58 protein-coding genes, 1 pseudogene and 1 riboswitch are annotated in these 55012 nt (G+C 67.9%); of the genes and pseudogenes, 46 read left to right on the top strand and 13 right to left on the bottom strand.

Going from position 1 to position 55012, the window contains the following annotated elements; translation table 11 throughout:
• Positions 1-109 precede the first annotated feature (109 nt).
• The 10 genes and pseudogenes from GL279_RS19575 to GL279_RS07905 all read left to right on the top strand — a co-directional run.
• Positions 110-856, top strand: a pseudogene (locus GL279_RS19575) (cytochrome c1); the annotation flags it as partial.
• Positions 857-1010: 154 nt separating this feature from the next.
• Positions 1011-1889, top strand: coding sequence for a ribokinase (locus tag GL279_RS07945; RefSeq protein WP_155064089.1), 879 nt, complete (start codon positions 1011-1013; stop codon positions 1887-1889).
• Positions 1890-1943: 54 nt separating this feature from the next.
• Positions 1944-2753: a S49 family peptidase gene (locus GL279_RS07940; protein ID WP_155064088.1), complete on the top strand. Its 810-nt coding sequence runs from the start codon at positions 1944-1946 to the stop codon at positions 2751-2753.
• 103 nt (positions 2754-2856) lie between these two features.
• Positions 2857-3627 (top strand): SDR family oxidoreductase, encoded by a 771-nt coding sequence (locus tag GL279_RS07935; RefSeq protein WP_155064087.1) that lies wholly within the window; start codon positions 2857-2859, stop codon positions 3625-3627.
• A gap of 302 nt (positions 3628-3929) precedes the next feature.
• A complete protein-coding gene (uvrC, locus tag GL279_RS07930) occupies positions 3930-5798 on the top strand; it encodes an excinuclease ABC subunit UvrC (RefSeq protein WP_155064086.1) in 1869 nt (622 codons plus the stop codon).
• A gap of 130 nt (positions 5799-5928) precedes the next feature.
• On the top strand, positions 5929-7056 hold the full coding sequence (locus GL279_RS07925) for a Hint domain-containing protein (RefSeq protein ID WP_246175231.1): 1128 nt from the start codon (positions 5929-5931) through the stop codon (positions 7054-7056).
• 102 nt (positions 7057-7158) lie between these two features.
• The gene (gene pgsA, locus GL279_RS07920) at positions 7159-7779 is read left to right on the top strand and encodes a CDP-diacylglycerol--glycerol-3-phosphate 3-phosphatidyltransferase (protein WP_155064085.1); all 621 of its coding nucleotides are present in this window, start codon (positions 7159-7161) and stop codon (positions 7777-7779) included.
• Positions 7780-7784: 5 nt separating this feature from the next.
• Positions 7785-8030, top strand: coding sequence for a molybdopterin converting factor subunit 1 (gene moaD, locus GL279_RS07915; protein WP_211371285.1), 246 nt, complete (start codon positions 7785-7787; stop codon positions 8028-8030).
• Entirely contained in the window at positions 8030-8464 is a 435-nt protein-coding gene (locus GL279_RS07910; protein ID WP_155064083.1) for a molybdenum cofactor biosynthesis protein MoaE, read from the top strand. The genes moaD and GL279_RS07910 overlap by 1 nt, the downstream gene beginning before the upstream one ends.
• Positions 8465-8546: 82 nt before the next feature.
• Complete coding sequence (locus tag GL279_RS07905; protein ID WP_155064082.1) at positions 8547-9503, top strand: acetyl-CoA carboxylase carboxyltransferase subunit alpha; 957 nt, start codon at positions 8547-8549, stop codon at positions 9501-9503.
• Between the two features lie 107 nt (positions 9504-9610).
• Here the strand turns inward: GL279_RS07905 and GL279_RS07900 are convergent, their stop codons facing one another.
• Complete coding sequence (locus GL279_RS07900) at positions 9611-10879, bottom strand: 4-aminobutyrate--2-oxoglutarate transaminase (protein WP_155064081.1); 1269 nt, start codon at positions 10877-10879, stop codon at positions 9611-9613.
• A gap of 118 nt (positions 10880-10997) precedes the next feature.
• Here GL279_RS07900 and GL279_RS07895 point away from each other — a divergent pair, with 118 nt between their 5' ends.
• Positions 10998-11717, top strand: a complete 720-nt coding sequence (locus GL279_RS07895; protein ID WP_155064080.1) for a rhomboid family intramembrane serine protease — start codon at positions 10998-11000, stop codon at positions 11715-11717.
• On the opposite strand, the gene mnmC2 is transcribed toward GL279_RS07895, so the two are convergent.
• The gene (gene mnmC2 / locus GL279_RS07890; protein WP_155064125.1) at positions 11702-12364 is read right to left on the bottom strand and encodes a tRNA (5-methylaminomethyl-2-thiouridine)(34)-methyltransferase MnmC2; all 663 of its coding nucleotides are present in this window, start codon (positions 12362-12364) and stop codon (positions 11702-11704) included. The two genes, GL279_RS07895 and mnmC2, sit on opposite strands and share 16 nt — an antisense overlap.
• Positions 12365-12410: 46 nt before the next feature.
• Here mnmC2 and GL279_RS07885 point away from each other — a divergent pair, with 46 nt between their 5' ends.
• Positions 12411-13427 carry an NAD(P)/FAD-dependent oxidoreductase gene (locus GL279_RS07885; protein ID WP_155064079.1) on the top strand — a complete coding sequence of 339 codons (1017 nt, stop codon included), beginning with the start codon at positions 12411-12413 and terminating at the stop codon, positions 13425-13427.
• Here GL279_RS07885 and GL279_RS07880 read toward each other — a convergent pair.
• Positions 13411-13920 (bottom strand): NnrU family protein, encoded by a 510-nt coding sequence (locus GL279_RS07880; protein WP_155064078.1) that lies wholly within the window; start codon positions 13918-13920, stop codon positions 13411-13413. The two genes, GL279_RS07885 and GL279_RS07880, sit on opposite strands and share 17 nt — an antisense overlap.
• Positions 13921-14008: 88 nt before the next feature.
• Between GL279_RS07880 and GL279_RS07875 the strand changes: the two genes are divergently transcribed.
• Together GL279_RS07875 and GL279_RS07870 are read left to right on the top strand one after the other, a co-directional pair.
• Positions 14009-14572, top strand: a complete 564-nt coding sequence (locus tag GL279_RS07875; protein WP_155064077.1) for a DUF4202 domain-containing protein — start codon at positions 14009-14011, stop codon at positions 14570-14572.
• A complete protein-coding gene (locus tag GL279_RS07870) occupies positions 14565-15239 on the top strand; it encodes a sirohydrochlorin chelatase (RefSeq protein ID WP_343039743.1) in 675 nt (224 codons plus the stop codon). Before GL279_RS07875 ends, GL279_RS07870 begins: the two co-directional genes overlap by 8 nt.
• A gap of 97 nt (positions 15240-15336) precedes the next feature.
• Here the strand turns inward: GL279_RS07870 and GL279_RS07865 are convergent, their stop codons facing one another.
• The 4 genes from GL279_RS07865 to GL279_RS07850 form a co-directional block, all read right to left on the bottom strand.
• Entirely contained in the window at positions 15337-18429 is a 3093-nt protein-coding gene (locus tag GL279_RS07865) for a valine--tRNA ligase (RefSeq protein ID WP_155064076.1), read from the bottom strand.
• A 131-nt stretch (positions 18430-18560) separates the two neighbouring features.
• Positions 18561-19196 carry a YceI family protein gene (locus GL279_RS07860; protein ID WP_343039742.1) on the bottom strand — a complete coding sequence of 212 codons (636 nt, stop codon included), beginning with the start codon at positions 19194-19196 and terminating at the stop codon, positions 18561-18563.
• Positions 19193-19981: a VOC family protein gene (locus GL279_RS07855; RefSeq protein WP_155064075.1), complete on the bottom strand. Its 789-nt coding sequence runs from the start codon at positions 19979-19981 to the stop codon at positions 19193-19195. The genes GL279_RS07860 and GL279_RS07855 overlap by 4 nt, the downstream gene beginning before the upstream one ends.
• A 10-nt stretch (positions 19982-19991) precedes the next feature.
• On the bottom strand, positions 19992-20348 hold the full coding sequence (locus tag GL279_RS07850) for a DUF1428 domain-containing protein (RefSeq protein WP_155064074.1): 357 nt from the start codon (positions 20346-20348) through the stop codon (positions 19992-19994).
• 88 nt (positions 20349-20436) lie between these two features.
• Here GL279_RS07850 and GL279_RS07845 point away from each other — a divergent pair, with 88 nt between their 5' ends.
• Positions 20437-21081, top strand: coding sequence for a winged helix-turn-helix transcriptional regulator (locus GL279_RS07845; protein ID WP_155064073.1), 645 nt, complete (start codon positions 20437-20439; stop codon positions 21079-21081).
• Here the strand turns inward: GL279_RS07845 and GL279_RS07840 are convergent.
• On the bottom strand, positions 21078-21560 hold the full coding sequence (locus GL279_RS07840) for a peroxiredoxin (protein ID WP_155064072.1): 483 nt from the start codon (positions 21558-21560) through the stop codon (positions 21078-21080). The genes GL279_RS07845 and GL279_RS07840 overlap by 4 nt on opposite strands.
• An 81-nt stretch (positions 21561-21641) precedes the next feature.
• Here GL279_RS07840 and GL279_RS07835 point away from each other — a divergent pair, with 81 nt between their 5' ends.
• Both GL279_RS07835 and rsmD read left to right on the top strand, forming a co-directional pair.
• Positions 21642-22835 (top strand): NAD(P)/FAD-dependent oxidoreductase, encoded by a 1194-nt coding sequence (locus tag GL279_RS07835; RefSeq protein WP_155064071.1) that lies wholly within the window; start codon positions 21642-21644, stop codon positions 22833-22835.
• The gene (gene rsmD / locus GL279_RS07830) at positions 22832-23392 is read left to right on the top strand and encodes a 16S rRNA (guanine(966)-N(2))-methyltransferase RsmD (RefSeq protein WP_155064070.1); all 561 of its coding nucleotides are present in this window, start codon (positions 22832-22834) and stop codon (positions 23390-23392) included. The genes GL279_RS07835 and rsmD overlap by 4 nt, the downstream gene beginning before the upstream one ends.
• Here the strand turns inward: rsmD and GL279_RS07825 are convergent.
• Positions 23389-23820: an Lrp/AsnC family transcriptional regulator gene (locus tag GL279_RS07825; RefSeq protein ID WP_343039741.1), complete on the bottom strand. Its 432-nt coding sequence runs from the start codon at positions 23818-23820 to the stop codon at positions 23389-23391. The two genes, rsmD and GL279_RS07825, sit on opposite strands and share 4 nt — an antisense overlap.
• Before the next feature lie 142 nt (positions 23821-23962).
• On the opposite strand from GL279_RS07825, the gene GL279_RS07820 reads away from it, so the two are divergent.
• On the top strand, positions 23963-25117 hold the full coding sequence (locus GL279_RS07820; protein WP_155064068.1) for a type III PLP-dependent enzyme: 1155 nt from the start codon (positions 23963-23965) through the stop codon (positions 25115-25117).
• A gap of 42 nt (positions 25118-25159) precedes the next feature.
• On the top strand, positions 25160-26221 hold the full coding sequence (locus GL279_RS07815; RefSeq protein WP_155064067.1) for a phospholipase effector Tle1 domain-containing protein: 1062 nt from the start codon (positions 25160-25162) through the stop codon (positions 26219-26221).
• Positions 26222-26344: 123 nt separating this feature from the next.
• Here the strand turns inward: GL279_RS07815 and metF are convergent, their stop codons facing one another.
• On the bottom strand, positions 26345-27208 hold the full coding sequence (gene metF, locus GL279_RS07810) for a methylenetetrahydrofolate reductase [NAD(P)H] (protein ID WP_155064066.1): 864 nt from the start codon (positions 27206-27208) through the stop codon (positions 26345-26347).
• 90 nt (positions 27209-27298) lie between these two features.
• Here metF and GL279_RS07805 point away from each other — a divergent pair, with 90 nt between their 5' ends.
• The 9 genes from GL279_RS07805 to GL279_RS07765 all read left to right on the top strand — a co-directional run bounded on the left by GL279_RS07805 (position 27299) and on the right by GL279_RS07765 (position 34685).
• On the top strand, positions 27299-28210 hold the full coding sequence (locus GL279_RS07805) for a LysR family transcriptional regulator (RefSeq protein WP_155064065.1): 912 nt from the start codon (positions 27299-27301) through the stop codon (positions 28208-28210).
• A 73-nt stretch (positions 28211-28283) separates the two neighbouring features.
• On the top strand, positions 28284-29378 hold the full coding sequence (locus tag GL279_RS07800) for an MlaE family ABC transporter permease (protein WP_155064064.1): 1095 nt from the start codon (positions 28284-28286) through the stop codon (positions 29376-29378).
• Positions 29375-30172, top strand: a complete 798-nt coding sequence (locus GL279_RS07795) for an ABC transporter ATP-binding protein (protein WP_343039740.1) — start codon at positions 29375-29377, stop codon at positions 30170-30172. Before GL279_RS07800 ends, GL279_RS07795 begins: the two co-directional genes overlap by 4 nt.
• A gap of 3 nt (positions 30173-30175) precedes the next feature.
• A complete protein-coding gene (locus GL279_RS07790; protein WP_155064063.1) occupies positions 30176-31477 on the top strand; it encodes an MlaD family protein in 1302 nt (433 codons plus the stop codon).
• Between the two features lie 9 nt (positions 31478-31486).
• The gene (locus GL279_RS07785) at positions 31487-32116 is read left to right on the top strand and encodes an ABC-type transport auxiliary lipoprotein family protein (RefSeq protein ID WP_155064062.1); all 630 of its coding nucleotides are present in this window, start codon (positions 31487-31489) and stop codon (positions 32114-32116) included.
• A gap of 4 nt (positions 32117-32120) precedes the next feature.
• On the top strand, positions 32121-32591 hold the full coding sequence (locus tag GL279_RS07780) for a hypothetical protein (protein ID WP_155064061.1): 471 nt from the start codon (positions 32121-32123) through the stop codon (positions 32589-32591).
• 66 nt (positions 32592-32657) lie between these two features.
• Entirely contained in the window at positions 32658-33191 is a 534-nt protein-coding gene (locus GL279_RS07775; protein WP_155064060.1) for a sigma-70 family RNA polymerase sigma factor, read from the top strand.
• Complete coding sequence (locus tag GL279_RS07770; RefSeq protein WP_155064059.1) at positions 33175-33948, top strand: anti-sigma factor family protein; 774 nt, start codon at positions 33175-33177, stop codon at positions 33946-33948. Before GL279_RS07775 ends, GL279_RS07770 begins: the two co-directional genes overlap by 17 nt.
• An 11-nt stretch (positions 33949-33959) precedes the next feature.
• The gene (locus tag GL279_RS07765) at positions 33960-34685 is read left to right on the top strand and encodes a Bax inhibitor-1/YccA family protein (protein ID WP_155064058.1); all 726 of its coding nucleotides are present in this window, start codon (positions 33960-33962) and stop codon (positions 34683-34685) included.
• A 72-nt stretch (positions 34686-34757) separates the two neighbouring features.
• On the opposite strand, the gene cobO is transcribed toward GL279_RS07765, so the two are convergent.
• Positions 34758-35369 carry a cob(I)yrinic acid a,c-diamide adenosyltransferase gene (gene cobO, locus GL279_RS07760; protein ID WP_155064057.1) on the bottom strand — a complete coding sequence of 204 codons (612 nt, stop codon included), beginning with the start codon at positions 35367-35369 and terminating at the stop codon, positions 34758-34760.
• A gap of 37 nt (positions 35370-35406) precedes the next feature.
• Positions 35407-35612: riboswitch (cobalamin riboswitch) on the top strand.
• An 80-nt stretch (positions 35613-35692) separates the two neighbouring features.
• On the opposite strand from cobO, the gene GL279_RS07755 reads away from it, so the two are divergent.
• Genes GL279_RS07755 through cobJ form a run of 7 tightly spaced genes read left to right on the top strand, consistent with a single transcriptional unit; the run spans position 35693 to position 43448 of the window.
• The gene (locus GL279_RS07755; RefSeq protein WP_155064056.1) at positions 35693-36046 is read left to right on the top strand and encodes a DUF1636 family protein; all 354 of its coding nucleotides are present in this window, start codon (positions 35693-35695) and stop codon (positions 36044-36046) included.
• Positions 36047-36049: 3 nt separating this feature from the next.
• Positions 36050-37084 carry a cobalamin biosynthesis protein CobW gene (gene cobW / locus GL279_RS07750; RefSeq protein ID WP_155064055.1) on the top strand — a complete coding sequence of 345 codons (1035 nt, stop codon included), beginning with the start codon at positions 36050-36052 and terminating at the stop codon, positions 37082-37084.
• Positions 37085-40231, top strand: a complete 3147-nt coding sequence (gene cobN, locus GL279_RS07745) for a cobaltochelatase subunit CobN (protein WP_155064054.1) — start codon at positions 37085-37087, stop codon at positions 40229-40231. It abuts the gene before it with no gap.
• Positions 40228-41364, top strand: a complete 1137-nt coding sequence (locus tag GL279_RS07740) for a precorrin-3B synthase (RefSeq protein ID WP_155064053.1) — start codon at positions 40228-40230, stop codon at positions 41362-41364. The genes cobN and GL279_RS07740 overlap by 4 nt, the downstream gene beginning before the upstream one ends.
• Complete coding sequence (locus GL279_RS07735) at positions 41348-41977, top strand: precorrin-8X methylmutase (RefSeq protein ID WP_155064052.1); 630 nt, start codon at positions 41348-41350, stop codon at positions 41975-41977. Before GL279_RS07740 ends, GL279_RS07735 begins: the two co-directional genes overlap by 17 nt.
• Before the next feature lie 2 nt (positions 41978-41979).
• The gene (gene cobI, locus GL279_RS07730) at positions 41980-42729 is read left to right on the top strand and encodes a precorrin-2 C(20)-methyltransferase (RefSeq protein ID WP_155064051.1); all 750 of its coding nucleotides are present in this window, start codon (positions 41980-41982) and stop codon (positions 42727-42729) included.
• Positions 42726-43448 carry a precorrin-3B C(17)-methyltransferase gene (gene cobJ / locus GL279_RS07725; RefSeq protein ID WP_155064050.1) on the top strand — a complete coding sequence of 241 codons (723 nt, stop codon included), beginning with the start codon at positions 42726-42728 and terminating at the stop codon, positions 43446-43448. The genes cobI and cobJ overlap by 4 nt, the downstream gene beginning before the upstream one ends.
• On the opposite strand, the gene GL279_RS07720 is transcribed toward cobJ, so the two are convergent.
• On the bottom strand, positions 43427-44164 hold the full coding sequence (locus GL279_RS07720) for a cobalt-precorrin-6A reductase (RefSeq protein WP_155064049.1): 738 nt from the start codon (positions 44162-44164) through the stop codon (positions 43427-43429). The two genes, cobJ and GL279_RS07720, sit on opposite strands and share 22 nt — an antisense overlap.
• Between GL279_RS07720 and cbiE the strand changes: the two genes are divergently transcribed.
• The 6 genes from cbiE (at position 44163) to GL279_RS07690 (ending at position 49060) form a co-directional block, all read left to right on the top strand.
• Positions 44163-45326 carry a precorrin-6y C5,15-methyltransferase (decarboxylating) subunit CbiE gene (gene cbiE / locus GL279_RS07715; RefSeq protein ID WP_155064048.1) on the top strand — a complete coding sequence of 388 codons (1164 nt, stop codon included), beginning with the start codon at positions 44163-44165 and terminating at the stop codon, positions 45324-45326. The genes GL279_RS07720 and cbiE overlap by 2 nt on opposite strands.
• On the top strand, positions 45323-45694 hold the full coding sequence (locus tag GL279_RS07710; RefSeq protein ID WP_155064047.1) for a cobalamin biosynthesis protein: 372 nt from the start codon (positions 45323-45325) through the stop codon (positions 45692-45694). Before cbiE ends, GL279_RS07710 begins: the two co-directional genes overlap by 4 nt.
• Positions 45691-46464: a precorrin-4 C(11)-methyltransferase gene (cobM, locus tag GL279_RS07705; RefSeq protein WP_155064046.1), complete on the top strand. Its 774-nt coding sequence runs from the start codon at positions 45691-45693 to the stop codon at positions 46462-46464. The genes GL279_RS07710 and cobM overlap by 4 nt, the downstream gene beginning before the upstream one ends.
• On the top strand, positions 46461-47750 hold the full coding sequence (locus GL279_RS07700) for a cobyrinic acid a,c-diamide synthase CobB (protein ID WP_155064045.1): 1290 nt from the start codon (positions 46461-46463) through the stop codon (positions 47748-47750). The genes cobM and GL279_RS07700 overlap by 4 nt, the downstream gene beginning before the upstream one ends.
• Positions 47747-48490: a precorrin-6A synthase (deacetylating) gene (gene cobF / locus GL279_RS07695; protein ID WP_155064044.1), complete on the top strand. Its 744-nt coding sequence runs from the start codon at positions 47747-47749 to the stop codon at positions 48488-48490. Before GL279_RS07700 ends, cobF begins: the two co-directional genes overlap by 4 nt.
• Before the next feature lie 420 nt (positions 48491-48910).
• The gene (locus GL279_RS07690) at positions 48911-49060 is read left to right on the top strand and encodes a hypothetical protein (RefSeq protein ID WP_155064043.1); all 150 of its coding nucleotides are present in this window, start codon (positions 48911-48913) and stop codon (positions 49058-49060) included.
• A 44-nt stretch (positions 49061-49104) separates the two neighbouring features.
• On the opposite strand, the gene parC is transcribed toward GL279_RS07690, so the two are convergent.
• Positions 49105-51333, bottom strand: a complete 2229-nt coding sequence (parC, locus tag GL279_RS07685; RefSeq protein ID WP_155064042.1) for a DNA topoisomerase IV subunit A — start codon at positions 51331-51333, stop codon at positions 49105-49107.
• A 104-nt stretch (positions 51334-51437) separates the two neighbouring features.
• Between parC and GL279_RS07680 the strand changes: the two genes are divergently transcribed.
• The 5 genes from GL279_RS07680 (at position 51438) to GL279_RS07660 (ending at position 54856) form a co-directional block, all read left to right on the top strand.
• Positions 51438-52253, top strand: coding sequence for an SDR family NAD(P)-dependent oxidoreductase (locus GL279_RS07680; protein ID WP_155064041.1), 816 nt, complete (start codon positions 51438-51440; stop codon positions 52251-52253).
• Between the two features lie 25 nt (positions 52254-52278).
• A complete protein-coding gene (locus tag GL279_RS07675) occupies positions 52279-52482 on the top strand; it encodes a twin transmembrane helix small protein (protein WP_155064040.1) in 204 nt (67 codons plus the stop codon).
• A 2-nt stretch (positions 52483-52484) separates the two neighbouring features.
• Positions 52485-53051 carry a cob(I)yrinic acid a,c-diamide adenosyltransferase gene (locus GL279_RS07670; RefSeq protein ID WP_155064039.1) on the top strand — a complete coding sequence of 189 codons (567 nt, stop codon included), beginning with the start codon at positions 52485-52487 and terminating at the stop codon, positions 53049-53051.
• 120 nt (positions 53052-53171) lie between these two features.
• Positions 53172-53930, top strand: a complete 759-nt coding sequence (locus GL279_RS07665; protein ID WP_155064038.1) for an electron transfer flavoprotein subunit beta/FixA family protein — start codon at positions 53172-53174, stop codon at positions 53928-53930.
• Positions 53930-54856: an electron transfer flavoprotein subunit alpha/FixB family protein gene (locus GL279_RS07660; protein WP_155064037.1), complete on the top strand. Its 927-nt coding sequence runs from the start codon at positions 53930-53932 to the stop codon at positions 54854-54856. Before GL279_RS07665 ends, GL279_RS07660 begins: the two co-directional genes overlap by 1 nt.
• The last annotated feature ends 156 nt before the right edge of the window (positions 54857-55012 follow it).

Genomic DNA, 55012 nt, shown 5'->3' with positions numbered 1-55012 from the left:
TGCGGAACCCGCAGCGACCGCGCCTGCCGGCGAACCTGCAGCTGCTGAACCGGCCGCAGCCGAGCCCGCAGCCGCAGCGCCCGCCGGAGAGCATGCCGCCGCCGAAGGCGCGGCCGCTCCGGCCGCCCATGCCGCGCCGCATATCGAAGATATCTCGTTCAGCTTCGAAGGTCCGTTCGGCAAGTTCGACCAGTTCCAGCTGCAACGCGGCCTGCAGGTCTATACCGAGGTCTGCTCGGCCTGCCACGGTCTGCGCTATGTGCCGCTGCGCACTCTAGGCGACGCGGGCGGCCCTGCCCTGCCCGAGGATCAGGTCCGTGCCTATGCCGCGAACCTGACCATCGTCGACGCTGAAACCGGCGAGGAGCGCCCGCGCGTTCCCACCGACCATTTCCCGACCGTGCATGGCGATGGCATGGGCCCGGACCTGTCGCTGATGGCTAAGGCGCGCGCCGGCTTCCACGGGCCCTATGGCTCCGGGATCTCGCAGCTGTTCAACGGCATCGGCGGGCCGGAATACATCCACGCCATCCTGACCGGATTCAACGGCGAATCCAAGGACGAGGCGGGCAGCACCTTCTATCACAACGCCGCCTTCTCGACCGGCTGGATCAAGATGCCGCCGCCCCTGTCCGATGGTCAGGTCACCTATGAGGACGGCACCGAAGCCACGGTGGACCAGATGTCGCGCGACGTCTCGGCCTTCCTGATGTGGACCGCCGAGCCCAAAATGATGGCGCGCAAGCAGGTTGGTTTCATCTCGGTGATCTTCCTGATCGTGCTGGCCTCGCTGCTTTATCTGACCAACAAGCGGCTGTGGCTGCCGATCAAGCATCCGGGCCACAAGCCCGAATAAGCCGACAGGCCCCGACAATCGCAGCGCGCTCCCATCCCGATGGGGGCGCGTTCGTCATTTGCGGCGCTGTTTCATATGGTGCGGGCCGGGCGAGTGCTGGACAAACCCGGCCGCAGCGGCTTGGATGCCGCCGCGCAGACAAGGAAAGGCGGCCATGACGATCTATAACCTCGGCTCGATCAACATCGACCATGTCTATCGGCTGGCCGCGCTGCCGCAGGCGGGCGAAACCATCCATTCGCAATCCTATGGCCAGGGTCTGGGCGGCAAGGGCGCCAATCAGTCGGTCGCCGCCGCCCGCGCCGGGGCGCAGGTGCACCATCTGGGCGCAATGGGCACGGGCGATGATTGGGTGCTTGACCGGCTGCGCGATGCCGGGGTCGACACCGGGGGTATCGCCCGGCTGGCCGATGAGGCCACCGGCCATGCCATCATTCTGGTTGAACAGGGGGCCGAGAATTCGATCGTGCTGCATCCCGGCGCCAATGGCGCGCTGCCGGCGGATCGGATCGCGGCGGGGCTTAGGGGCATCGGGCCGGGCGACATCCTGCTGATGCAGAACGAAACCAGCCTGCAGGCCGAAACCGCCGCCCGCGCCAAGGCTGCCGGCGCGCGGGTGATCTATTCCGCCGCCCCCTTCGAGATCGAGGCCCTGCGCGCCGTGCTGCCGCATATCTCGATCCTTGCCGTGAACGAGGGCGAGGCCCGCCAGACCTTTGCCGCCTTTGGCGAGGATCTGCCGGTCGAGGGCCTGCTGATCACCCGGGGCGCCGATGGCGCCGAATACCGCGACCTGCTCAGCGGCAAGACGACGCTGCAACCGGCCTTCAAGGTCGAGGCGGTGGATACCACCGGCGCCGGCGACTGCTTTGCCGGCTGGTTCGCCGCCGGGCTGGCGCGGGGCGAGGACGTGGCGACGGCGCTGCGCCATGCCTCGGCGGCGGCGGCGCTGCAGGTGACGCGCAAGGGGGCGGGCGACGCCATGCCCGACCGCGCCGAAGTGCTGGACTTTCTGAACGCCCGAAACTCCTGAAACCCCTGGGGCCGACGCTTGCCGAAGCCCACCGCCATCCCTATCTGAAAGCGCATGAAAATCCCATTCCTTCACCGCTTCCTGAACCCGCAGCCGCAGGTTGCCGTCATCCGCCTGCAGGGCGCGATTGGCATGGCGTCCCGCGGCGGCGGGCTGTCGGACGCGGGGCTTGCCCCGGTCCTTGAACGCGCCTTCAAGCGCAAGAAACCGGCTGCGGTGGCGCTGGTGATCAATTCGCCCGGCGGCTCGCCGGTGCAATCCAGCCTGATCGGCGCCCGCATCCGCCGGCTGGCGCAGGAACATGACGTGCCGGTGCATGCCTTCGTCGAGGATATGGCGGCCTCGGGCGGCTACTGGCTGGCCTCCAGCGCGGATTTCATCTGGGCCGATGAAAGCTCGGTCCTGGGCTCGATCGGGGTGATCTCGGCCGGTTTCGGCTTTGACGAGCTGATCGGGCGCTGGGGCATCCAGCGCCGGGTGCATACCGCCGGCCAGTCGAAATCCATGCTGGACCCGTTCCGCCCGGAAACCCCCGAGGATGTGGCGCGGCTGACCCGGCTGCTGGAGCCGATCCATCAGGCCTTCAAGGACCAGATCACCGCCCGGCGCGGCAGCCGTCTGGCCGCCGACCGCAATCTGTTCACCGGGGAAATCTGGACCGGCCGGCAGGCGGTCGAGCTGGGGCTGGCCGATGGCATCGCCCATCTGGTGCCAAAAATGCGCGAGCTTTACGGCGACAAGGTGCAGTTCCTGCCCTATGGCCAGCGCGTGCCACTGTTGAAACGCTTTGGCCTGTCCGCCGACGAAGTGGTGGGCAGCCTGCAGGAACAGGCGGCCTTTGCCCGATTCGGAGCCGGCGGATGATCAAGACCGTTCTTCTGTGCCTGCTGATCCTGATCGCGCTGGCCCTGGCCGCCGGACCCGGCGTGCGGCGGCTGATCGCCAAGATCCTAGGGATCCCCCACAAATGACCGCGCTGGTCACCGGGGGCGCGCGCCGTCTGGGCCGCGCCATGGTGCTGGAACTGGCGCGGCGCGGCCATGACGTGGCGATCCATTGCCACGGCTCGGAACCAGAGGCCGAAGAGGTTGCCGCCAAGGCCCGCGCGCTGGGGGTGCGGGCGCAGGTCTTTGTCGCCGATCTGCTGGACTTCGACCAGACGGCGGCACTGCTGCCCGAGGTGACGGCCGCGTTGGGACAGCTGTCGGTGCTGGTCAACAACGCCTCGCTGTTCGACCCCGACACGATCCATGACGCCAGCCGCGCCAGCTGGGACCGGCATATGGATTCGAACCTGCGCGCGCCGTTCTTTCTGTCGCAGGCCTTTGCCGCGCAGGCCCTGCCCGCCGACCGTTCCGGCCCCGAGCCGCTGGCCCGCGCCCAGATCGTCAACATGCTGGACCAGCGCGTGCTGAAGCCCACGCCGGATTTCATGACCTATGCGCTGGCCAAGGCCGGGCTGTGGTGGTTGACCCGCACCATGGCACAGGCGCTGGCGCCCGATATCCGCGTCAATGCCATCGGCCCCGGCCCGACCCTGCAAGGCAGCCGGCAAAGCCCCGAGGACTTTCGTCAGCAGCGCGCCGCCACGCCCTTGCAGCGCGGCGCCGATGAAACCGATGTCTGCGCCGCCCTGACCTATCTGCTGGCGGCCCGTTCCGTCACCGGCCAGATGATCTGCACCGATGGCGGTCAGCATCTGAATTGGCGCACGACGGATGTGCTGGGTGTCGAATAGCGCTGTGCCTCGCCCGGCCCGCGTCAAGTTGTCCACTTTGGGAAAGCCTGTCGTAATATCTTTACGATTCTTCCAACGGATTCAGCGCATTGTTACTGTCATAAAAAATATCCTTGCAAATCAACGACCTGCAATATTGCCTCTTTTTTGCGCAGGTCAACCAAACCCCAATAATTGCTGCATGAGACACCATTGCTCCCAAGGAGACTCACAGACTTATCCCCAGATTCCGTGGACAGGATTCCCCTTGTATTCCTCTGCCAGAACTCGCAGCCGAAGGTTCGGAATCATTGGTTAGCAGCATGAACGATTCTTCCACCGACAAGCCCGCCAAGACCGGCCAGCCCCTGATCCAGGACTATCTGAAGACGCTGGACGGCTCGCCCGGCGTCTATCGGATGCTGGATGCGCAGGGCGCGGTGCTTTACGTCGGCAAGGCGCGCAACCTGCGGGCTCGGGTTTCGAACTATGCGCGCGGCACCGGCCATTCGGCGCGGATCGCGCGGATGATCCGCGAAACCTGCGCGATGATGTTCCTGACGACCAAGACGGAAACCGAGGCGCTGCTTCTGGAGCAGAACCTGATCAAGCAGCTGAAGCCGCGCTACAACGTGCTGTTGCGCGACGACAAAAGCTTTCCGAACATTCTGGTGGCGAAATCCCACCCCTTTGCCCAGATCAAGAAGCATCGCGGCGCGAAATCTGAAAAGGGCGATTATTACGGCCCCTTTGCCAGCGCGGGCGCGGTGAACCGGACGCTGAACCAGTTGCAGCGGGTGTTCCTGCTGCGCTCTTGCACCGATGCGACATTCAGCAGCCGCACCCGCCCCTGCCTGCTGTTCCAGATCAAGCGTTGTTCGGCGCCCTGCACGGGCCGGATCGAGCAGGCCGATTACAACGCGCTGGTGCAGGATGCCGAACGCTTCCTGCAGGGCAAATCCACCGCCGTGCAGGCCAATCTGGCGCGCGAGATGGCCGAGGCCGCCGAGGCGATGGAATATGAACGCGCCGCCGCCCTGCGCGACCGGATCAAGGCACTGACTGCCGTGCAGTCCGTGCAGGCGATCAACCCGCGCGGCGTCCCCGAGGCCGATGTGATCGCGCTGCATATGGAGGGCGGTCAGGCCTGCGTGCAGGTGTTCTTCATTCGCGGCAATCAAAGCTGGGGCAACCGCGATTTCTACCCCAAGCTCAACGGCGTCGAATCCGCCGATGAGGTGATGCAGGCCTTTCTGGCGCAATTCTATGACGGCAAGGTGCCGCCGCGTATGGTCCTGTTGTCACATGGCATCGAGGACCCCGACCTGATGGCCGAGATCCTGACCCAGAAGGCCGGGCGCAAGGTGGTTCTGGGCGTGCCCCAGCGCGGCGAAAAGGCCGAGCTGGTCGAAAACGCCCTGCGCAATGCCCGCGAAAGTCTGGCCCGGCGCATGTCCGAAAGTGCCGCACAGGCCCGCCTGCTGGAAGGTCTAGCCGAGGCGTTTGAGCTGCCGGAGGCGCCAAACCGCATCGAAATCTACGACAACAGCCACATTCAAGGCACCAATGCCGTCGGCGGCATGGTGGTCGCGGGCCCCGAGGGCTGGATCAAAAGCCAGTATCGCAAGTTCAACATCAAGGGCACCGAGATCACGCCCGGCGACGATTTCGGCATGATGAAAGAGGTGCTGACCCGCCGCTTTGCCCGGTTGCTGAAAGAAGATCCCGACCGTCAGTCCGACGCATGGCCCGACCTGCTGCTGATCGACGGCGGCGCGGGACAGGTGTCAGCGGTGCATCAGATCATGGTCGAGATGGGGGTCGAGGACATCCCCATGGTCGGCGTCGCCAAGGGCGAGGATCGCGACCACGGCAAGGAAGAGTTCCACCGCCCCGGCCAGCGCCCCTTTGCCCTGCGCATGAACGACCCGGTGCTGTATTTCATCCAGCGCCTACGCGACGAAGCGCACCGCTGGGCCATCGGCACCCACCGCGCCAAGCGCGCCAAGGCGGTTATGGCGAACCCTCTGGACGAAATCGCCGGCGTCGGTGCCAGCCGCAAACGCGCGCTCTTGCAGCATTTCGGCAGCGCCAAGGCGGTCAGCCGCGCCGGCCTTGCCGACCTGATGGCCGTGGACGGCATCAGTGAATCGCTGGCCCAAAAGATCCTGGATCACTTCCAGAAGGGTTGATTGCAGTCATATTGGTCTTGATTAGGCATCATTGCCTATAATCGAGAAAGAAATACACATTTAAGCAGATTATTATACATATGACTCGATCACGCGGCGAATTCTCGTCCGCGTCCGCAGGCAATCGAGCATGGCGACCATCACTCTCTATTCCACCGACAGCATTCCGATTTCGCGCCTGGACGGCAACAGCATGGGCCAGAACCCGATCAGGGCGGCGGTCAATGGCAATGCCTTTTCCTGGCAGAATCCGTCCGACGTGCAGATGACGTTCGGACAGCCGAATGCCTCGGTCACATTTGCCGACCAGGACTCGGTCCTCAGCGGCAATCCGGTCAGCGGCTCGAATGTCACGGACCAGTTGCTGCAGGGCTCGACCACCATCGACGGCACTGCCTACAGCCAAAGCGACAGTAACGTTCTGTGGCAGGGCGCCGTCTATGTCCGGGCCGAATATACCGTCACGCTTTACGACGCTGCCGGCCAATCCTACGAGATGGCAGGCGTCTCGATCGTATCCGGCTACAGCCCTGCGGTCGCCGGCGTCGCCTTTGTGAACGGCGCCCCACCCCCCGGCACGACGCTTTACTATCGTCAGGGCAACTCCGGTTTCGACGGCGACCCCGAGCTGCCGCTGGACGCAATCTGCTTTGCCGCCGGCAGCCTGATCGCCACCGAAGGCGGCGAAGTCGCCGTCGAGGATCTGCGGCCCGGCATGCGGGTGGTGACGCGCGACGGCGGGTTACAGCCGGTGCTTTGGGTCGGACAGCGCCGGCTGGATGCCGCCGCATTGTCGGCGGCGCCGCATCTGCACCCGATCCGCATCCGGGCCGGCGCGCTGGGACCGGATCTGCCCCGCCGCGATCTGGTCGTGTCGCCGCAGCACCGCATTCTGGTCCGCTCGACCATTGCGCAACGCATGTTCGGCGCCGCCGAGGTGCTGGTGGCCGCCAAGGCCCTGCTGGATCTGGACGGGGTCGAGATCGCGGGCGATCTGCAAGCCGTGACCTATGTGCATTTCCTGCTGCCCCGGCATCACGTCGTGCTGGCCGAGGGGCTGGAAAGCGAATCGCTGCTGACCGGCCCGCAGGCGCTGCGCACGCTTGGCAAGGCCGCCCGGGCCGAGATCGAGGCCCTGTTGCCCGGCGTGCTGGACGGCGATCACCAGCCCCGGGGCGCTCGCCCGCTTCCCCCGGTTGGCCGTGCCCGCCGCCTTGCGCAGCGCCACAGCCGCAATGGCAGGCCACTGGTGCAGTGACCTTCGCCCGGGGCCGGTGATGCAGATGTCGCGGCCCCGGACATCGCGATGCCCGCGCCTTCGCCCCTTCCCCCCGCCGCCACAACAGCCTAGATTGCGGCCATGCGCTGGACCCTGCCCAATATTCTGACCGTTCTGCGACTTGCGGCTGCGCCGCTGGTGCCGCTGATGTTCTTTTTCCTCAGCCGACCCTTTGCCGATTTTGCGGCGCTGGCGCTGTTTCTGGTGGCGGCGATCACCGACTGGTTCGACGGCTATCTGGCCCGCGCCTGGAAACAGGAAAGCCGCTTTGGCGCCGCCATGGACCCGATCGCCGACAAGGCCATGGTCATCATCGCCGTCGTGGTCATCACCGGCTATTCCGGCATGAACCCGTGGCTGATCCTGCCCTCGACCGTGATCCTGTTCCGCGAGGTCTTTGTCTCGGGCTTGCGCGAATATCTGGGCGACCGCTCGCGGCTGCTGAAGGTGACCAAGCTGGCAAAATGGAAGACCACGGCCCAGATGGTCGCCATCGCCGTGCTGTTTCTGGGCACCGGGCTGAACTATTATGAGGTCGGCCATCCGCCGCTGGTCGGCGAAACCAAGCTGCCCTGGTCCGACAGCTGGTCGGATCTGGCGACGCAGATCGGGCTTTTGCTGATCTGGGTGGCGGCGGCGCTGACCGCGATCACCGGCTGGGATTATTTCGACAAGGCCCGGCCCTATCTGAGGGATCCGTGATGGCGCTGGACGTGCTCTATTTCGCCTGGCTGCGCGAACGCATCGGCCAGCCGCGCGAACGGGTCGAGACCGGGGCCACCACCGTGCGCGAACTGGTGGCCGAACTGGCCGCCATGGACGAATGGCACGCCGCCGCGCTGTCGGATCTGGCGGCGGTGCGGGTTGCCGTCGATCAGGAGCTGGCCGATCTGGACGCACCGTTGGCCGGCGTGCGCGAGGTCGCCTTTTTCCCGCCGATGACGGGCGGCTGATGGGCGCCCGCGTCCAGACCGCGCCCTTTGACCTTGCCGCCGAGCTGGCGGGCTTTGGCGCAGGGGCCGGCGCGGTCGTCACCTTTTCCGGTCTGGTGCGCGACGAGGGTGGCCGGCTTCTGGCGCTTGAGATCGAACATTATCCCGGCATGACCGAAAAGGCGCTGCAAGCCTATGGCGAAACGGCCGCCCGGCGGTTCGAGCTGACCGACTGGCGGGTGATCCATCGCCATGGCCGCCTGAGCGTGGGCGAGCCGATCATGATGGTTGCCACCGCCGCCCGGCACCGGCAGGCGGCCTTTGAGGCTGCGGAATATCTGATGGATTGGCTGAAATCGCGTGCGCCCTTCTGGAAGCGCGAAATCGGCCCGGACGGCCCCGGCGACTGGGTTGCCGCCAAGGACAGCGACGAGGACGCGCTGGCCCGGTGGTGATCCGGCAAGACGAGGCGCAAGTTGCAATCCCGGCCACGGGCGATCATATAAGTGCCAGCCGGATGACAGCGCGGAGCCCTGCATGACCTATCTCGAGTTCGAAAAGCCGCTTGCCGACCTTGAGGGCAAGGCCGAGGAGCTGCGCGCCCTGGCCCGCAAGGGCGAAGGCGTGGACCTTGAGAAAGAGGCCGCCGCGCTGGACAAGAAGTCCGAGGAGATGCTGCGCGACCTCTACAAGCAGCTCGATCCCTGGCGCAAGACGCAGGTGGCGCGCCACCCCGAACGTCCGCATTGCAAGGACTATATCGAGGCGCTGTTCACCGAATACACGCCCTTGGCCGGCGATCGCGCCTTTGGCGAGGATCACGCCGTCATGGGCGGCCTCGCACGGTTCCGCGACGCGCCTTGTGTCATCATCGGCCATGAAAAGGGCAATGACACCAAATCGCGCATCACCCATAACTTCGGCATGGCCCGGCCCGAGGGCTATCGCAAGGCGATCAGGCTGATGGATCTGGCCGACCGTTTTCGCCTGCCGGTGATCACGCTGGTCGACACCCCCGGCGCCTATCCCGGAAAAGGTGCAGAGGAACGCGGCCAGTCCGAAGCCATTGCCCGCTCGACCGAGAAATGCCTGCAGATCGGCGTGCCGCTGGTCTCGGTCATCATCGGCGAGGGTGGTTCGGGCGGCGCCGTGGCTTTTGCCACCGCCAACCGCATCGCCATGCTGGAACATTCGATCTATTCGGTGATTTCGCCAGAGGGCTGCGCCTCGATCCTGTGGAAGGATGCCGAGAAGATGCGCGATGCGGCCACCGCGCTGAAACTGACGGCGCAGGATCTGAAAAAGCTCGACGTGATCGACCGCATCATCCCCGAGCCGATGGGCGGTGCGCAGCGTGCCCCTGCCGAAGCCATCGCCGCCGTGGGCGCGGCGCTGGCCGAAATGCTGGCCGAGTTCGAGGGCAAGAAGCCGGCCGAGATCATCAAGGACCGGCGGCAGAAGTTCCTGCACATGGGGTCCAAGGTCTTGGCCTGAGCGCCCGGCCGCAGTGCCGCATGGGTATTTGAAAAATGGTGAAATGGCCGGGCCGGGTTGCGGCTTGGCCGTTCGGATGAGGGGCCGCCCGCAGGGGCGGCCCGTTTTCATTGGCGGGCGGCGTGAATCGCGGCTTCGAGGATGTCGAGCGCCTCGTCGAAGACCGCATCCTGAATCGTCAGCGGCGCGAGAAAGCGGATGACATTGCCGTAGACGCCGCAGGTCAGCAGGATCAGGTTGCGCTGTAGCGCCTGTTCGCGGACGCGGTTCGCCATGCCGGGGTTGGGGCGGTCGCTGCCGGCGAGATTGAATTCGACCGCGTTCATGAAGCCGGGGCCGCGGATGTCGGCGATTTCCGGCACGTCATGGGCAATGCCCGCCAGCCGCTGTTTCAGGCGCTGGCCGAGGCGGGTGGCGCGGGCGCAAAGATCCTCGTCGGCGATCACGTCCAGCACGGCATGGGCCGCCGCCACCGCCAGCGGATTGCCGGCATAGGTGCCGCCCAGACCGCCGGGTGCCGGGCTGTCCATCACCTCGGCCCGACCGGTCACGGCGCTGATCGGCAGCCCGCCGCCCAGCCCCTTGGCCATGGTGGTCAGATCGGCCGCGACGCCGTGATGTTCCATCGCGAACAGCCGGCCGGTGCGGGCAAAGCCGGTCTGCACCTCATCGGCGATCAGCAGCAGCGAATATTTGTCGCAGATCTGGCGCAGCTGCTGCAAAAAGCCCGCCGGCGCCTCGTAGAAGCCGCCCTCGCCCTGCACCGGCTCGACGATGATGGCGGCGACGCGCGCCGGATCGACGTCGGATTTGAACAGCCGGTCCAGCGCGGCCAGCGCCTCGTCCTGACTGGTGCCATGCAGGGCATTGGGAAAGGGCAAATGCCAGATGTCGTTCATCATCGGGCCGAAGCCGGCCTTGTAGGGCTGCACCTTGCCGGTCAGCGACATGCCAAGGAAGGTGCGGCCATGGAAGGCGCCGGAAAAGGCAATGATGCCGGCGCGGCCGGTGTAATGGCGGGCGATCTTGATGGCGTTTTCCACCGCCTCGGCGCCGGTGGTGTAGAAGGCGGTCTTTTTCGGCCCCGGACCCGGCACCAGATCGTTCAGCCGCTCGGCCAGGGCGACGTAGTTTTCGTAAGGCACCACTTGATGGCAGGTATGGGTAAAGCGGTCGAGCTGGTCGCGCACCGCCTGCACCACGCGCGGATGGCGATGGCCGGCGTTGACCACGGCAATGCCGGCGGCAAAGTCGATGTAGCGGCGGCCCTGGGCATCCCAGATCTCGGCATTCTCGGCGCGTTCGGCGTAGATCTGCGTGGTCATGCCGACGCCGCGCGCGATGGCGGCATTCTTGCGGTCGGTCAGGCTGGTCATCGGCCCCTCCTCGGCTGCGATTCGCCGCGATGCTATACGGGCGCCCGACAGCGGAACAGGACTCACTTGCGCCGGGCGGGGCGTTGCTTCACGCTGTCGTGAAATCCGAAGGCCCTGCATGTTCCCGATCCGCGACCACAACCCGTCCCAGCGCCCGCCCTATGTCAGGAATCTGCTGATCCTGATCAATGTCGCGATGTTTCTGCTGACCGCGCCATGGGCGGGGAATGCGGTCGAAATCTGGGACCGGCTGGCGCTTTACCCGGTGGCGATCATGCATGGCGACTGGCTGTGGGGGCTGGTCACGCATATGTTCCTGCATGCCGGCATCCTGCATATTGCTGGCAACATGCTGTTTTTGTGGGTCTTTGGCGACAATATGGAGGATCAGCTGGGCCATGGCGGCTTTTTGCTGTTCTATCTGGCCTGCGGGCTGGCGGCGGCGGCAGGCCAGATCATGGCCGACCCCGAAAGCAGCATCCCGATGATCGGCGCCTCGGGGGCGATCGCGGGGGTGATGGGCGGCTATCTGTTGCTGTTCCCGCGCGCACGGGTCGATGTCATCGCCATCATCATCATCTTTATCCGCCGCTTTACCATCCCGGCATCGGTGCTGCTGGCGGTCTGGTTCGGGCTGCAGCTGGTGTCGGGGCTGACGTTGGTCGATGACGGCGTGGCCTATGCCGCCCATGCGGCGGGTTTCGTCGCCGGCATCGTGCTGGCGCTGCCGCGGTTCCTGGCCTTGGGCGGGCGCGCCTTCTGGGACCGCACCCATGGCAAGCCGCCGCATCTGCCGGCGCAATTCGCGCCCTCGCGGCTGCCTCAGGTCAGGCGCTGACCCCGGCTCATGTGGCGCTTGCCGGCAAAGCCCTGCACGCGGCTGACCTCGAAGCCGGCGGCTGCCAGCGCCCGGCGGACATGGCCGGCGGCGGTATAGGTGGCGAATGTGCCGCCCGGCGCGGTGTGGCGGCCGACCTCGGCCATCAGCGCCTCGCCCCACAGTTCGGGGTTCTTGGCCGGAGAGAACCCGTCCAGAAACCAAGCATCCGCCCGCCCCGGCCAAAGGGCCAGCGCCTCGCGGGCGTCGCCCTCGATGATTTCCGCCGTGACATGGCCCAGCTGAAAGCGCCGCGCGGGCCAGCCTTCGCGCAGCCCCCCGGCCAGCGCCGCCAATTCAGGAAAGGCGGCATGGGCGCGCTCAAGCTCGGGGACGCTCATCGGATAGGCCTCGAAACTGGTGAAACGCACGGGCACCTTGGCCACCTGCGCCAGCGCCAGCAGGTTCAGCCCGGTGCCAAAGCCCAGCTCCGCCACCTGAAATCCGGGCACCAGCCGCGCCGGCAGGTCGTTGCCGGCCAGAAACACATGCCGGGTTTCGTTCAGCCCGCCGTTCAGGCTGAAATACGGGTCGTCGAAGCGGCGCGAGACCGGGATCGCGCCCTCGCGCCAATCCAGATCCGCCGCACTCTGGTCCTGCCGGTCCATCCGCGCTAACTCCTGTTTTCCGGGCAGATGCGGCAGGGGCAGGACGATGGCAAGCGAAATCACCGTGGCGGGCGCCGGCATCTTTGGCCTGTCCTGCGCGTGGGAGCTGATCCGGCGCGGCCAGCGCGTGCGCGTGGTCGAGGCGGTGCGGATCGGCGCCGGTGCCTCGGGCGGGCATGTCGGCGCGCTGGCCCCGCACGCGCCCGAGACGTGGAATGCCAAGAAACAGGTCCAGCTTGATGCGCTGATCGCCGCCGCCGGTTGGTGGGCCGAGGTGGCGGATGCCGGCGGCTGCGATCCCGGCTATGCCCGCACCGGCCGCATCCAGCCGGTGGCGCCGGGAACCGAGGCGCGCATGGCCGAACGCATCGCCGGCGCCCGCCGGCATTGGCCCGACTGGGCGGCGATGGAGCTGACCGATGCACCCGAGGCGGCCTTGGTGCCGCTGTCCGAATCGGGCCTGTGGCTGATCGACCGGCTGACCGCCCGCATCAGCCCGCGCCGGGCCTGCGCCGCGCTGGCCGCCGCGATCCGCGCGCGTGGCGGCGAAATCGTCGAGGGCGCGCCTGCGCAGGGCCCGGCCATCTGGGCCACGGGCACGGCGGGGCTGGCGCCCTTTGGCGGCAATGGCGTCAAGGGCCAGTCGGCGCTTCTGGATTTTCCGGCATCGCAGGCGCCGCAGGTCTTTGCCGACGGGCTGCATATCGTGCCCCATGCCGATGGCACGGTGGCCATCGGCTCGACCTCGGAACGCGATGTGACCGATCTGGGCACGGACGCGCAGCTCGACGCCCTGATCGCCAAGGCTCGCGCCATCTGCCCGGCCTTGGCCGATGCGAAGGTCGTCGACCGCTGGGCCGGGTTGCGCCCGCGCGCGCCCTCACGCGCGCCGATGGTCGGGCCGTGGCCGGGCAGGCCCGGTGATTATGTCGCCAATGGCGGCTTCAAGATCGGCCTTGCCATGGCGCCGGCCTGCGCGGGCCTTCTGGCCGACCTGATCCTGACCGGACAGGATCACATCCCCGAGGGCTTTCGCCCGCCCGAACTCACGGTGCCGGGCTGACCCCGATCACCAAGGGATGCAGGTGGAACAGCCCCGCCCACAGCAACAGCGCCAGCGCCACCCGCTGCCAGCTGATCACCAGCCGCAGCCCCCGCCGCAGCCCGATCGCCAGCCCCAGCAGCGCATAGCTCAGCAGGATCCCGAACAGCAGCACATGCGCCAGATCGCCATTGGCCAGCAGATGCGTCCCCGCCCATAGCGTAAAGGCCGCCATCAGCCCGGCCATACCTCCGGTCGCTGCCAGCAGGAACGCCACCGGCATCGCCAGATTGACGGCCCAGCGCATCCATGGCTCTTGCGGCCAGATCTCGACCCAAGGGGCGCGCCCGGCCGCGACGATCAGCCAGTAAAGCAGGCCCAGCGACAGCAGGCTGTAGCCCAGCACATAGGCCCGCCGCCCGAGCCGGGCGACCAAGGGGCCGCGCAGCCGCATCGGCACGACATGCGCGCCCAGAAATGCGGCCAAGGCCGCCGAAAACTCTGCCCATTCCATGCCGGCAGGCTAGCCGCACCACTGCGACCCGGCAACCGCATTGACCCCGGCTCTGCCTGCGGCATGATGGCGCAAAACGAGGACCGCCATGACCCGCCTTCAGACAGCTTTCGATGCCATCGATCAGGCCAATGCCGCCGACCCCAACCTTGACGCGCAGGGCAGCCCGCAGGCGCTGCTCTACGGCCAGCGCATGAGCGCCGAGCAACAGGCGCTTTACCCCGACGCCCCCGATGCCCTGCGCATCGCCTGCCGGGGCCAGCATGTCGAACGCTGGACCCTGCCCCGCGACGCCTATCCGATGGACCGCGCGGGCTATCTGGCATGGCGCACCGAACAGGGCCGCCGGCATGCCGCCCGCGTGGCCGGGATCATGCGCGATGCGGGCTACGGCGCCGATGACACCGCCCATGCCGAAAAGATGCTGACCAAACAGGGCATCAAGCGCGATGCCGATGTGCAGGCGCTCGAAGATGTGGCCTGCTTTACCTTCATCCGCTGGTATCTCGGCCCCTTCGCCGACGGGCGCGAGCCGGCCGAACTGCTGCGCATCGTCGAAAAGACCGCGCGCAAGATGTCGGACCCGGCCCGCGCCATCGCGCTTCGGGAATTCGACATCCCCGAACCCTTCGCCGCCGCCTTCCGTGCCTAAGGCGCTGATCGTCGCCCATGGCCAGCCGGGCGATCCCGAACCCCAGCAGCGCGCGGTCGAGGCCTTGGCCGCGCGCGTCCGCCTGCCCGGCATCGAGGTGCGCGGTGCCACTCTGGCCATGCCCGGCGCGCTCGACATCGCCACGGATGACACGCTGATCTATCCGATGTTCATGGCGACCGGCTGGTTCACCCGCACCGAACTGCCGCGCCGCCTCGCGCTGGCGGGCGCCGCCCATGCGCCGCAGCTGCCCCCTTTCGGCAGCGATCCCGGCCTGCCCGGCCTCTGCCTCGATCTTCTGGAACAGACGGCGGGCGCACAGGGCTGGCGCCTTGCCGAAACCCATCTCCTGCTCGCCGCGCATGGTTCGGGCCATTCCCGCGCTCCGGCCCTCGCCGCCCGCAAGATGGCCGCCGATCTCGCCCCGCATCTCGCCGCCGTCACTTGCGGCTTCATCGAGGAACCGCCCCTCCTCGCCGAGGCCGCCCGCGACCTGCCGGCGCGCACGATCTGCCTGCCGCTGTTCGCCAGCCGCGCCCGGCATGTCACCCATGACCTGCCCCACGCCCTCGCCACTGCGCATTTTACGGGCCCGACGCTCCCGCCGATCGGCCTCGCCCCCGGCGTGCCGCAGATGATCGCCCAAGCGCTCCTGCGCGCGCTCTGAGCCCCGCGCGACGCCTCGGCTTCACCATTTCCCAAATACCCGATGCCGCCCGCGCCAGCAGCGAAAAGGCCGCCCGTTGCGGGGCGGCCTTGCCAGATCACATCGCGGCCAGCTGCGCCAGCGCCGCCCGGATCCGCGCCAGATCATCCTCCAGCGCCACCAGCTTTTCGCGGGTCTCCTCGATCACCTCGGGCTCGGCATGTTCGACGAATTTCGGATTGCCCAGACGGCCACGCAGCCCCCCCGCATCCTTCTCGACCTTGCCGGCAGCCTTTTCCAGCCGCGCGGTCTCGGCCTTGACGTCGATCACATCGCCCACCGGCAGCGCGAAACTCGCCCCAAGTGCGGCGACCGAGATCATGCCCGGCCCCATCACCCCCTCGGCAGGCGCATTCACCCGCGCCAGACGCTCGACCAGCGCACCATTCGCCGCCAGCGCCGCGCGCGCCGCCGCATCGGCCTCGGTCACGATCAGATCGGGACGCGCGCCTGCCGGCACACCGATCTGGGCGCGGGCCGAGCGGATGTTCTCGATCAGCGAGATCACCCAGTTCATCTGCCGATCGGCATCGGCGTCGATCAGCTCAAGGCCATATTCCGGCCAGTCGCCATGCACCAGCATCCTGGTGCGGTCCCCGGTCAGCCCCCACAGCTCTTCGCTGACAAAGGGCATGATCGGATGCAGCAGGGTATAGCACTGATCCAGCACCCAGCCCATCGTCGCCTGGGTTTCCTCGCGATACTCACCGTCGAACAGGGGCTTTGACAGCTCGACATACCAGTCGCAGACCTTGCCCCAGACAAAGCTGTAAAGCCCGGTCGCCGCATCGTTGAAGCGATAGGTCGTCAAGGCCTCGTCGGTCGCCCTGCGGATGCGGGCCACCTCGCCGATGATCCAGCGGTTCACGACATTCTTCGGCTCGGGACGCGCCACGCCGCCGCACACGCCGTTCATCTCGGCGAAACGGGTGGCGTTCCAGATCTTGGTGACGAAGTTGCGGTTCGCCTCGACATGCTTCGGCCCCAGTTTCGGGTCGCGGCCCATCGCCGCCATGCTGGTCAGGGTAAAGCGCAGCGCATCGGCGCCATATTCGTCGATCAGCGTCAGCGGGTCGATGACGTTGCCTTTCGACTTCGACATCTTGGCGCCTTTTTCGTCGCGCACCAGACCGTGGACATAGACCGTGTGGAACGGCACCTCGCCCACCACGGCCAGCTGCATCATCATCATCCGGGCGACCCAGAAGAAGATGATGTCAAACCCGGTGATCAGCACATCGGTCGGGAAATAGCGCGCCAGTTCCGGCGTCTGCTCGGGCCAGCCCAGCGTGCCGATGGGCCACAGTCCGGACGAAAACCACGTATCCAGCACATCGGGATCGCGCCAGACCGGATAGACCAGCCTGGTCGGATCCTGCGTCAGATTGTAATCGGCCAGCCCTTGCGCAAAGGCGTCAATCGCCGCCTGACGGTCGGCCACCTCGATCACGCGGGCGATCTCCAGCGGCTGCGGCAGATCGGCCAGCGCATCCTGGAACTTGCCCGTCACCTCGCCGAAATTCGCGGCACATTGCAGGATGTCGTCGCCATGGACCAGACCTTCCTCCAGCAGGGCGAAGATCTCGACATTGTCCAGCGCGCCGTCATGGTCGTCATCGACCTGGCCTTCGCGCTGCAGGCTCAGCCCATACCACACCGGAATCTGGTGCCCCCACCACAGCTGGCGGCTGATCGTCCAGGGCTCGATATTCTCCAGCCAGTTGAAATAGACCTTCTTGTGCTGCTCGGGCAGGATCTCGGTCTGCCCGTTGCTCACCGCATCGATGGCGGGTTGCACGATTTTCGGCGTATCGACGAACCACTGATCGGTCAGCATCGGCTCGATCACCACGCCCGAGCGGTCGCCAAAGGGCTGCATGATCGGCTTGGCCTCGACCAGCGGACGACGCTCCAGATGCTCGGCGCCGGTTTCCTTGTCGATTTCCTTGTGCAGATAGGTGACGGCCAGCCCCTCGGCGGTGATCGCCTCGATCACGGCCTTGCGCGCCTCATAGCGGTCAAGGCCGCGCAGTTCTTCGGGGACAAGGTTCACGCTCGACACATCGCCCACATCCTCGCCCCGCGCGGCGCGGGACGCGATCTCGGCGCTTTCGGCATAGGTCAGCCCGTCGGCGCGCATCGCGCCCTTGGTATCCAGCAGCGCGTATAGCGGAATGTTGTTCCGCATCGCCACGCCATAGTCGTTGAAGTCATGCGCCCCGGTGATCTTGACCGCGCCCGAGCCGAAATCCGGGTCCGGGTATTCATCGGTGATGATCGGGATCAGGCGGCGATGTTCCTTGGGCCCGACCGGGATTTCCACCAGCTTGCCCACGATCGGGGCATAGCGGGCATCGTCGGGATGCACGGCAACCGCGCCATCGCCCAGCATCGTCTCGGGACGGGTGGTGGCGATGCTGATATAGTCGCGGGTCTCGCGCAGGGTGACGTTGCCGTCCTCATCACGCTCGACATATTCATAGGTCGCGCCACCGGCCAGCGGGTATTTGAAATGCCACATATGGCCGGGCACTTCGCGGTTCTCGACCTCAAGATCGGAAATCGCGGTCTCGAAATGCGGGTCCCAGTTCACCAGCCGCTTGCCGCGATAGATCAGGCCCTTGTCATACATATCGACAAAGACCTTGATGACGGCATCGTGGAAATTGCCCTCTTCGCCCGCAGGCGCACCCGGAGCGCCCGACATGGTAAAGGCATTGCGCGACCAGTCGCAGCTGGCGCCCAGCCGCTTCAACTGCCCGATGATCGTGTCACCGGATTCCTGTTTCCACGCCCAGACCTTTTGCAAGAACGCCTCGCGCCCGATGACGCGGCGGTTCGGCTCCTGCCGCTCGGCCATGTGGCGTTCGACCACCATCTGGGTGGCGATGCCGGCATGGTCCTGCCCCGGCTGCCACAGCGTGTCAAAGCCGCGCATCCGGTGCCAGCGCACCAGAATGTCTTGCAGCGTGTTGTTCAACGCGTGGCCGATATGCAGGCTGCCGGTCACGTTCGGGGGGGGGATCACCACCGAAAAGCTGTCCGCCCCCGGTTTGGCATTGGCACCCGCGGCAAAGGCATTCGCCTTTTCCCACTCACCCGCGATCCGCGCCTCGGCGGCGGCCGCGTCGAAGTTCTTTTCCATGGCCATCTGAGCTCACCCCTTGAATTGCCAAGGGAGATAGCGAAAAGCCCGGGAAAGTTGAAGCCCGCTTGACGGGGCGGCGGTCAGGAACGACCGGCCCCGCCACCGCGCGGGCGGCAGGCCGGTCCGGGGGCTGCTCAGGGCGCGGTCCGGGCGAATTCCGCGTCGATGACGATGGGGATGGGCGCGGTAAAGAACCCGTTCATGCCATAGGCCTGCGGGTCGATCTGCGTTTCGGCATGCACGCCCAACAGGTCGCGGATCACCGGCTGGCCGTTTTCGCCGGTAAAGCCCTGCCCCGCGCCGATCAGCTCGACCTCGAAACTGGCGGGATGGGTCTGGCCCATCAGCGTCAACTGGCCCTGCACCTCGCCCTTGCTGTCGCTCTGGACGGTGAAACTGTCCGAGACAAAGCGCGCCACCGGGTTGGCCGCCGCATTCAGATAGTCCTTGCCCAGCAGCACCGGCGCGAAATCCGGCACCGGGGTCGAGATCGAGCTGACCTGCACCTCGGCGGTCAGCTTGTTCTGCGCAGGATCCTCGGGGTTCCAGACCAGACTGCCCGACACATCGCCAAAGCGGAACACGCTGTAGGAAAATCCCAGATGCAGCACGCGGGCGATGACGGCGGTATGCATCGGGTCCAGCCGGTAATCGCCCGCCTTGGACAGGTGGTAATCGGGCCGGCCCTGTGGCACGTCCTCGGGCTTGTAATCCTGCGCCAAGGCCGGGGTTGCGGCCAGGACCAGCGCCAGACAGGCGGCGCGGATCACGATGACATCTCCTTCGGCCCGACCAGCGCGAAATGCGCGCCCTGCGGATCGCGGGCGACCGCGATAAAGGCCGACCCGGGCACCTCGACCGGGCCATGCAGGATCTCGCCCCCGGCCGCGCGGATGCGTCCGATGGCGGCATCGACGCCGTTCACGCCGAAATAGGGCAGCCAGCTGGGCACGGGCGCCTGTCCCAGCCCCATCATCCCGCCGATATCGGCACCGTTCCACGCGAAAAGCTGGTAGCTGCCCATCTCGCCCATGTCCATCGCCTGCCCCGCCGTCCAGCCAAACAGCTCGGTATAGAAATCAAGACCCGCCACCGGGTCACTGCTGGACAGCTCGATCCAGTTGCCATGACCCTCCTTGCGCTGGTTCCATGCGCCGGACTCGACCGGGGGCTGTGGCTGCATCGGCAGCGGCTGCAGCAGGCCAAAGACCGCGCCCTGCGGATCGGCGGCCACCGCAAAGCGGCCGGTGCCGGGAATGTCGGCGGGGACCTTGATCACCCGCCCGCCCAGCAGCGCGATCTTTTCGGCGGCGGCGTCGCAATCGTCCACGTCCAGATAGATCAGCCAATGCGGCGGCAGTTCTGCGCATTCAGGCATGGCCTGCATCAGCCCGGCCACCTTGTCGCCGCCATCGCTGGCCAGCAGATAGGTGAAATCGGGCATCCCGGCATCCTCGACCGACCAGCCGAACACCTGGCCATAAAAGGCGCGGGCATCCTCAAGCCGGGCGGGCGCGGTTGTCAGCTCGAACCAGCAGGGTTTACCGTGAAACATGATCGCCCCCTCAGGCCTTTTCGACCACGATGGGATCGAACCCGCCCCAGATCATCCGCATGCCGTCAAAGGGCATCTCACCCATGGCCTGCATGTCGGGATCGGACATCATCTTTTCGAATGCGGCATCGGCGGTCGCGCGGTCGGGCCATTCGATCCATGAGAAAACGATGGTCTCGTCCTCTTTGGCCTGCGTGGCGCGATAGAAATCGGTGACCTTGCCATGCGGCACATCGGCACCCCAGCCCTCGACCATGCCCAGCGCGCCGAATTTGCGCATCAGCGGCCAGGCCTTCTTGGCATGTTCGGCATAGGCTTGGCGATTGGCGGTCGGCACCGCCAGCAGAAACCCCGAGTAGTAGGCCATGATCTTCCTCCCCTAGGTGGTGCGGATCGCGCCGCCGAGTCGAAGCGTGACTCTTGTAGTATTAAAAAGCAACTTGTAATATCAATAAATGACCAGACCCCTGAAAACGCTGCGCTATCAAGAGGGCTGCCTTGGCGCCCATGCCCTGAATCTGATCGGGGACCGCTGGGCGTTGCTGGTGGTGCGCGAGCTGATGTTCCAGCCCAAGCGATTCCAGATGCTGCGCACCGGCCTGCCGGGCATCACCGCCAGCGTGCTGACGCAGCGGCTGGCGCAGCTGATCCGCGACGGGGTGGTCGCGCATGACGATATGCTGGGGCTTTATGCGCTGACCGATGCCGGCCGGGCGCTGCATCCGGTCCTGCGCGAGCTGTGCCGCTGGGCGCTGATCCAGCCGGGCCATGACCCGCGGCTGTTCATCAGCATCTCGGCGCTGATGATCTCGATCTCGGCGACGGTGGACGCGGCGCGCGCGGCAGGGTCGCATCTGCGCGGCGGCTTTCTGTCGGGCAAGGAGGGGTTCGAGGTGATCCTGTCGCCCAAGGGCGCGCCGCTGGTCACGGCGATGCGCGCGCCACAGGGCGATTTCCTGCTGGAGGGCAGCGGCAATGCGCTGGCGGCGGCGATCTATGGGCCGGGGCCGCAGGCAGTAGCGGCCGCCGGCATGATCAGGCTGCACGGCGATGCGGACGCCGCGCAGCGGTTTGCCGGGCTGTTCAGCCTGAGATCCTAGACCAGATCCAGAAGCGTGTCGCCCGAGGACAGCGCGCAGGTGCCGGGCGATTCCTCGATCTGCAACTCCTGCACCACGCCATCGCTGACCAGCATGGCATAGCGTTTCGAGCGGCCGTTGACCCAGCCCTCGGCCTGAATGTCGAGGCCCAGCGCCTTGGTATAGCTGCCGTCGGCATCGGCCAGAACCTCGATCCCGGCCTCGGTCGCGCCGGTGTCGCGCGCCCATGCGCCGGCGACGAAGGGATCGTTGACGGTGATGCAGATCACCCGCGACACGCCCTTGGCGCGGAACTTGTCCGCATTCTTGACGAAGCTCGGCATATGCGCGTTCGAGCAGGTCGGCGTATAGGCGCCCGGCACGGCAAAGATTGCCACATGCCCTTGGCGCAGCGCGGCGACCTCGACCGTTTCGGGGCCGTTTTCGCCCAGTTTCACCAGATTGCCGTCGGGAAGGCTGTCGCCCTTTTGAATGGCCATGCGCGTTTCCTCCTAGTCGAATTGCATCGCGTCGTGCCGGACTATAGGCTGCGCACCGCGGGCAAACCAGCGAGGAAAACCATGAACATCGTCATCCTTGGCGCCGGGCAGGCCGCAGCCTCGCTGGCGGCAAAGCTGCGGGCGCTGGGACATCAGGGCCCGGTGACGGTGATCGGCGACGAACCCGCCCCGCCCTACCAGCGCCCGCCGCTGTCCAAGGCCTATCTGCTGGGCCAGATGGGGCTGGAGCGGCTGACCCTGCGCGCGCCGGAATGGTGGGACGAACAGGGCATCGTCGTGCATCTGGGCGAGCCCGCCCGCCGCATCGACCGCGAACGCCAGATGGTGATCACCGATCGCGGCGAATACCGCTATGACCAGCTGGCGCTGACGCTGGGCGCGAACCCCCGCCGCCTGCCCGCCGCGATCGGCGGCGCACTGCCCGGCGTGCATGTCGTGCGCAATCTGGCCGATATCGCCGCGCTGCGCCCGGCCTTGGCCAAGGGCGCGCGGCTGGTGGTGATCGGCGGCGGCTATATCGGTCTTGAGGCGGCGGCGGTGGCGCGCAAGCTGGGGCTTGATGTGACGCTGGTCGAGGCGGCGCCGCGCATCCTGGGCCGGGTGGCGGCGGCCGAAACCGCCGACCTGATCCGCGACCTGCACCGCAGCCATGGCGTCCGGATCATCGAGGGCACCGGCATCACCCGCATCACCGGCAGCGCCGCAGTCGAGGGGGTCGAGCTGGCCGATGGCCGGCAGCTGCCCGCCGATCTGGTCATCTGCGGCATCGGCGTCACCCCCGAAACCGCGCTGGCCGAGGCTGCCGGGCTGGCCATCGACAATGGCGTCGCCGTCGATGCGCAGGGCCGCAGCACCGACCCGGCGATCTGGGCGGCGGGCGATTGCGCCAGCTTTCCCACCGCGCTTGGCCGGCTGCGGCTGGAAAGCGTCGGTAATGCCATCGACATGGCCGAAGCCGTGGCCGCCAACATGCTGGGCGCGGGCCAGGATTACATCCCCAAGCCGTGGTTCTGGTCGGATCAGTTCGAGGCGAAACTGCAGATCGCCGGGCTGAACCTTGGCCATGACCGGGTGGTGACGCGGCCGGCCGAACATGGCGGCTCGGTCTGGTATTTCCGCGCCGGCCGGCTGGTCGCGGTCGATGCGCTGAACGACGCCCGCGCCTATATGATCGGCAAGCGGCTGATCGAGGCGGGCAAATCGCCCGACCCCGATGCCATCACCACGACCCCCGACCTGAAGGCGCTGCTATGAGGATCATCGGCGGCAATCTGCGCGGGCTGAAGCTGGCCGAGGTCGGCGCGGGCGATCCGGGCGCGCATCTGCGCCCGACCACCGACCGCGTGCGCGAGTCGATCTTTAACCTGCTGATCAACGGCACGCATGGCAATCTGATCCCCGGTGCGCGCGTCTTGGACTTGTTCGCCGGCACCGGCGCGCTGGGTCTTGAGGCGCTGTCGCGCGGCGCGGCGCGGGTGGCCTTTGTCGATGATGGCGTGGTGGCGCGCGGGCTGTTGCGGACGAATATCGAAAAGGCCCGCGCCATGGGCGTGACCGATGTCTGGCGCCGCGATGCCACGAAACTGGGCGAGAATCGCGGCCCCGGCTTTGGGCTGGTGTTTCTGGACCCGCCCTATGGGCTGGGTCTGGGCGAAAAGGCGGTCGCCTCGGCCATGGCCGGCGGCTGGCTGGCACCGCAGGCCATGTTGGTCTGGGAGGAATCGACCCCGCCCGCCGCCGTGCCGGGGCTGGAGCAGATCGACCAGCGCCGCTACGGTGACACCGTGGTCACGCTGCTGCGCGCCCCCTAAGCCGAACGGTCCAGCTTGGTCGACAGGTGGATCAGGCTTTCGGACGAGCGCACCCCGGTCAATCCGCCGATCTGATCCAGCACATCGTCCAGTTGGCTGGTCGAACTCGCCGCCAGTTGCAGCAAAAGATCGACGCGGCCGCTGGTGGTGTGGATGCGCTCGATCTCGGGCATGCTGCGCAGCCGGGTCAGGATCGCGGCCTGCGAACGCGGCTCGATGTTCAAAAGACAGGTAGCGCGGATCCGGTTCTCGCGCGCCGAATCGCCCAGCCGCAGCGTGTAACCCGCGATGGCGCCCGAGGTTTCCAGCCGCTCCAGCCGCGCCTGCACCGTCGAGCGCGCCACCTTGAGCCGCCGCGCCAGCACCGCCACCGACAGCCGCGCGTCCTGCGCCAGATGGGTCAGGATGCCGCGATCGAGTTCGTCCACGTCGTTCACCGTCATATCGCCAAGAATTTCGTCATATTAACCGGCTTAGGCGGCACTTCCAACAGTTTCACAGCAAGAATCGCCGGATTTCGGGCGCAGAATGGGGCTATTCGCCGCACCCATCCAGTCAAAGGAGTCGCCGATGGGACTGACCGAGGGCCGCGCGCCACGCACGATCTGGAAAAGCCCCGCCGCGCTGATCCGCGCGCTGGCCCCCGACCATCCGGTCATGGTTCTGGACACCGACCGGCTGGCCGCCACGGCGCGGCGCTTTCTGGAGGGCTTTCCCGGCATGGTGACCTATGCGGTCAAGGCCAATCCCGACCGCGCCGTGATCCGCACGCTGGTCCGCGCCGGCATCACCGGCTTTGACGTGGCCTCTCCGGCCGAGATCGACCTGATCGGCCAGCTCGCCCCCGGCGCGGCGCGCCATTACCACAACCCCGTCCGCGCGCGCGGCGAGATCCGCCATGCCGTCGCGGCGGGGATGCAATCGTGGTCGGTGGACAGCCAGTCCGAGCTTGACAAGCTGCTGGCCGAGCTGCCGCCGCAGAGCGAGATCGCCGCCCGCTTCAAGCTGCCCGTCGCCGGCGCCGCCTATGATTTCGGCGCCAAGTTCGGCGCCACGCCCGATCTGGCCGCCACGCTGCTCCGCCGCATCGCCGCCGGGGGCCATCGCGCGTCGCTGACCTTTCACCCCGGCACGCAATGCACCGACCCCGCCGCATGGGAAAGCTATATCCTCGCCGCCGCCGGGATCGCCCGCGCCGCCGGGATCACGCTCTGCCGCCTGAATGTCGGCGGCGGCTTTCCCGCGCATCGCCTTGGCGCCGTCCCGCCCCAGCTTGAGGCGATCTTCGCCCGCATCGACCACGCCACCAGCCGCGCCTTTGGCCGCCAGCGGCCGGGGCTGGTCTGCGAACCGGGGCGCGGGCTTTGCGCCGATGCCTTTGCCCTGATCACCCGCGTCAAGGCGCTGCGCGACGGTCGGGCGGTGTTCCTGAACGACGGCATCTATGGCGGCCTGACCGAGCTGCCCCAGATCGGCAACCTTGACCGCATCGAGGTGCTGGACCCCGAGGGCCGGCCCCGGCATGGCCCCCCGCTGCCGCGCCCGGTCTTTGGCCCGACCTGCGATTCGCTTGATCGCCTTCCGGGAGAGCTGCCCCTGCCCGCCGATCTGGCCGAGGGCGACTACCTGATCTTTCACGGTGCCGGCGCATATTCCACCGTCACCAATACCCGCTTCAACGGCTTCGGCCAGATGTCGCGCCTGTTCGTTAAGACAGTTTCCTGAACTTGCAACTATTTCTTCGCATTTCCATGCTAGCTTTGCGCCATGACCAGCAACCGCTCGCCCCTCGCCCAGATCGTCATGATGGATGGCTCCTTCGCCTCGCTGGCCGAGGGGCGCGGCTCATCGCTCGCGCGCATCCATGCGCTGCTGCGCGGCGGCATGGGGCCCCTGCCCGGACAGGTTGAACTGCATTACGCGCCGGGCCAGCAATGGGCGGCATGGCGCACCCTGCCCGAACTGGTGGCCGGCGCCTCGCTGGAACGCAATATCCGCCGCGCCTATGGCTGGCTTGCCCGGCGCTGGCAGCCGGGGGTCGCGCTTTACTTCTTTGGCTATTCGCGCGGCGCGGTCGGGGTCTGCGCGCTGGCGCAGATGATCGCCCGCGTCGGCCTGCTCCGCCGCCAGCAGGTCAGCGCCGAACGGCTGCGCTGCGCCTGGAACATCTTTCGCTACGCGCCCGAGCACCGGCTGGACCCGCAGCTCTGCCACGACCATGTGCCGATCCGCATGATCGGGCTTCTCGACATGGTGATGTCGCTGGGTCTGCGCCTGCCGATGGTCTGGGATCTGGCCGCGCCGGATTTCGACTATGGCCGCGGCCAGCTCGCTCCGAATGTCGAATATGGCGCCCATGCGCTGGCGCTGGACGAAACCCGCTCGGCCTTCCAGCCAATCCTGTGGGAGGGGGGCGAACATCCCGGCCGGGTCAATCAGGTCTGGTTCCGCGGCTGCCACGCCGATATCGGCGGCCAGCTCGGCCAGCACGAATTCGCCCGGCCCCTCGCCAACCTGCCGCTGGTCTGGCTCTTGTCGCAGGCGCAGGAACGCGGCCTGCCGCTGCCCACCGACTGGCACGGCCACCTGCCCTGCGATGCCGATGCCCCGGCTCTGGGATCATGGCGCAGCTGGGGCAAGGCCTTCCTGATCCGTGGCCCGCGCCATGCCGGGCAGGACGGCTCGCACCGGCTGCACCCCACCGTGCGCGAACCCTATGCCGGCCCCGCGCGCCTGACCGGCGAACTCGCGTCCTTTGCCGCCCCGCGCCGCACCCGCCTGCTCGGCCTGCGCCGCGATGGCGGCATGGACAGCTCGGCCCCGGCCTGACCCGGCCCCGCCGCATCGCACCGGCCTGCGGTTTCTTTCGTGGACAAATATCCCCGCCGGAGGCACCGGCCGCGCAATCCGCACCGCCCGCCCCGATCAGAACACCGCCGCGCCGCCAGCCCCTCAGGCCACTTGCGACAGCCCGTCCTTGCCACGGATGTCCAGCTCGGCACAAACTTTCTGCACCAGTTCGGGCTTGTTCAGCGTGTAGAAATGCAGCGCATCGACCCCGCCTGCGACCAGATCCTCGCACAGCTTCACGCAGGTCTCCAGCGCCAGCTGCGCCTCGCCATCCTTGCCGGCGGCGGCAAAGGCCTCATCGGCCCAGCGCGGCACCGAGGTGCCGCAACGCTCGGCAAAGCGTCGGGTGCCGGCCCAGCTCTGGATCGGCAGGATGCCGGGGATGATGCGCGCGGTGATGCCCGCCCGCTCGCATTGGTCGCGGAAGCGGAAGAACGTGTCGGGATCAAAGAAGAATTGCGTGATCGCGCTGGTCGCGCCGGCATCGGACTTGCGTTTCAGCCAGGCCACGTCGGCGGCGGTGTCGGGGCTTTCGGGATGCGGCTCGGGATAGGCGCCGCAGCGGATGGTCATGTCACCGCGCGCGGCAATCGCCTGGATCAGTTCGACCGAGCTGGCAAAGCCATCGGGATGAGCGATGAACCGTTCCTGCCCTTGCGGTGCGTCACCGCGCAGGGCGACGATCTCATGCACGCCCGCCGCCGCGTAATCGGCGACGATCTGCAAGGTTTCCTCGCGCGTGGCATCGACGCAGGTCAGGTGCGCGGCGACATTCAGCCCATAATGGCTGGCCAGCGCCGTCACCGCCTCATGCGTCAGCTGGCGCGTGGTGCCGCCGGCGCCATAGGTGACCGAGACGAAATCCGGCCCCAGCGGCGCCAGCGCGCGCGCCGTTTCGGACAGCCGAAACGACTGGTTCAGGTTCTTGGGCGGGAAAAACTCGAAACTGATCGCGGGCGTCGTCATGGCACTATCCTTTTGTCGCAAGGCTTTTGACATGTCCCGCGACGTGAGACAAATTCATAATCCTCAAGATCGTGATGAGAACCGTTCAAGATGCACCTCGAACTTCGCCACCTGCGCAGCCTGCGCGCCATCCACGAACAGGGCGGGCTGGCCCGCGCGGCCGAGGTGCTGAACCTGACGCAATCGGCACTGTCGCATCAGATCAAGGCGCTGGAGGAGCAGGCCGGGGTCGAGCTGTTCCTGCGCAAGACGAAACCCTTGCGCCTGTCCGCCGCCGGGATGCGGCTTTTGCGCACCGCCGAACAGGTGCTGCCGATGATCGACGCCGCCGAGGCCGAGTTCCTCGCCGTCGAACTGGGCCGCGCCGGCCGGCTGCATGTGGCGATGGAATGCCACCATTGCTTTGACTGGCTCTTGCCGGTGCTGGACCAGTTCCGCCGCTCGTGGCCCGAGGTCGATCTGGACATCCGCACCAGCCTTGCGCTGAAGGCCTTGCCGGCGCTGGTGCGCGGGCAGGTCGATATGGTGATCTCTTCGGACCCCGAGGATATGGCGGGCGTCACCTTCCAGCCGCTCTTTGACTATGCCCCGACCATGGTGGCGCCGGCCAATCATCCGCTGGTCGCCAAGGGCTATGCCGAGCCGCAGGATCTGGCCGGCGAATGCCTGATCACCTATCCGATGGACCGGGCGCGGCTGGATGTGTTTTCGCAATTCCTCGATCCCGCCGGGGTCGAACCGGCGCAGCACCGGCAGGTGGAACAGACCGCCGTGGCCCTGATGCTGATCGCTTCGGGGCGCGGCGTGGCGGTGATGCCCGACTGGGTGCTGCGCGCCCATGCCGGCAACCCGGAACTGGCCATGCTGCCTTTGGGCCGGCAGGGCATGTTGCGCAGGCTTTATGCAGCGCTGCGCAGCGACGATCTGGCCCAGCCCTATATGGCGCATGTGCTGCGTCTGGCCCGCACCGAGCCCCTGCGCATGCTGCGCGCGCCGGGCTGAAGCGGCGGCGGGCTTGACATTGCGGGTCAATCACAGGATGAATCCAGCAAGCGCCGTCGCGCCGGGACTTGCCATGACCGACATGACCCAGGACCAGAAACTGATCGCCGAGGATGGCGCAGGCGGGCTGCGCCTTTCGGGCGCGCTGACCGTCTGGACCCTGCCGCAACTGCCGGCGGCGGCCGCGACGGCCCCGGTGCTGGAGCTGAGCGGGCTGACGCGGCTTGACACCGCCGCCGCATGGTATCTGGCGCAGCGCAGCGCCGAGGGTGCGCGGCTGGACGGGCTGGACGCGGATCAGCGCAAGCTGCTGGACACCGTCACCGCCGCCACGCCCAAGCCCGATCCGCAGCCGGCCACCGGCCCGCGCTGGCGCGAGATTCTGGACATGTTCGGGCGCAAGGTCGTGGCCGCGCTGGTGTTTCTGCGCGAGCTGGCCGAATATCTGGGCCGCTTTCTGGCGGCGCTCGCCCGCGCCATCCGCCACCCCTCGCAGTTCCGGCTGACCTCGCTGGTCTATCACTGTCAGGAAACCGGGCTGCGCGCCGTGCCTATCGTCGCGCTGATGGCCTTTCTGATCGGGGTGGTGCTGGCCTTTCAGGGCGCCTCGCAGCTGACGCAGTTCGGGGCGCAGATCTTTGTCGTGGACCTGATCTCGATCGCGGTCCTGCGCGAACTCGGCATCCTTCTGACCGCGATCATCGTCGCCGGACGCTCGGCCTCGGCGCTGACCGCCTCGATCGGCTCGATGAAGATGCACGAGGAAATCGACGCCATGCGCACGCTGGGCATCGACCCGGACATGGTGCTGGTGCTGCCGCGCGTGCTGGCGCTGGTCATCACCCTGCCGATCCTTGGGCTGATCGCGGATGCGGCGGGGCTTCTCGGCGGCGCGATCATGTCCTGGATCGAGCTGGGCATCTCGCCCTCGATGTTCCGCTATCGGATGATCGCGGAAACCGATGTCAGCCATGTCATCGTCGGGCTGAGCAAGGCGCCGGTCTTTGCGCTGGTCATCGGCATCATCGGCTGTCACGCCGGGATGAAGGTCGGCAAGGATGCCGAAAGCCTTGGCGCCGAGACCTCGCGCGCCGTGGTCAACGCCATCTTTGCCGTCATCGTCATCGATGCGCTGTTTTCGGTCTTTTTCGCCGAGGTCGGCCTGTGAGCGGGGCGGGGAACGGGGACGGTAAGGACCCGGAAAACGTCATCGAGGTGCGCGGCCTGCGCACGCAATTTGGCAGCAATGTCATCCATGACGGGTTGGACCTTGACCTGCGGCGGGGCGAGATTCTGGGCGTGGTCGGCGGCTCGGGCACCGGCAAGTCGGTGCTGCTGCGCACCATCGTCGGCTTGATCCGCCCCGCCGCCGGCAAGGTGCGGGTGCTGGGTCAGGACGTGGGCCAGCTGTCGGGTGCCGCGCGTGAGGCGCTGGAGCGGCGCTGGGGCGTGATGTTTCAGGACGGGGCGCTGTTTTCCTCGCTGACGGTGCAGGAAAACGTCGAGGTGCCGCTGCGCGCCGTGCCGGGGCTGAGCGATGCCCAGCGCGAGGCGCTGGCGCAGCTGAAGGTGTCGATGGCCGGCCTGCCGTGGAATGCCAATGCGAAATACCCTTCGGACCTGTCGGGGGGCATGCGCAAACGCGCGGGTCTGGCGCGGGCACTGGCGCTGGACCCCGAGATCGTGTTTCTGGACGAACCCACCGCCGGGCTGGACCCGATCGGCGCCGATGCCTTTGACCGGCTGATCGTCGGCCTGCGCGATGCGCTGAACCTGTCGGTGTTTCTGGTCACCCATGACCTTGACACGCTGCACGCCTGTTGCGACCGGATCGCGGTCCTGGCCGAAAAGCGGGTGCTGGTCACGGGCACCATGGCCGAAATGCTGAAGGTCGATCACCCTTGGGTGCATGAATATTTCCACGGCCCCCGCGCCCGCGCCGCGATGACCGAAAAAGGATAGACGATGGAAACCAAGGCCAATTATGTGCTGATCGGCGCCTTTACCATCGCGGGCTTTCTGGGTCTGCTGCTGTTTACGATGTGGTTCGCCAAGCTCGAACTGAACCGGCAATTCGCCTATTACGACGTGTATTTCCCCGAGGTTTCGGGGCTGGGCGTGTCCTCCGCGGTGACCTATGCCGGGCTGACGGTGGGCAAGGTCGTGGACATGCAGCTCTCGACCGGCCCCGATGGCGCGGTGCGCGTCCGCCTTGAGGTGGCCGAGGACACGCCGGTGCGCACCGACAGCCGCGCCTCGGTCGAGATCACCGGCGTCACCGGCACCGCCAATGTCGCCATCACCGCCGGCTCGTCCGATGCGCCGCTGCTGCGCGTGGCCCAGCCCGACGGGGTGCCGGTGATCGCCGCCAACCGCTCGGCGCTGCAGACGCTGTCGGATCAGGGCCCCGAGATGATCTCGCGGCTGAACACCGTGGCCGAGCAGATGACCCGGCTGCTGGGCGAGGAAAACCAGACCCGCGTGACCCATATCCTCGACAATGTCGAACGCTCCAGCGCCAATCTGGACAAGGCTTTGGCCGATGTGACCAAGGCCACCGATTCCATCGCCTCGGCCGCCGGCGATATCTCGGCCTTTGGCGACCGGCTCGACAATCTTGGGCAGGCGGCGCAGACCACGCTCGGCAATGCCGATACCGCGCTTGCCACCTTTGACCAGACCGCCAAACGCGCCGATGCCGCGCTGGATTCGGGCACCGAGGCGCTGAACACCCTGCGCAGCTATGTCGAGGGCGACCTGCGCGGGCTGACGCAAAATCTGGACCAGACCGCGACCGACCTGCGCGACAACCTGCGCCAGCTCAGCCAGCGCGCGGGCACGACGATGGACAATCTGGACGCAGCACTTGGCGCCAGCCAGCGCACATTGACCAGCGCCGAAAGCGCATTCGCCAGTGCCGACCGGGTGATGAACAGCCAGATCGAGCCGGTGGTGACCGATTTCCGCGCCACGCTGGCGCGCTTCAACGAATCGATCGGCAGCCTGACCGAGGATATTCCCGCCATCACCGCGCAATTGCGCAGCGCCGCCGCCAGCGCCGACAGCGCATTCTCCAGCCTGCGCGGGATGCTGGACGGCGCGCGCAGCCCGGTGCAGACTTTCGCCCGGGACGGGTTGCCGCAATTCACCCGGCTGGCCAACGACCTGCGCACGCTGTCGCAGAACGTGAACCAGCTGGTGACGACGCTGCGGCGCAACCCCTCGCAGATCATCACCGGGCCCAAGACGCCCGAGTTCCGCCGCTAGGAGAAGCTCATGAGACGACTGACGATCCTCGCCCTGACGGCACTGACCACCCTGCCCGGCTGCGCCGCGCTGTCTGCCCTGTCCGGGGGCAAGAACCTCGATGTTTATGAGCTGCGCCCGCTGTCGGATGCGCCGCGCAAATGCGGCCGGGGCCGGCTGTCCGAGCTGGTGGTCGAGGAACCCAAGGCGCGCGGCACGCTGAACACCGAACGCATCATGATCCGTCCGAACGCCTTGCAGACCCAATATCTGCCCGACGCGCAATGGGGCGACACCGCGCCGATCACCCTGCAGAACCTGCTGGTGCGCGGCCTTGGCGCCTATGACGCCTTTACCCATGTCGGCCGCGCGCCGCTGGGCACGGCGGGCGATTATGCCCTGATCAGCGAGATCGAAGATTTCAACGCCGAGGTCGCCGGCAAGGGTGCGGTGGTCAAGCTGTCGGTCGATGCCCAGCTGGTGCGCGAGATGGACGCCCGCGTGGTCGCGCGCGGCAATTTCCGCGCCACCAGCACCGCCGCCAGCACCCGCACCGCCGACCTGATCCCGGCCTTTGATGCCGCCGGCCGCCAGTTGCAGGTGCAGATGACCGATTGGGCGCTGCGCGGCACCGGCGTGAACCCGGCAAGCTGCCGCTGAGCCGATGGCCAGCCACACCCTGTCCCTGCTGATGCAACGTGGCCTGCCGGTGCTGGCGGTCCTGATCGTGCTGGCCGGGTTCGGGCTGCGCTGGCTGCCACAGGACAACCCGCTGGCCATGACCATGCCCGAGCCCGAGCGCGCCGCCCTGACCGAGCTGCACTCGGGGCAGATGCGCGGGCTTGATGACGGCACCCAGCTGCGCATGATCGCCTCGTTCCGGGGCAGTCAGGGCCAGCTTTGCCGCCGCTATGACATGGCGCGCGACGGCGCGGTGCGCGCGGTGCTGGCCTGCCGCGAACGCGACGGCTGGCGCCAGCGCTTTGCCGCGCTGCGCGACACGCGCGCGGGCAGCTTCCGCCCGGTTTCGGACGAAAGCGCCATGGATGCCGCGCTTGAGGCGGTGGGCGCGGGCGCCGCCCTCTCCGAGGCCGAGGAGGACGCGGCGCTGGGGGGCGAACGCCCGGCGAACTGAGCCCCGCGCAGTTTTTTTGCGGGCGGCAGGAACAAGAACCGGCCCCGGCGCCGTCTATGGATCAGGATGGCCGATGATCTTGACCCTTTGCTGAACCAATTGCCCGCGCTGCGCCGCTATGCGCTGGCGCTTTCGCGCGACGAATCCGACGCCGAGGATCTGGTGCAAGAGGCGCTGCTGCGCGGGCATGAACACCGCCGCAGCCTGCGTCCGGGCGGCAATCTGCGGGCATGGCTGTTCGGGATCCTGCGCCACGCCTTTCTGGACCGCAACCGGGCGCAGCTGTCGCGCCGGCGGCGCGAGGCGCAGGCAGCGGCGCTGACGCCCCGGGCGATGGACGCGCCGCAGGATGCCGCCGTGCGCCTGTCGCAATTGCGCGCGGCCTTTCTGGACCTGCCCCCCGACCAGCGCGAGGCTCTGGCCTTGGTCGCGGTCGAAGGGCTGACCTATGCCGAGGCGGCGGCGCTGGCTCAGGTGCCCATGGGCACGCTGATGTCGCGCGTGGCCCGCGCCCGCAAGGCGCTGCGCGACTTCGAGGATGGCCGCGCCACCACCCCAAGCCTGAAACTGGTCGGAGGACGCGATGCAGACGATGCCTGACACGGTGACGGACCTGGATCTGCAGGCCTATGTCGACGATCAGCTCGACGATTGGCAGCGCCTGCGGGTCGAGGCGCATCTGGCGCGCCACCCGCAGGCGGCCGCCGAGGTGATGCAGGACATGCGCCTGCGCCGCGAACTGCGTCTGGCGCTGGCCCCCACCGCGCCGCCCCCGCCCCAGACGCGGATCGCGGCCGGCCGGCTCGCCCGCGCATTGCGCCAGCACGAGCGCATGCGCCGGCTGGTGCGGCTGGTGCCGGTCGCCAGTCTGGTCGCGGTCGGCTGGCTCGCCCATGCCGGCTTCGGCCCGCTCTCGGTCACGCCGGGCGTCGCCGCCATGCCGCCGCCGCCGGTGGTGCAGGCGGCGCTTGCCGCGCGTCAGGCCAGCCTGCTGCGCCTGCCCATGCATTCCCAACACCCCAGCCCCGACCTCGACCCGGCCGAGATCCGGGCCAGCACCGGCATCCTGCTGCCCCGCTTCGATCCGGCATGGCGGCTGCGCGACGCGCAGGTCTTTCCCTCGCCGCAGGGGCCGGGGGTCGAACTGGTCTTCGACGGCGGCGAACTTGGCCGGCTGACGCATTTCGCCGTCCGCACCGGACATTTCGCGGTGACCATGCCCCAGACTGACCGCAATGGCGACAGCAGCATCGCCTGGTTCCAGATCGGCGAGACGGCGCATGTGCTGATCGCCGACAAGGCCGCGCCGGACCGCTTGCAGCAGACCGCGCAGGCCCTGTCCGAAACGCTTTACTGAAGGAGAAACCGATGGATTACCAATCGCGCGAACGCAGCCCGTTCTCGTCCGCCCCCGCCCAAAGCGGCGCCCTTTTCGATCAGGGCCTGCGCGCCCATATGCTGCGCATCTACAATTACATGGGGCTGGGCCTGCTGGTCACCGGCGTCGTCGCCATGCTGGTCGCCTCGGTGCCGGCGCTTTACGTGCCGATCTTTGGCTCGCCGCTGAAATGGCTGGTGATGCTGGCGCCGCTGGGCTTCGTGATGTTCCTGTCCTTCCGCATCGAGGCGATCTCGGGGGCCACGGCACAGACGCTCTTCTGGGCCTTCTGCGCGGTAATGGGCCTGTCGCTGGCCTCCGTGTTTCTGGTGTTCACCGGCACCTCGATTGCGCGCGCCTTCTTCGGCGCGGCGGCGATGTTCGGCGCCATGAGCCTTTATGGCTACACCACCCAGCGCGACCTCAGCCAGTTCGGCAGCTTCCTGATGATGGGTCTGATCGGCGTGATCATCGCCAGCATCGTCAACATCTTCCTCGGCTCCTCGGCGCTGCAATTTGCCATCTCGATCATCGGCATCCTCGTCTTCGTCGGCCTGACCGCATGGGACACCCAGTCGATCAAGCTGCAATATGCCGAACACCATGACGACGAGACGCGCCAGAAACTGGCGGTCATGGGCGCGCTGTCGCTTTATCTGAACTTCGTCAACATCTTCCAACTGCTGCTCAGTCTGACCGGCCAGCAAGAGGACTGACGCCCCGCCCCGCTTCTTTCGTGGGCAAATATCCTCGGGGGGTGCGGGGGGCAGACAGCCCCCCGCCCTTCCTCAGAACTCGACGCCCGGCTGCGCCTTGATGCCGTCGCGGAACGGGTGCTTGACCACCTCCATCTCGGTCACCAGATCGGCAAGCTCGATCAGCTCGGGCGGCGCATTGCGCCCGGTCAGCACGACATGGGTCATCTCGGGCTTTTCGTCGCGCAAAAAGGCCACGACCTCGGCGCTGTCGAGATAGTCATAGCGCAGCGCGATATTGATCTCGTCCAGCAGCACCATGCGGATCTTGGGGTCGCGGATCAGCTCCTTGGCCTTCTCCCACCCGGCCCGCGCCGCGGCAATGTCGCGCGCCTTGTCCTGGGTTTCCCAGGTAAAGCCCTCGCCCATGGCGTGGAACTGGCACAGATCGCCGAAATGCCCGGTCAGCAACCGCCGCTCGCCGGTGTCCCATGCACCCTTGATGAACTGCACCACCGCGCAGGGCATCTCATGCGCGATGCAGCGCAGGATCATCCCGAACCCGGATGACGACTTGCCCTTGCCCTTGCCGGTATGGACGATGATCAGCCCCTTTTCGCCCTGCCGATCCGCCATCATGCGGTCACGCGCGGCCTTTACCTTGGCCATCTTTTCGGCATGGCGGGCGTTGTCTTCGGTGGTCATGGCCGACTCCTTTGCTTGACAAGCGGCAGGCGGGCGCGCAGAGCTTTGCAGCGCTGGTTCCTGTCCTTAGGGCAGGTGAAAAGGGAATGCGACCGGGGGCAACCCCCAAAGCAGCCGCCCCCGCGACCGTGACCGGAAAGGTCGGCCCCGTGCCACTGGCAACATGCCGGGAAGGTGGGCCGCCCGTGGGCCGCAAAGCCCGAATCCGCAAGCCGGGAGACCTGCCAGCGCAAAGGATTGACCGGCGGACGGGGTGTTCCCGCTGGGGTTTCGGGGGCCGTCCGGCCCTCCGTCCCCTGCCGCCATAAGCTGAGGAAGGGCCTATGACGGTCACGCTGCATGTCTGCATCACCTGTCGCGCAGGCGAGCCGGTTCTGGACGGCGAACCCGTGCCCGGCGCGCGGCTGATGGCAGAACTGCTGCGCCATCCGGATCCGCCCGGCGTGCGCATCCAGCCCGTGGAATGCCTGTCGGCCTGCAATAACGGCGCGGCCATCGCGCTCAGCGGGCCCGACCGCTGGACCTATGTCTATGGCCAGATGACCGAAGCCGACGCACCCGAAATCCTGACAGGCGCCGCCGCCTATGCGCAGACCGCCGATGGCATCGTGCCCTGGCGCGAACGTGTGACCATTTTCCGCAAGCGCAGCATCGCGCGCATACCTCCACTGGGATAGATCATGACCGACCTGACCAAGACCCCCGTCACCGTCATCACCGGCTTTCTGGGCGCGGGGAAAACCACGCTGATCCGCCATCTGATGCAGAACCCGCAGGGCAAGCGGCTGGCCGTGCTGGTCAACGAATTCGGCACCATGGGCGTCGATGGCGAGATCCTGAAATCCTGCGCCGACGAAAACTGCCCCGAGGAGAACATCCTTGAGCTGTCGAACGGCTGCATTTGCTGCACCGTCGCCGATGACTTCATCCCGACGCTGGAAAAGCTGATGGCGATGCCGCAAAAGCCCGATCACATCCTGATCGAGACCTCGGGTCTGGCGCTGCCAAAGCCGCTGCTCAAGGCCTTTGACTGGCCCGCGATCCGCTCGCGCATCACTGTGGACGGCGTGATCGCGCTGGCCGATGCCGAGGCCGTGGCGGCAGGCCGCTTTGCCCCCGATGAGGCCGCCGTACAGGCCCAGCGCGAGGCCGATGACAGTCTGGACCACGAAACGCCCCTGTCGGAAGTGTTCGAGGATCAGATCGCCTGCGCCGATATCGTCCTTCTGTCCAAGGCCGATCTGGCGGGCGATGCGGGCCTTGCCGCCGCCCGCGCCGTGATCGAGGCCGAGACGCCGCGTCAGCTGCCGATCCTGCCTTTGACCGATGGCGTGATCGACCCGCGCGTGATCCTTGGCCTTGGTGCAGCCGCCGAGGATGATCTGGACGCCCGCCCCAGCCATCATGACGGCGCCGACGATCATGAACACGACGATTTCGACAGCGTTGTGATCGAGCTGCCCGAAATCACCGACCCCGCCGATTTGGCCGAGCGCATCGCCCGTCTGGCCCGCGACCAAAAGATCCTGCGCGTCAAGGGCCATGTCGCCGTCGCGGGCAAGCCGATGCGCCTGTTGGTGCAGGCCGTGGGCGAACGCGTGCGCCATCAATATGACCGGCCTTGGGGCGCCGCGCCCCGCGCCTCGCGTCTGGTGGTGATTGCGGAACATGACGACATCGACCCCGCCGCGATCCGCGCGGTTCTGGCCGCGTAAATGCACGTCGTCTTCCGCGAAAGCCGGGGGCTTGAGGAAACCGAGGTTCCGACCGACCCCGGCCAGACCCCCGCCGATCTGGTCGTGCTGTCCTATTCGGACAGCGACCTTGGCGCTTTCGCGGCGGGCTGGCATCGCGGCCGGGCGGGCCTGCCCAGCCTGCGGCTGTGCAACATCTCGGCGCTGCGCCATCCGGTTTCGGTCGATCAATATTGCGACACGGTGCTGTCCGGGGCCAAGGCGGTGCTGGTCCGCCTGATCGGCGGCGAGGCCTATTGGCCCTACGGCACAGCCAGCCTGCAGGATCTGGCGCGCAGGCGCGGCATTGCGCTGGCTTTCCTGCCCGCCGATGGCCGCCGCGACAAGGTGCTGGAGGGGCTGTCGACCCTGCCCCCCGACCGCTTGAAACGCCTGCGCCAGCTTTGTGATCAGGGCGGCGCGGTGGCGGCGCAGAGGGCGCTGGCGGAACTGGCGCAGGCGGCAGACCTGCCCGCAGCGCCGGTGCCGGACACCTCTGAACTGCCCGATTTCGGCTTTTACGACCCTGACCATGGCGTGATCCCCGCCCCCGCGCCGGGGGTGCTGGTCAGCTTCTATCGCAGCTATCTGACCTCGGCCGATCTGGCCCCGGTCGATGCGATGATCCGCGCGCTGCGACAGGCGGGGCTGCCAGCGACGGGGGTGTTTGCCCCCTCGCTGAAAATGCCGGGTCTGGCCGCATGGCTGGCCCCGCATCTGGCAGGCATCCGCGCGGTGGTGAACCTGACCGCATTTTCCGCGCGCGACGATCAGGGCGCGACGCCCTTTGACGCCGCAGGATGCCCCGTGTTTCAGGTCGCGCTGTCGACCGCGCCGCGCGCGCTGTGGCAGGCCGAGGATCGCGGTCTGTCCGCCGCCGATCTGGCCATGCATGTCGTCCTGCCCGAGGTCGATGGCCGCATTTTCCTGGGCGCGATCAGCTTCAAGGAACCGCAGCCGCGCGACCCCGATCTGCAATTCTCGCGCATGATCCACGCCCCGGACGCGGCCCTGATCGCGGCGGCAGTGGCCCGGATCAAGGCGCGGCTGGCCCTGCCCGCCCGGCGGCCTGCGGTGGTGCTCTCGACCTATCCCGGCAAATCGCATCAGATCGCCCATGCGGTGGGGCTGGACGCGCTGGCCTCGACCGGGGCGGTGCTGGGGATGGCGCATCAGGATCTGGCGCAGCGGTTGGCCACGGAACGCATCCACTGGCCGCTGGCCGACTACCGCACCGCGCTGCGCGCCCTGCCGCAGGTCCTGCAGGATGATCTGCACGCCGCATGGGGCCCGCCGCCCGATGGGTTTGATTTCGCTGCCCTGCACCACGGCGGTGCCCTGGTCGCCCTACAACCGGAACGGGGCGAGGTCGCCAGCCGCAGCGACGATTACCACGACCTGTCGCGGACCCCGCGCCACGACTATGTCGCCTTTTACCTGTGGCTATGCACGCAGGCCGATGCGCTGATCCATATGGGCGCGCATGGCACGCTGGAATGGCTGCCCGGCAAGTCGGTGGCGCTGTCCGATGCCTGCTGGCCGCAAGCTCTGCTGGGTGATCTGCCGGTGATCTATCCTTTCATCGTCAATGATCCGGGCGAGGCCGCACAGGCCAAGCGCCGCTTGTCCGCGGTGACGCTGGGCCACGTGCCGCCGCCGCTGGTCGCGGCCAGCCTGCCCGAAAGCCTGACGCATCTGGAACGGCTTCTGGACGAATATTCTACCGCTGACGGGCTGGACCCGCGCCGCCGCGACCGGCTGATCGGGGCAATCCGCGATGAGGCCCGCGCCGCAGGTGTCGAAACCGATCTGGGCCTGCCCGCCGACGCAGCCCCCGCCGAGGCGATCCCGCTGATCGACCGCTTTCTGTGCGATCTGAAAGACAGCCGCTTCGGCGATGGGCTGCATGTCTACGGCACCGCAGCGGGCGAAATGCAGGGGCTGGCGGACGCGCTGGCGGGCCGCCATGTCCCGCCCGGCCCCTCCGGCTCGCCCGCGCGGGGGCGGCAGGATGTGCTGCCGACCGGGCGCAATCTCTTCACCGTCGATCCGCGCGCCGTGCCCTCGCGCAATGCCCACGCCCAAGGCGTGAAACTGGCCGAGGAGCTGTTGCGCCGCCACCTTCAGGACCACGGCGACTGGCCGCGCGGACTGGTGGTCGATCTGTGGGGCAGCGCCACCATGCGCACGGCGGGCGAGGAATTCGCCATGGCCCTGCATCTGGCGGGCCTGATCCCGCGCTGGGACGGTGCCACGGGCCGCGTCTCGGGCATCGAGATCGTCACGCTGGCCGAGCTGGGCCGCCCGCGCATCGACGTGACGCTGCGCGTCTCGGGCCTGTTTCGCGACGTGTTTCCGGGGCTGGCGCAGCTTTTCGAGACCGGGGCGCAGGCCCTGGCCCAGCGTGAGGAAGCCCCCGAGGACAATCCCTATCTGGCCCGCGCCCCCCGCGTCTTTGGCCCCAAACCCGGCCTTTACGGCCTTGCGATCACCGATCTGGCCGAAACCTTCACCGACGCGGCCCGCGCGCAGGCGGGCGAGGCATGGCTCGCCGCCTCGTCCCACGCCATCGCGGCGGACGGCGCGATCACGCATCAGCCGCAGGCGATCCGCGACCGGCTTGCCGCCGCCGATGCGTTTGTCCACGCGCAGGACCTGCCCGAATCCGACCTGCTGCTGGCCAGCGACTATGCCGCTCATGAGGCGGGATTCGCCGCCGCCATGGCCCGGATCGGCGCGCCCGCGCCCGCGCTTTACCATCTGGACGCGACCCGCCCCGATACTCCCCGCGCCCGCCTGCTGACCGAGGAAATCGCCCGCGTCACCCGCGCCCGTGCCGCCGATCCGGCTTGGGCCGATGGCATGATGCGCCACGGCTTTCGCGGCGCGGCGGAGATCGCTGCGACGCTGGACCATATGGCGGCCTTCGCCAATCTGGCGGGCGTGGTGCCGGGGCATCTGTTCGACCTTTACCACGACGCCACGCTGGGCCGCGCCGAGGTGGTCGATTTCATGGCGCGCGAGAACCCCGCCGCGCTGGCCGCCATGCGCGACCTGTTTGCGCGGCTTCTGGACAGCGGGCTTTGGATCACGCGGCGCAACTCGGTTCTGGCGGGGGTCGCGCCATGAGCTTTCAGATCAAGGGCTGGTGCCCCGGCGCACTGCGGCCGATGCGGTCGGGCGACGGGCTGGTGCTGCGCATCCGGGCGCGGGGCGGGCGGCTCTTGCCCGAACAAAGCCGCGTGATCGCCGATCTGTCAGCGCGTCTGGGCAATGGGCTGATCGACCTGACCAGCCGCGCCAATCTGCAATTGCGCGGGCTGGATCAGGCCGGCCATGCCGAGGCGATCACGGCGCTGGACGCGCTGGGACTGCTGGACGACAGCCCGGCGGCCGAGGCGCGGCGCAATGTCATGCTGAGCCCTGTGGCGCCGGTCGACGGCCCGGCATGGCATCTGGCCGCCGAGCTGTCGCGCCGCCTGACGGCCCCCGATGCGCCCGACCTGCCGGGGAAATTCGGCTTTGCCATCGATGAGGCCGCGCCGGTTCTGTCCGAGGCCCCGGCCGACATCCGCCTGATCCCCAAAGGCACGGGCTGGCATCTGCACCCCGAGGGCGCGGATTGGCACCTGCCCGCCGCCGACCCCGCGCAGGATGCACTGGCCTTGGCGGGCTGGTTCATCGCGCAGGGCGGCGTCAGCGCCGGGCGGGGCCGGATGCGGGCACTGATCGCGGGCGGCACGCGCCATTCCGATGCGGTGCCGGGCGGCCTGCCCGCCCCTGCCCCCGCACCGCAGCCCGGCCCCTTGGCGCAGGGGCGGCTGCTGGGCTTTGCCTTTGGCCAGATCACGGCGGCGCAGCTGGCCGCGATCACGGCCCCGATCCGGCTGACGCCATGGCGGATGCTGCTTCTGGAAACGCCCGAAAAGGTCCGGATCCCCGGGGCCATCGAGGCCCCCGGCGATCCGCTGCTGCGCAGTCACGCCTGCACCGGCGCACCCGCCTGCCCGCAGGCCCGCGCCGAGACGCGCGAGCTGGCCCGCACATTGGCGCCGCTGGCCGCCAGCCTGCATGTCAGCGGCTGCGCCAAGGGCTGCGCCCATCGCGGGCGGGCGGCGATCACGCTGGTCGCGACCGGGCCCGACCGCTTTGACCTGATCGCCGATGGCACGACGGCCGACCCGCCGCTGGCCTGCGCGCTCAGCCGCATTGACCTTGCGAGCCGGCTCGCGCAATGGAGAGCCCATGATGCACCAATATGAAACCGACGGCGCCGCGATCTATCGCCAATCCTTTGCCACCATCCGGGCCGAGGCCGATCTTGCCCGCTTCACCCCCGAGGAAGAGCCGGTGGTGGTGCGCATGATCCATGCCGCAGGCCTCGTCGGGCTGGAACGCGACGTGGCCTTTTCCCCCGGCATGACCGAGGCGGCGCGCCGCGCGCTGGCCGCCGGCGCGCCGATCCTGTGCGACGCGCGCATGGTCAGCGAGGGCATCACCCGCCCCCGCCTGCCCGCGAATAACCGCGTGATCTGCACGCTGCAGGACCCGCGCGTGCCCGACCTGGCGGCGCGCATGGGCAATACCCGCAGCGCCGCCGCGCTGGAACTGTGGCGCGACGATCTGGCGGGCGCCGTGGTCGCCATCGGCAATGCCCCCACCGCGCTGTTTCACCTGCTGAACATGCTGCAAGACCCCGCCTGCCCGCGCCCGGCCGCCATCATCGGCTGCCCAGTGGGCTTTGTGGGCGCCGCCGAATCCAAGGACGCGCTGATGGCCGACCTGCCTGCGCCGGCGCTGATCGTGCGCGGGCGGCTGGGCGGCTCGGCCATCACCGTCGCCGCCGTCAACGCGCTGGCCAGCCGGAAGGAATAGCCATGGGCCAAAACCCCGGAAAGATCATCTGCGCGGGCCTTGGCCCGGGCGATCCCGACCTGATCTCGGTCCGCGCCGACCGGGCGATCCGGGGCGCGCGCCAGATCGCCTATTTCCGCAAGAAGGGGCGCTCGGGTCAGGCGCGGCGCATCGTCGCCGATCTTTTGGCCGCAGATGTGATCGAACACGCGATGGAATACCCCGTCACGGTCGAGATCCCCTTTGCCAGCCCCGAATACAACCGCCTGCTGGCCGAATTCTATGACGACTGGACTGCGCGGCTGGTCGATCTGGCGCGCGCGGGCGATGTGGTGGTGCTTTGCGAGGGCGATCCGCTGTTCTACGGCTCGTTCATGCATCTGCACGCCCGCCTGCAAGGGCTGGTCGAGGTCGATGTGATCCCCGGCATCCCCGGCATGACCGGCTGCTGGAACGCCGTGGGCCAGCCGATGACATGGGGCGACGACGCCATGACCGTGCTGATGGGCACGCTGAGCGAGACCGATCTGACCCGCCACATCACCGCCGCCGATGCGGTGGTGGTGATGAAGACCGGGCGCAACCTGCCCAAGATCGCCCGCGCGCTGCAGGCGGCGGGCCGGCTTTCGGACGCATGGCTGGTTGAACGCGGCACCATGCCCAACCAGCGGCTGACGCCTTTGGCGCAGGCCGATCTGGACGCCTGCCCCTATTTCGCCACCGTGCTGGTCCATGGCCATGGCCGCCGGCCCTTGGCGGATGCCGCCGAATGACCGGCTGGGTCGCGGTCGCGGGTCTGGGTCCGGGCGCCGAAGACCTGATCACCCCCGAGGTGCAGGCAGCGCTGGATCAGGCCAGCGATGTGATCGGCTATATTCCCTATGTCGCGCGCGTGGCGCCGCGTCCGGGGCTGGCGCTGCACCCTTCGGACAACCGGGTCGAGCTGGACCGCGCCCGCCATGCGCTGGCGCTGGCGCGGGACGGGCGGCAGGTGGTGGTGGTCTCGTCCGGTGATCCGGGCGTGTTCGCCATGGCCTCGGCCTTGTTCGAGGCCTTGGGCGACGATCCGGCGCCCGAAATCCGCATCCTGCCCGGCATCACTGCCATGCTGGCCGCCAGTGCCCGGCTGGGCGCGCCCTTGGGCCATGATTTCTGCGCCATCAACCTGTCGGACAATCTGAAACCCTGGGCGCTGATCGAAAAGCGGCTGCGGCTGGCCGCCGAGGCCGATTTCGCCATGGCCTTTTACAACCCGCGCTCGAAATCCCGCCCCGAGGGCTTTGCCCGCGTGCTGGAGATCCTGCGCGAAAGCTGCGGCCCCGAGCGGCTGATCAGCTTTGCCCGCGCCGTCACCACCCCCGAGGAGGCGCTGCTGACCGTCACTCTGGCCGAGGCCCGTCCCGAGATGGCCGATATGCGCACCGTCATCATTCTGGGCAACAGCGCGACGCGGCGGGCCGGGCGCTGGGTCTATACGCCGCGCTCGGCATGACCCAGCCAGCCCATCAGCTGCGCCGGGCTTGCGACCACATGCCGTTCCGGCAGGGCGGGACGCGCGATCATCACCACCGGGATGCCCAGCATCCGCGCCGCCTCCAGCTTGGCATGGGCCGCGCGCCCGCCGGCATTCTTGGTGACGAGATGGCCGATGGCGTGGCGCTTCATCAGCTCCAGATCGCCGGGCACGGAAAACGGGCCGCGCGACACGATCAGCGTGGCATCGGGCAGCGGATGCGCCGCCACCTCGGCAAAGCGCAGCAGCCAGCGATGCCCGCGCCCCAGAAACGGCGTCAGGTTCTGCCGGCCGATGGCCAGAAACACGCCCGAGCCATCGCCGGGCAGAGCCTCGGCTGCGGCGGCGTAATCGGCGACATGGCGCCAGTCGTCGCCCGACGCCGCGGCCCATTCGGGGCGCTCCAGCGCGATCAGCGGAATGCCCGTGTCCGCGCAGGCGGCGATGGCATTGCGGCTCATGCCTTCGGCAAAGGGATGCGTGGCGTCGATGACATGGCTGATGGCATTGTCGCGCAGGAATTGCGCCAGCCCCTCGATGCCGCCAAAGCCGCCGATCCGCGTCGGCAGGGGCTGGGCCACCGGGTTCGCCGTGCGCCCGGCATAGGAATAGATCGCGTTCAGACCGGCCTCGGCCAGCGTGCGGGCCATGGCGCCGGCCTCGGTCGTGCCGCCCAGAATAAGGATGCGCGTCATGGCTGAGCCCTGGTTGTCGATCATCGGTCTGGGCGAGGATGGACCGGAGGGGCTGCCCGCTGCAAGCCGCGCGGCGCTGGCGGCGGCGGAAATCGTCTTTGGCGCGCCCCGGCATCTGGCGCTGGCGGGGGTCGCGGGCCAGCATTGGCCGGTGCCCTTCGACATCGCGCCGCTTATTGCCCATCGCGGGCAAAGGGTGGCGGCGCTGGTCTCGGGCGATCCGTTCTGGCACGGCGCCGGGGCCACGCTGGCCGAGGCGCTGGCGCCGGGCGAATGGCGGGCCTTTCCGGCGCCGGGGACGTTTTCGCTGGCCGCTGCCCGGATGGGCTGGCGGCTGGAGGACGTGACCTGCCTTGGCCTGCATGTCGCGCCGCTGGCCCGGCTGCGCCCGGTCATGGCGCGCGGCGCGCGGGCGATCTGCCTGATGCGCGATGGCGAGGCGCCGGCCACGCTGGCCGCATGGCTGGTGGCGCAGGGGCTGGGCGCGGTGCGGATGACCGTCCTGCAAGCCTTGGGCGGGCCGCGCGAATATGTCGCCAGCACGCCGGCGCAGGGCTTTGCGCTGACCTGCACGGCGCCGGTCGCGGTGGCGCTGGACGGGGCAGAGCTGCCGCCGGGCAGCGGGCTGCCGCGCGGCTTTGGCCTGCCCGACGCGGCCTTTGCCCATGACGGCCAGATCACCCGCCGCGCCGTGCGCGCGGTGACGCTGGCGCATCTGGCGCCCCGGCCCGGCGAATTGCTGTGGGACATCGGCGGCGGCTCGGGCTCGGTCAGCGTCGAATGGTGCCTGAACGGCGGCCGCGCCGTGACCATCGAGCCGCGCCCCGACCGGCTGGACAATATCGTCGCCAATATCGAGGCCTTTGGTCTGGCCGGGCGGATGCGGGCCGTGGCCGGGGCGGCGCCGGATGCGCTGGCCCTGCTGCCGGCGCCGGATGCGATTTTCGTCGGCGGCGGGGCCAATGCCGGGCTGATCGCCGCCCTGCCCCCCGCGCGTCTGGTGGTCAATGCCGTCACGCTGGAAACCGAAGCGCTGGTCGCCATGCTGCATGCCGAGCACGGCGGCCAGTTGACCCGGCTTTCGGTCGAAGAGGCCGCCCCCCTTGGCCGGATGCGCGGCTGGACCCCGGCACGCAGCGTCACCATCTGGGCCAGCGCATGAGGGTGGCAGGTTTCGGGTTTCGCACCGCGGCCCCCACCGCCGCACTGGCCGAGGCGCTGGCCGGGGCGCTGGCCCGTGCCGGATGCTCTGGTCAGGTCGATGCGCTGGCCACCAGCCATGCCAAGGCCGGGGCGCCGGCGATCCGCGAACTGGCGCAGCAGGCCGGCCTGCCGCTGCTGGCGGTCGAGGTCGCGGGTATCGCCACCCCCACGCAATCGCCGCGTGTCGCCGCCCTGTGCGGCACCGGCTCGCTGGCCGAGGCGGCGGCGCTGGCGGCGCTCGCGCCCGGCGCGCGGCTGCTGGCCCCCCGCGCCCTATCGCAAGACGGCATGGCCACCTGCGCCATCGCCCAAGGAGACCCCGCATGACCGTCCATTTCATCGGCGCCGGCCCCGGTGCCGCCGACCTGATCACTCTGCGCGGCCGCGACCTGATCGCCGCCTGCCCGGTCTGTCTTTATGCCGGATCGCTGGTGCCGCAGGCGCTGTTGGCGCATTGCCCGCCGGGCGCACGCATCGTCAACACCGCCAGCATGGATCTGGACGCGATCATCGCCGAAATCGCCGCAGCCCATGCGGCGGGACAGGACGTGGCCCGGCTGCATTCGGGCGATCTGTCGGTCTGGTCGGCCATGGGTGAGCAATTGCGCCGGCTGCGCGCCCTGGACATTCCCTATGACGTGACGCCGGGCGTGCCCAGTTTCGCCGCCGCCGCCGCCGCGCTGGGGGCGGAACTGACCCTGCCCGGCCTTGCGCAATCGGTGGTGTTGACGCGGACCTCGGGCCGGGCCTCGGCCATGCCCGAGAGCGAGGCGCTGGCCAATTTCGCCGCCACCGGCGCCACGCTTGCCATCCATCTGTCGGTGCATGTGCTGGACCGGGTGCAGGCCGAGCTGATCCCGCATTATGGGTCCGATTGCCCGGTCGCCGTGGTCTTTCGCGCCAGCTGGCCCGATCAGCGCATCATCCGCGCCACGCTGGCCACACTGGACCCCGGCATCGGCGCGGGCGAGCGCACGGCGCTGATCCTTGTCGGCCGGGCGCTGGCCGCCGAGGGCTTTGACGAAAGCCGGCTTTACGCGGGCGATTACGACCGCCGCTTCCGCCCCGTCGGCACCGATCCGAGGTTTCCCGAATGAGGGGGCTGGTCGTCAGCGCCTCGGCCTCGGGCGCGGGCAAGACCACGGTCACGCTGGGCCTGATCGCGGCCCTGCGCGCGCGCGGGCTGGTGGTGCAGCCCTTCAAGAGCGGGCCCGATTACATCGACCCGGCCTTTCACCGCGCGGCGGCAGGGCGCGATTCGTTCAATCTGGACAGCTGGGCGATGGGACGCGACCAGATCGCGCATCTGCTGGGCGCGGCCGAGGATGCCGATATCGCGCTGGCCGAGGGCTCGATGGGCCTCTTTGACGGGGTGGCGACGGTCGGCGGCCTTGGCAACGGGGCCAGCGCCGATATCGCCGCTTTGACCGGCTGGCCGGTGCTGCTGGTGATCGACGCGCGCGGACAGGCGCAATCGGCCGCCGCCGTGGCGCTGGGGTTTCGCGAGATGCGGCCCGATGTGGCGCTGGCGGGGGTGGTGCTAAACCGCGTCGCCAGCCCCCGGCACGAGGCGCTGATGCGGCTGGCCTTTGATGCGCTGGCGATCCCGGTGCTGGGCGTCCTGCCGCGCGAGGCCGGGATCGAGTTGCCCGAGCGGCATCTGGGGCTGGTGCAGGCGCAGGAACATGGCGCGCTGGAGGCGTTTCTGGCGGCGGCAGGGACGGCGGCGGCGCGGCATCTGGACCTCGATGCGATCATCGCGGCGGCGCGCGGCGGGATCGGGCCGCAGCCCTTTCGCCCGCTGCCGCCCCCGGCCGGGCGGATCGCGCTGGCGCAGGACGCGGCCTTTTCCTTTGTCTATCCGCATCTGATCGCGGGCTGGCGTGCGGCGGGGGCGACGATCCTGCCGTTTTCGCCGCTGGCGGACGAGGCGCCCGATGACAGCGCCGGCGCCTGCTGGCTGCCGGGCGGCTATCCCGAGCTGCACGCCGGCCGGCTGGCCTCGGCCCATGGGTTCCGCGCCGGGCTGCGCCGCTTTGCCGAAACCCGGCCCGTGCATGGCGAATGCGGCGGCTATATGGCGATGGGCGCGGGGCTGGTCGATGCCCAAGGCCTCCGGCACGAGATGGCCGGGCTTCTGGGGCTGGAAACCAGCTATGAAAAGCGCCGGATGCATCTGGGCTATCGCCGCGCCCTGCCCGAGGCCGGGCTGTTTCGCGGCGCGCTGACCGGGCATGAGTTCCATTATGCCACCATCCTGAGCCAGCCCGACGCCGCGCTTGCCCATGTCACCGACGCCAATGGCGATGCGGTGGCCGAGACCGGATCCTGTCGCGGCCATGCCTCGGGCACGTTCTTTCACCTGATCGGAGAGGCCCCATGATCGAGCTGTCCCTGATCGGCATCGGCACCGGCAGTCCCGGCCACCTGACCCGCGAGGGGGTGGCGGCGATGGAGCTGGCCGATCTGATCCTGATCCCTGCCAAGGGCGAGGATAAATCCGACCTTGGCGAGCTGCGCGAGATGTTGTGCCACAAGCTGCTGCGCCGGCCGCCGCCGCTGGCACGGTTCGAGATGCCGCAACGCGACAGCCGGCAAGGCTATCGTCAGGGCGTCGAGGACTGGCACGACGCCATCGCCCTGCGCTGGGAAGAGGTCATCCGCGAATATCGCGCGCAGCGCCCGGCGCTGCTGGTCTGGGGCGATCCCTCGCTTTACGACAGCACGCTGCGCATCGCCGAGCGCGTCGGGCGGCGCCTGCCCTTGAACCTGCGGGTGGTGCCGGGCATCACCGCCGTGCAGGCGCTGTGCGCGGCGCATCGCATCCCGATGAATGCCGTGGCCGAGCCGGTGCAGATCACCACCGGCCGGCAATTGCGCGAGAATGGCTGGCCCGAAGGGGTGCGCCGCGTGGTGGTGATGCTGGACGGTGAATGTTCGTTCCAGACGCTGCCCGAAAACGGCACCCGGATCTGGTGGGGCGCGTTTCTGGGCATGGCCGAGCAGATGCTGATCGCGGGCGATCTGTCCGAGGCCGGGCCGCGCATTCTGGCGGCGCGGGCGGCGGCGCGGGCGGCGCATGGCTGGATCATGGATATCTATCTGCTGGAGCGCCCGGACTGAGGGCGCACCGCCCGGCCGCAGCCCCAGCATGGGTATTTGGAAAATGGTGAATGGAAGCGGCAGCCCGGAAAAAGAGGCCGCCGTTCTTGCGTCACGCGGAGGGAGGAGAGACGCGGCAAGAACGGCGGCACTGCCATGAAGAACCCCGTGCGGCCCGGGGTGGCGGGGATGCGGGCCCCGTCTTGTTCAGGTTGCGTCGCACTGCGGCGGTGCTCAACCATCGAGGCGGGTGCGGGGCGGGTGATCGGGACGATTGCCGGTTTTTGCGTCACTGCCCGGCGGCAGCGATGAAAAATGCGGATCGCGGCAAAGCAGATCTGGCCCGGCGGGGCCGAACGGGCCATGCGGCGCCACCTGGGCGGGATTGAACGAATCGGTCCCGCATGAGAGGCTGAAGCCCCTGACCAGAGGAGAAAGACGATGATCGGAAGAACTGTCGCCTTGGCCCTTGCGCTGTCGATGACGGCGCTGCCCGCTCTGGCCTGTCCCGGCAAGGCGAAAATGCAGGATCAATCTGCCTCCGGCACGCCGGTGCAGACGCCGGTGGTCAAGCCCAAGACCAGCGCCTGAAGATCAGCGCCCGTGCCGGAAACGGGGGCAAGGCCCGCCCCCGTTCAATTGAACTTGTTGTCGCGCGGGAAACCGCGCGGCGCCATATAGCCGGTGCCGGCCCGTTTCCCCAGCCATTCGGTGAGATCGGGTTCGGTGCGGGTGCGTCCGCCGCTTTCCTGCCAGCGCAAGCCGTCGGCCAGCGTGATGCAGATCGCGTCGGACAGCTCGCCATCCTTGTATTTCTGCAGGCGCACGCCCTTGCCCCGGCCCATCTCGGGCAGTTCCGAGAGCGGGAAGACCAGCAGCTTGCGGTTCTGGCCAACGACCGCGAGATGGTCGCCGGTCACCGGACGGCACAGCAGCGGATCGCCGTTCAGCACCTGCTTGCCGGTGCGGGTCTGCGCCAGAATGTCGGCGGCGGGCACGATGAAGCCGTCGCCCGCCTTCGAGGCGACAAGGTAACGCTGATCGGCGCGCCACGGGAACATCGCGATGACCGGCGCGTCATTGGGCAGGTCGATCATCAGGCGCAGAGGCTCGCCCATGCCGCGCCCGCCGGGCAGGTTGTTGGTCGGCAGCGTGTAGAAGCGGCCATTGGCGGCAAAGACCATCAGCTTGTCGGTGGTTTCGGCATGCAGCGCCATGAAGGGGCCGTCGCCGTCCTTGAACTTGATCTCGGCATCGAGCGGCTGATGGCCCTTCATCGCGCGGATCCAGCCCATTTTCGACAGGATCACGGTGATCGGCTCGCGCTCGATCATCGAATCCATGTCGATGGGGGCGACCTCGCCCGCCTCGCCGATCTCGGTGCGGCGCAGGCCGCCGGGGGCGGATTTGCCGAACTTGCCGCGCGTCTCGCGCAGTTCTTCGGCGATGCGGGCCCATTGCGCGCCGTCATCTGACAGCATGGCCTGCAAGGCGGCGCGCTCGGCGGTCAGGTTTTCGTGCTCGCTGCGCAGTTCCATTTCCTCAAGGCGGCGCAGGGCGCGCAGGCGCATGTTCAGGATCGCCTCGACCTGCACATCGGTCAGCTTGAATTCGGCGATCATCACCGCCTTGGGATCGTCCTCGTAGCGGATGATCTCGATCACACGGTCGAGGTTCAGGAAGGCGATCATATAGCCTTCCAGCACCTCGAGCCGGGCGGCGATCTTGTCCAGCCGGTGGTTCGAACGCCGCACCAGCACCTCGCGCCGGTGGTCAAGGAAAGCGCGCAGCACCTCTTTCAGCGAGCAGACCTTGGGCACGCGGCCGTCGATCAGCACGTTCATGTTCAACCCGAAGCGGATTTCCAGATCCGAGACGCGGAACAGCGCCGCCATCAACTGTTCGGGGTCGACGTTGCGGGCGCGCGGCTCCAGCACGATGCGGACATCCTCGGCGGATTCGTCGCGCACATCGGCCAGGATCGGCACTTTCTTGGTCTGGATGACCTCGGCCAGACGCTCGATCAGCTTGGATTTCTGCACCTGATAGGGAATTTCGGTGACGACCACCTGCCAGTTGCCGCGGCCCAGATCCTCGACCGACCAGCGCGCGCGCAGGCGCAGGCTGCCGCGCCCGGTGCGGTAGGCTTCGGCGATGGTCTCGCGGGTTTCCACCAGCACGCCGCCGGTCGGGAAATCCGGACCGGGGATGATGGAAACCAGCGTGTCGTCGCGCGCATCCGGCGCTTTGATCAGATGCAGGCAGGCGTCGATGACTTCGTGCAGGTTATGCGGCGGCACGTTGGTCGCCATGCCGACCGCGATGCCCGAGGCGCCGTTGCACAGAAGGTTCGGAAAGGCCGCCGGCAGCACGATGGGCTCTTCCAGCGTGCCGTCGTAGTTCGGGCGGAAATCGACGGCATTCTCGGCCAGCCCCTCCATCAGCGCCTCGGCGGTGGCGGTCAGGCGGGCCTCGGTGTAGCGGCTGGCGGCGGGGTTGTCGCCGTCGATATTGCCGAAATTGCCCTGCCCGTCGACCAGCGGATAGCGCATGGCAAAGGGCTGCGCGAGGCGCGCCATCGCATCATAGATCGCGGCATCGCCATGCGGGTGATAGTTGCCCATCACATCGCCGGTGATCTTGGCCGATTTGCGGAACGCCCCGGTCGGCGACAGGCGCAGCTCGCGCATCGCGTAAAGGATGCGGCGATGCACGGGCTTGAGCCCATCGCGGGCATCGGGCAGCGCGCGGTGCATGATCGTCGACAGCGCATAGGTCAGGTAACGCTCGCCAATGGCGCGCGACAGCGGTTCGGTGCTGGTCTGATCCTGCGCAGGATCGGGAATATTCGGATCGTCTGACATGGTTTGGTGAATAGGCCCGCCCGCGCGCCCGGTCCAGCCGGAAATGCGCGCCTTGCGCGAGCGGGCCGGCTGGCGCAGAACCCCGCCCAAAAGAGGAGGCGCGCATGAAAACCGTTCTGATCACCGGCTGTTCCTCGGGCATCGGGCTGGATGCGGCGCGGCACATGCAGGCACACGGCTGGCGGGTGATCGCCACCTGCCGGCGCGGCGACGATCTGGACGCGCGCCGCGACGAGGGGATGGAGGCGCTGCATCTGGAGCTGTCCGATGAGGGCAGCGTGGCGCGCTGTGCCGATCAGGCGCTGGCGCTGGGGGTGGATGCGCTGGTCAACAACGCGGCCTTTGCCATTCCGGGCGCGGCCGAGGATCTGCCGCGCGGCGCCCTGCGTGCGATTTTTGAGGCCAACCTGTTCGGCACCCATGACCTGACCTGCCGGTTGCTGCCGCATTTCCGGGCGCAGGGCGGGCGCGTGGTCAATATCAGCTCGGTCCTTGGCCTGGTCGGCATTCCGTGGCGCGGCGCCTATGTAGCCACGAAATTCGCGCTGGAGGGGCTGACCGATGTGCTGCGCGCCGAAATGGCCGATACGCCGGTGAAATTCGTGCTGATCGAGCCGGGCCCGATCGGGACCAGGATCCGCCTGAACTCGATCCCGCATTTCGAGCGTTGGATCGACTGGCAATCCAGCCCGCGCCGCGCCCAATACGAGGCCACGCTGCTGCAACGCCTTTACCATCCGGCGGCGAAAAAGGACCGCTTCGAACTGCCGCCCCGTGCCGTCAGCGAAAGGATCGCGCAAGCGTTAGAGGCAGCGAACCCACGCCCGCGCTATTATGTGACCACGCCAACGCGGCTCGCGGGCACGGCGCGGCGGCTTCTGCCCACGCGCGCTCTGGACTGGCTGGCGCGGCGCAGCTAGGTTACCGGCCGAAAGGGGTCCGCCCATGCGACATGATCCGCTGTTCTACCTGCTGGTGCTCTGCTGCCTCGCCGTGGTCGCGATCCTTGCGACCGGCATCGGCGGCTTTGCCAAGGGCGGCGAGTTCAACCGCAAGCATGGCAACCGGCTGATGCGCTGGCGCATCATCGCCCAGGCCGTCGCCATCGCGGTGTTCCTGATCTATCTCTGGGCACGCAGCAAGGGCTAGTCATGGTCGTTCTGAACCGCATCTATACCCGCACCGGCGACGGTGGCGAAACCGCACTGTCGAATGGCGAACGCGTGCGCAAGGACAGCCAGCGGGTCGAGAGCTATGGCACCGTCGATGAGCTGAACGCCACGCTGGGTCTGGCCCGGCTGCATGCCGAAGGCCCGCTGGCCGAACGCATCGCGGTGATCCAGAATGATCTCTTTGACCTTGGCGCCGATCTGTCGCGCCCGCGCATCGAGGAGGATGCCGAGGCGCCCTATCCGGTGCTACGCATCATCGATTCGCAGGTGGCGCGGCTCGAGACGGAAATCGACGCGATGAACGCCGATCTGGCGCCGCTGCGCAGCTTCATCCTGCCCGGCGGCACGGCGCTGGCCGCGCATCTGCACCTGTGCCGCACGGTCGCGCGCCGCGCCGAACGCGCCGCCGTGGCCATCGCCGATGGCGCCAATCCGGCGGCGGTGAAATATCTCAACCGGCTCTCGGACTGGCTGTTCGTGGCCGGGCGGGTGGCCAACGAAAACGGCAGCCGGGACATCCTTTGGGTGCCGGGTGCAAGTCGTTAGCGACAACATGACGGGATCGTTGCGTAACGACCGAAACCCGTCGTTTTTTCTCTATTATTGGCCCAGACGGCCAGCTAACAAACTCACCGAACAGGTGACGCAACCAAAGGGGAGAGGCCGATGAAAGTCCTCGTGCCAGTCAAGCGCGTGATCGACTACAACGTTAAGGCCCGTGTCAAGGCTGACGGGTCGGGTGTCGATCTTGCAAACGTCAAGATGTCGATGAACCCGTTTGACGAGATCGCGGTCGAAGAAGCGATCCGTCTGAAAGAGGCGGGCAAGGCCGAGGAAGTGATCGCGGTCTCGATCGGTGTCAAACAGGCGCAGGAAACGCTGCGCACGGCGCTGGCCATGGGTGCAGACCGCGCCATTCTGGTCGTCGCCGCCGATGACGTGCATCAGGACATCGAGCCGCTGGCCGTCGCCAAGATCCTCGCCGCCGTCGCCAAGGCCGAAGGCACCGAGCTGATCATCGCCGGCAAACAGGCGATCGACAACGACATGAACGCCACCGGCCAGATGCTGTCGGCGATCCTGGGCTGGGGTCAGGCGGCCTTTGCCAGCAAGCTGGAACTGGACGGCGGCAAGGCGAAAGTCACCCGCGAAGTCGATGGCGGTCTGCAGACCATCGAGGTCAGCCTGCCGGCAGTCGTCACCGCCGACCTGCGCCTCAACGAGCCGCGCTATGCCTCGCTGCCCAACATCATGAAGGCCAAGAAGAAGCCCTTGGACGAAAAGACCCCGGCCGATTACGGCGTCGACGCCAGCCCGCGCCTCGAGGTCGTCTCGGTGCGCGAGCCCGAGGGCCGCAAGGCCGGCATCAAGGTCGGCTCGGTCGACGAGCTGGTGTCGAAACTGAAAGAAGCGGGGGTGATCTGATGGCCGTTCTGATTCTGGGTGAAGTCACCGATGGCGCGCTGAACGTCGATGCGACCGCCAAAGCCGTCAATGCCGTCCAAGGTCTGGGCGATGTGACCGTGCTGATCGCCGGCGCCTCGGCGCAAGCTGCGGCCGCGGAAGCCGCCAAGATCGCCGGTGTGGCCAAGGTGCTGGTCGCCGAAAACGCGCTCTATGGCCACCGGCTGGCCGAACCGACTGCGGCGCTGATCGTATCGCTGGCCGGCGATTACAGCCATATCGCCGCCCCGGCCACCACGGACGCCAAGAACATCCTGCCCCGCGTCGCCGGGCTTCTGGATGTGATGGTGCTGTCGGATGTCTCGAAAGTCGTCGATGCCGACACGTTCGAGCGCCCGATCTATGCCGGCAACGCCATCCAGACGGTGAAGTCGAAAGACGCCAAAAAGGTGTTCACGCTGCGCACCGCCAGCTTCGACGCGGCCGGCCAGGGCGGTTCGGCCGCGGTGGCCGAGGCGGCTGCCGCTGCCGATCCGGGCCTGTCGAGCTGGCTCTCGGACGAGGTCGCGCAATCGGACCGTCCCGAACTGACCTCGGCCAAGCGCGTGGTGTCGGGCGGCCGTGGCGTCGGCTCGAAAGACAGCTTCGAGATCATCGAGGCGCTGGCCGACAAGCTGGGCGCCGCCGTCGGCGCCTCGCGCGCGGCGGTAGATTCGGGCTATGCGCCGAACGACTGGCAGGTCGGCCAGACCGGCAAGGTGGTTGCGCCTGAACTGTATGTCGCCATCGGCATCTCGGGCGCGATCCAGCACCTTGCGGGGATGAAGGACAGCAAGGTCATCGTCGCCATCAACAAGGACGAAGAAGCCCCGATCTTCCAGATCGCGGACTACGGCCTGGTCGGAGACCTGTTCACCACCATCCCGGAACTGACCGGCAAACTCTGAACCCCTTCTTTCGTGGGAAAATATCCCGGGGGGAACGCCGGGCCTGCCCCATCGAGGGGAAGGCCCGGCGTCGGGGGGGGGGGGCCCCCCCCCCCCCCCCCCCAACCCAAAAACCCCCCCCCACGGGGGGGGGTTTTGAATTTATGCCCCCCCGGC

This window comes from Paracoccus limosus (assembly GCF_009711185.1).
Taxonomy (GTDB): domain Bacteria; phylum Pseudomonadota; class Alphaproteobacteria; order Rhodobacterales; family Rhodobacteraceae; genus Paracoccus; species Paracoccus limosus.
The sequence above is the reverse complement of the archived record's forward strand: the minus strand, read 5'-3'. Positions and strand labels throughout refer to the sequence as shown.

Coding starts and splice junctions, on each gene's coding strand:
- GL279_RS07945 (WP_155064089.1), top strand. CDS start 1,011: ATGACGATCTATAACCTCGGCTCGATCAACATCGACCATGTCTATCGG.
- GL279_RS07940 (WP_155064088.1), top strand. CDS start 1,944: ATGAAAATCCCATTCCTTCACCGCTTCCTGAACCCGCAGCCGCAGGTT.
- GL279_RS07935 (WP_155064087.1), top strand. CDS start 2,857: ATGACCGCGCTGGTCACCGGGGGCGCGCGCCGTCTGGGCCGCGCCATG.
- uvrC (WP_155064086.1), top strand. CDS start 3,930: ATGAACGATTCTTCCACCGACAAGCCCGCCAAGACCGGCCAGCCCCTG.
- GL279_RS07925 (WP_246175231.1), top strand. CDS start 5,929: ATGGCGACCATCACTCTCTATTCCACCGACAGCATTCCGATTTCGCGC.
- pgsA (WP_155064085.1), top strand. CDS start 7,159: ATGCGCTGGACCCTGCCCAATATTCTGACCGTTCTGCGACTTGCGGCT.
- GL279_RS07910 (WP_155064083.1), top strand. CDS start 8,030: ATGGGCGCCCGCGTCCAGACCGCGCCCTTTGACCTTGCCGCCGAGCTG.
- GL279_RS07905 (WP_155064082.1), top strand. CDS start 8,547: ATGACCTATCTCGAGTTCGAAAAGCCGCTTGCCGACCTTGAGGGCAAG.
- GL279_RS07900 (WP_155064081.1), bottom strand. CDS start 10,879: ATGACCAGCCTGACCGACCGCAAGAATGCCGCCATCGCGCGCGGCGTC.
- GL279_RS07895 (WP_155064080.1), top strand. CDS start 10,998: ATGTTCCCGATCCGCGACCACAACCCGTCCCAGCGCCCGCCCTATGTC.
- mnmC2 (WP_155064125.1), bottom strand. CDS start 12,364: ATGGACCGGCAGGACCAGAGTGCGGCGGATCTGGATTGGCGCGAGGGC.
- GL279_RS07885 (WP_155064079.1), top strand. CDS start 12,411: ATGGCAAGCGAAATCACCGTGGCGGGCGCCGGCATCTTTGGCCTGTCC.
- GL279_RS07880 (WP_155064078.1), bottom strand. CDS start 13,920: ATGGAATGGGCAGAGTTTTCGGCGGCCTTGGCCGCATTTCTGGGCGCG.
- GL279_RS07875 (WP_155064077.1), top strand. CDS start 14,009: ATGACCCGCCTTCAGACAGCTTTCGATGCCATCGATCAGGCCAATGCC.
- GL279_RS07865 (WP_155064076.1), bottom strand. CDS start 18,429: ATGGCCATGGAAAAGAACTTCGACGCGGCCGCCGCCGAGGCGCGGATC.
- GL279_RS07855 (WP_155064075.1), bottom strand. CDS start 19,981: ATGTTTCACGGTAAACCCTGCTGGTTCGAGCTGACAACCGCGCCCGCC.
- GL279_RS07850 (WP_155064074.1), bottom strand. CDS start 20,348: ATGGCCTACTACTCGGGGTTTCTGCTGGCGGTGCCGACCGCCAATCGC.
- GL279_RS07845 (WP_155064073.1), top strand. CDS start 20,437: ATGACCAGACCCCTGAAAACGCTGCGCTATCAAGAGGGCTGCCTTGGC.
- GL279_RS07840 (WP_155064072.1), bottom strand. CDS start 21,560: ATGGCCATTCAAAAGGGCGACAGCCTTCCCGACGGCAATCTGGTGAAA.
- GL279_RS07835 (WP_155064071.1), top strand. CDS start 21,642: ATGAACATCGTCATCCTTGGCGCCGGGCAGGCCGCAGCCTCGCTGGCG.
- rsmD (WP_155064070.1), top strand. CDS start 22,832: ATGAGGATCATCGGCGGCAATCTGCGCGGGCTGAAGCTGGCCGAGGTC.
- GL279_RS07820 (WP_155064068.1), top strand. CDS start 23,963: ATGGGACTGACCGAGGGCCGCGCGCCACGCACGATCTGGAAAAGCCCC.
- GL279_RS07815 (WP_155064067.1), top strand. CDS start 25,160: ATGACCAGCAACCGCTCGCCCCTCGCCCAGATCGTCATGATGGATGGC.
- metF (WP_155064066.1), bottom strand. CDS start 27,208: ATGACGACGCCCGCGATCAGTTTCGAGTTTTTCCCGCCCAAGAACCTG.
- GL279_RS07805 (WP_155064065.1), top strand. CDS start 27,299: ATGCACCTCGAACTTCGCCACCTGCGCAGCCTGCGCGCCATCCACGAA.
- GL279_RS07800 (WP_155064064.1), top strand. CDS start 28,284: ATGACCGACATGACCCAGGACCAGAAACTGATCGCCGAGGATGGCGCA.
- GL279_RS07790 (WP_155064063.1), top strand. CDS start 30,176: ATGGAAACCAAGGCCAATTATGTGCTGATCGGCGCCTTTACCATCGCG.
- GL279_RS07785 (WP_155064062.1), top strand. CDS start 31,487: ATGAGACGACTGACGATCCTCGCCCTGACGGCACTGACCACCCTGCCC.
- GL279_RS07780 (WP_155064061.1), top strand. CDS start 32,121: ATGGCCAGCCACACCCTGTCCCTGCTGATGCAACGTGGCCTGCCGGTG.
- GL279_RS07775 (WP_155064060.1), top strand. CDS start 32,658: ATGGCCGATGATCTTGACCCTTTGCTGAACCAATTGCCCGCGCTGCGC.
- GL279_RS07770 (WP_155064059.1), top strand. CDS start 33,175: ATGCAGACGATGCCTGACACGGTGACGGACCTGGATCTGCAGGCCTAT.
- GL279_RS07765 (WP_155064058.1), top strand. CDS start 33,960: ATGGATTACCAATCGCGCGAACGCAGCCCGTTCTCGTCCGCCCCCGCC.
- cobO (WP_155064057.1), bottom strand. CDS start 35,369: ATGACCACCGAAGACAACGCCCGCCATGCCGAAAAGATGGCCAAGGTA.
- GL279_RS07755 (WP_155064056.1), top strand. CDS start 35,693: ATGACGGTCACGCTGCATGTCTGCATCACCTGTCGCGCAGGCGAGCCG.
- cobW (WP_155064055.1), top strand. CDS start 36,050: ATGACCGACCTGACCAAGACCCCCGTCACCGTCATCACCGGCTTTCTG.
- cobN (WP_155064054.1), top strand. CDS start 37,085: ATGCACGTCGTCTTCCGCGAAAGCCGGGGGCTTGAGGAAACCGAGGTT.
- GL279_RS07740 (WP_155064053.1), top strand. CDS start 40,228: ATGAGCTTTCAGATCAAGGGCTGGTGCCCCGGCGCACTGCGGCCGATG.
- GL279_RS07735 (WP_155064052.1), top strand. CDS start 41,348: ATGATGCACCAATATGAAACCGACGGCGCCGCGATCTATCGCCAATCC.
- cobI (WP_155064051.1), top strand. CDS start 41,980: ATGGGCCAAAACCCCGGAAAGATCATCTGCGCGGGCCTTGGCCCGGGC.
- cobJ (WP_155064050.1), top strand. CDS start 42,726: ATGACCGGCTGGGTCGCGGTCGCGGGTCTGGGTCCGGGCGCCGAAGAC.
- cbiE (WP_155064048.1), top strand. CDS start 44,163: ATGGCTGAGCCCTGGTTGTCGATCATCGGTCTGGGCGAGGATGGACCG.
- GL279_RS07720 (WP_155064049.1), bottom strand. CDS start 44,164: ATGACGCGCATCCTTATTCTGGGCGGCACGACCGAGGCCGGCGCCATG.
- GL279_RS07710 (WP_155064047.1), top strand. CDS start 45,323: ATGAGGGTGGCAGGTTTCGGGTTTCGCACCGCGGCCCCCACCGCCGCA.
- cobM (WP_155064046.1), top strand. CDS start 45,691: ATGACCGTCCATTTCATCGGCGCCGGCCCCGGTGCCGCCGACCTGATC.
- GL279_RS07700 (WP_155064045.1), top strand. CDS start 46,461: ATGAGGGGGCTGGTCGTCAGCGCCTCGGCCTCGGGCGCGGGCAAGACC.
- cobF (WP_155064044.1), top strand. CDS start 47,747: ATGATCGAGCTGTCCCTGATCGGCATCGGCACCGGCAGTCCCGGCCAC.
- GL279_RS07690 (WP_155064043.1), top strand. CDS start 48,911: ATGATCGGAAGAACTGTCGCCTTGGCCCTTGCGCTGTCGATGACGGCG.
- parC (WP_155064042.1), bottom strand. CDS start 51,333: ATGTCAGACGATCCGAATATTCCCGATCCTGCGCAGGATCAGACCAGC.
- GL279_RS07680 (WP_155064041.1), top strand. CDS start 51,438: ATGAAAACCGTTCTGATCACCGGCTGTTCCTCGGGCATCGGGCTGGAT.
- GL279_RS07675 (WP_155064040.1), top strand. CDS start 52,279: ATGCGACATGATCCGCTGTTCTACCTGCTGGTGCTCTGCTGCCTCGCC.
- GL279_RS07670 (WP_155064039.1), top strand. CDS start 52,485: ATGGTCGTTCTGAACCGCATCTATACCCGCACCGGCGACGGTGGCGAA.
- GL279_RS07665 (WP_155064038.1), top strand. CDS start 53,172: ATGAAAGTCCTCGTGCCAGTCAAGCGCGTGATCGACTACAACGTTAAG.
- GL279_RS07660 (WP_155064037.1), top strand. CDS start 53,930: ATGGCCGTTCTGATTCTGGGTGAAGTCACCGATGGCGCGCTGAACGTC.